The sequence below is a fragment of the Bailinhaonella thermotolerans genome, from assembly GCF_003594875.1.
Classification (GTDB): Bacteria; Actinomycetota; Actinomycetes; order Streptosporangiales; family Streptosporangiaceae; genus Bailinhaonella; species Bailinhaonella thermotolerans.
Genome location: NZ_QZEY01000001.1, coordinates 771,251 through 827,965, shown reverse-complemented (window position 1 = coordinate 827,965; position 56,715 = coordinate 771,251). Strand labels below are relative to the sequence as shown.

Below are 56,715 nucleotides of genomic sequence, written 5' to 3'. Positions count from 1 at the left end.
CCGTCCCGCGTTCCCACTCTTTCCGGCCGCCGCCTGTGACCCGATCACATCGACGCCCCTTCCACGGCCGCTTACGTTCGTGCTGCCGGGATCCCGGCCGCCTGTCCCGGGCCCGCCCGGCCCCGGGGCCGCGCCCGATCCTTCCGTACCTCCCACCGCCAGTGATCGGAGAGGGAGTTCACGCCGCGTCCCGTGATCCTCCGTCCGTCCTGTGACCCCCCGCGCGCCGGTGATCCCCGGCGTCGGCCGCCGTGGTCCCCCGCGCCGCCGTACTCCCGGATCGTCGCAGCTCACGGTGGGGGAGCGCGGGGCCTGGGGTTGGCCGCCCACATCGCGCCGCGCGGACACTGGGGGCGGCGCACATGGTCCGGGCTCTTCCGCCGCGCCTAGCCTTGCGGTCCCCGCCAAAAGGTGCGGAGGCGATGGAGGACCGATGAGAAGAATCTTCGCCGTTGCCCCGGCGCTCCTGCTCGCGCTCGCGGCCGCGTCGCTGACGGCCGCCCCCGCCGGGGCGCGGGCCGAGCCTGCCGGGGCGCGGGCCGACGGGGCGCGGGCCGGGCTTGCCGGGGCGCCGACCGGGCCGAGACCCTGCGCCGAGCTGACCGGAACCGCCATCCCCGCGTCCGCGATCGGCCTGCCCACGACCGGCGGCGAGGTCACCGCGGCCCAGCCGGTCCCCGCGGCCGGCCCGATCGGGGAGTACTGCCGCGTGGACGCCGCGATCCACCCCGTCGATCCGGCCGCCCCCGACATCCGGGTACGGCTGGCGCTGCCGTCCGCCTGGAACCGCAAGGCGATGATGTTCGGGGGCGGCGGCTACAACGGGACCATCCCCGACGTCGCCGGGAACGTCCCCTTCGGCCCGGCCGACGCGCCCGTACCGCTGGCCCGGGGATACGCCACGTTCGCGAGCGACTCCGGCCACCAGGCGCCGCCCGACTTCCTCCCGGCCCCCTCGCTCGACGGGTCGTTCGGGGTCAACGACGAGGCGGTGCGCAACTTCGCCGGCGACGCGCTGAAGAAGACGCGCGACGCCGCCATGTTCCTCATCGCCGCCCGGTACGGCGGGGCCCGCCCGGCGTACGCCTACTTCGCGGGAGGCTCGACCGGCGGCCGGGAGGCGCTGGCGGTGGCGCAGCGCTGGCCCGCGGACTTCGACGGCGTGATCTCGGTCTACCCGGCCTGGAACGCCGCGAGCCTGGACCTGTTCTTCGGCCACGAGGCCCGGGTGCTGTCCCGCCCTGGCGCGTTCCCCGGCCCCGCCGAGCAGGCGCTGCTGCACGCGAGCGTGATCAAGGCCTGTGACGGGCTCGACGGGCTGCGCGACGGCGTGATCTCCGACGAGGCCGGATGCCGCTACGACCCGCGCGCTCTGCGCTGCCCGCGCGGCGCCGACGCCGGCGACCACTGCCTGTCGGACGAGCAGATCCGCGCCGTTGTCGCGATCTCCTCGCCGCTGCGCTGGCCGTACCGGATCGCCAGTGGTGAGCGCGGCTATCCGGGGTTCCCGTTCCTGTCGGGCGCGGACATGACCACGCGCCTGGTCGGCATGGGCACCACCGCCCCGGCCCGCCCGATGCCGAAGACCAGCGGGTACGGCGTGCAGTTCTGGGACCAGTGGGTGCGCTTCTTCGTCACCCGCGACCCGCGCCACGACCCGCTGGCGATCGACCCGCTGCGCCCGGGGCCCTGGCGTGAGCGCATCAGCGAGCTGTCCGCGCTCCAGGACGTCAACGACCCCGACCTGCGGCCCTTCGCAGCGGCGGGCGGCAAGCTGCTCATCCTGCACGGCACCGCCGACGAGCTGGTCAGCCACCGGTCGACCGTCGAGTACTTCCGGCGGGTCCAGCGGACCGTGGGGGAGCGGGCCACGCGCCGCTTCGCCCGCCTCTACCTGGTGCCCGGCGCCAACCACGTCAACATCGACACCCCCTTCGCCGCCGGCTGGGACTCCGTCACCGCCCTGGAGACCTGGGCCGAGCGGGGCCAGGCCCCCGCGCGGCCCGTGGTGACCGACAAGAACCCGCAGGCCGGCGGCCGTACCCGGCCCCTGTGCGAGCACCCGGCCTGGCCGGCGTACGACGGGTCGGGAGACCCCGCCTCGGCGGCGAGCTTCACCTGCCGCACGAGCCGGTGGCGGTAGCGCAGCCCGGGGGTGTCGGGGCCGCACACCCATCCCGCGCGGATCCGGTGGCCGGCTCACATTGGCCGCCCCCGGAGATCGGCCTACCTTCCCAGACATGAGAGCCGCGAACGCGGCCACTCCCCGGCCGGACCCCGCGGCCCGGGGAACGCACGACCGGACAGTCCTCCCGCATCGCGCATCGCGATGACGCCCCGGCCGCGCCCGGACGGAACCCGGGCGCGGCCGTACGGCGGCCGCCCGGACCCCCAGCCGGGCGCGCCGCGAGCGCGGCCCTCGCGCGGCCCACCCCCGCCCGTGAGGACCGCGCCCCACGGAAGCGGCGGGCCAGGCCCGCCCCGCTCCTCCCAGCTCGCCTCTCGCTCAGTCCCCGGCGGCCCGGCCGCCGCGACCCCCAGGAGCCCTGATGAGCACTGCCGCCGTTCCCCCGCAGTCACGCACCCGGATCGGCCGGGTGCTCCTGGCCGGCCTGGTCGGCACGGCCGTGGAGTGGTACGACTTCTTCCTGTACGGCTCGGCCGCCGCCCTGGTCTTCAACAAGCTCTTCTTCCCCGAGAGCGACCCGCTGGTCGGCACGATGCTGGCCTTCCTGACGTACGCCCTGGGCTTCGTGGCCCGCCCGCTCGGCGGCCTGGTCTTCGGGCACTTCGGCGACCGGGTGGGCCGCAAGAAGCTGCTCATGGTCAGCCTCGTCCTGATGGGCGTCGCCACCGCCGCCATCGGCCTGCTGCCCACCTACTCCAGCATCGGCATCTGGGCCGCGGTCCTGCTGACCCTGCTGCGCCTGGTCCAGGGCTTCGCGATCGGCGGCGAATGGGGCGGCGCCGTGCTGCTCGTCAGCGAGCACGGCTCCCCCGCGCGGCGCGGCTTCTACGCGAGCTGGCCGCAGGCGGGCGTCCCCGTCGGCAACCTGCTGGCCACCGCCGTGCTGGCCGTACTGGCGGCCACCATGCCCGACGCCGTCTTCGAGAGCTGGGGCTGGCGGATCCCGTTCCTGCTGTCGGCGCTGCTCATCCTGTTCGGCTACTGGGTCCGCTCCCGCGTCGAGGACGCCCCGGTGTTCCTCGAGGCGCGCGCCCGCGCCGAGGCGGAGCAGGCGGTGCGGCGCGCGCCCGCGCTGGAGGCGCTGCGCCGGCACCCCAAGCAGATCGGCGTGTGCATCTCCGCCCGCATGGCCGAGAACATCTCCTACTACGTGATCACCGCGTTCGTGCTCACCTACGTCACCACGCACCTGGAGCTGAGCCGGTCGCTGGTGCTCAACGCGCTGCTGGTGGCCAACGTCGCCCACCTGATCGCGATCCCGGCGTTCGGGGCGCTGTCGGACCGCGTCGGGCGCCGCCCGGTCTACCTGTTCGGCACCATCGGCATGGGCCTGTGGGCCTTCGCGTTCTTCGCCCTGCTCGACACCAGGAACCCCGCGCTGATCACCCTGGCCGTGGTCGGCGGCCTGATCGCCCACGCCGCCATGTACGGCCCGCAGGCCGCGTTCTTCGCCGAGCAGTTCGACACCACCGTCCGCTACAGCGGCACCTCCATCGGCTACCAGGTCACCTCCATCATCGCCGGCTCGGTCGCCCCGCTGATCGCCACCGCCCTCCTGGCCTCCTACGGCACCCCCACCCCCATCGCCTGGTACGTCGCCATCGCCGCCGTGATCTCCACCGCCGGCGTCCTGGCCGCCAAGGAGACCCGCAGCCGGGACCTGGCCCAGATCCCCACCCCCTGACCCCACCCCGCGGTCTCCTCCCGCACCGCCCGCCCAGCGGTGCGGGAGCCGTACGGCGGAGCCAGGGAGCCGTCCCGTGGCCGCCGCCGATCCCGGCCATCGTGCGCGGACGCGCACCGGGGATACCGCACCCGGCCTCCCGGCTCACCGAGCGCGGCCACCACCGGAGAGGTGGAGGGGCGCGAGGAGTCGTTCTGCGCGTGCGAGTCGTCCCGCCTCACCGGCTCGCGGGCGGAGGACTCAGAGGAAGGGGCTGCGGGCGGCCGCGTGGGTGAGGGCGAGGCCGGGGATCCAGTGGTGGACGTTGTCGAAGCCGACCTTCGCGGCGCAGGCGCATTTGGGGACCGTGCGCTTGAGGGTCCCCTGGCACGCGCGGGTCCAGACGTTGTCGGCGGGGGTGTAGGGCAGGTAGGACAGGGACAGGTCGCCGGCCTTGTTGTCGCCGTCGAACGGGACCCCGGCGTTGACCGCACGGCGTCCCAGCAGCTTCTCGTAGGCCAGGTCGTAGACGGCGTGGGTATAGGCGCGGAGCACGCCCGCGGGGACCGCCGCCTTCCAGGCCGCGCACGAGTCGAAGATCTCCGCGCCCGCCCACTGCTGCTCCGGAGGGGCGAACACGTAGATCTCCCGGATCTTCTCCAGCATCGCGCGGTCGGCCGCGGCCGCGTGCTTGGCGAGGTTGTTCTTGAGGAAGCTCGAGAGCACGAGGTTGCCGTTGCTGAAGCCGGCCAGCGCCACGTGGGCGGGGTCGGCGCCACCCGCATTCGGCGCGACGATCTGCTGGATCGCCCCCAGCAGCCTGGCCAGCCGCTCTCCGGACAGCGGCGCGTATCGGGCGGGGTCGCGCGCCAGCGTGTCGATCGGCATCTGCGGGATGACCAGCACGAACTTCTTGCCTGCCCGGGTGAGCTGGTACGGCAGGCCCCAGGCGGCCCAGTTGGCGCAGATCGGCACGTTGATCAGCCCGAACCACCGCCAGAACTGGTAGAAGAGCCAGTCCCAGCCCCAGGGCGGCTCGAAGAAGCGGTAGGCGTTGGAGGTGGGGTCCTGCATGGGGGTGTTCTGGAACAGCACCAGGAAGGACGAGGGCTTGTCGTCGGGGAGCCCCTTGGGCGTGGCGACGGCCACCGCCATCGGCCACAGGTCGGGCGAGCCGAAACCGCTGGCGAAGACGTTCACCGTGTATCCGGCCGGGGCGGGCTTGGCGACCGAGACGTTGAGCAGCCGAGCCTGGGCGGGGCCGGTGAGGAGCGGGGCCGCCGTGAAGATCCAGTCGGCGAAGTCGGGCGGATCCCAGCTCTTCAGACCGGGGAAGTACGACGGCACGTCGGTGGGCACGGACCGCTTGGCCCCCTTGACGCACGCCTTCGTGTCCTTCAGGCACAGCGCGCTCGGCTCGGCCGGCACCGCGACCCCGTCGGGCAGCGTCATGAGCCGGGTGAAGGCGTCCGCCGTACGGTCCCGCAGCGTGACCGGGACGCGGCTCACAACTGCTGTCCGGTCTTCGGGTCGTACTGCACGGCCACGGCGACGATCTGGTCGGTCGGCAGCACCTCGACCCACTGGTCGAAGACCTGGTACGGCTCGGCCGGGCGGAAGCCGCCGGCGAGCGGATCGAATCCGGTCTCGAAGACCTTCTCGGCGGCCAGCATGGCGGCGGGGTCGGTGTTGTCCGCCTGGACCTTGGCCGCGAGTTTGCGCAGCACCTCGCCGACGGTCAGGCCCTGGTACTCCGGCGGGTCGCCGGGCTGGACCGGGTAGGGCTTGTCGAAGACGGCCTCGCCCTCGATCGTCCTGAGCAGCTCCAGGGCCCGGGCCTCCTGGCCCGGGCGCACCGGCAGCACCGCCTTGACCCAGGCGGCGTTGAGGAACTCGTTGCGCCGCTCGTCGCCGTCGGTCTGGATCAGCCAGCCGAGGGAGCTGCCGAGCGGCGCGGGCAGGCTGTCGTCGGTGATGAGGTAGTTGACCCGCCACTCCTCGCTGGAGTGCCCGAGCGGGTCGATGGCGTTGTTCTGGTCGGTGTGGGAGTACCAGCTCACGACGGTGTCGCCCCGCGTGAGCGCGGCGCCGCCGGACCCGGCCAGGGGAGGCACGGGGTAGCGGCCGACGCTGGACTGGCTCGGCTCGGGCGGCACCGGGTGCGGCGGGGGCGGGGTGGGCGTGCGGGGCCGCCAGTAGTCGGGGGCGACGAAGTAGAGCATCTCGTCCACGTCGAACATCTGCTGCAGGACCTCGGCGCCCAGGTGCGGGTCGGGGCCGAGGTCGACGCGGAAGAGCAGGCTGCGGAACACGGTCTGGCGCTCCTCGCTGCGCAGGTCCTCCGCGGGGCGGGACTGCATCCGGGAGACCTTGCGCAGCCGGTCCCGCACCGCCTGGCCGTACGCCTCGCGCTGGAGCTGGGCGATCTGCTTGTCATAGGCGGCCTTGGCCTCCGCGTTGGCCTTGTCGATGTCCGCCTTGGTGGTCGCGGTGGGGGTGTAGATGATCGACACATCGAAGGGCAGGGATTTGCGGCTCTGGAAGTTGGCGTGCGTGAGCCGGAGCCCCAGGGAGTTCTTGGCCGGGTCGGGGTTGAGCTGCATTCCCAGTTTGGTGGGATCGGTGGTGAACTGCACCTGCGCTCCGCGGAAGTCGACGAAGCCGAGCCGGTTCACCTCGAACCCGGGCGGCGGAGGCGGCAGCGGGAAGTCGAACCGGAACTGGATGATGTTGTTGGTGCCGGCGGTGGGCTTGTGGATGCCGTGGTCGCCGTTCTCCGGCGACAGCGTGTAGGTGTTCTCGGCCTCGTCGTCGGCCCCCTGATGCAGGATGAACGGCAGCGACAGGGAGTGCGTCACCTTCTGCTCGGCGGGGTGGGTCTTGATCTCCGGCCGTTGCACCCCGGTCAGGTCGGGCCCGGTGACGAGGTCGACCATGTCGCCCAGACCCAGGTGACGGCCGGGTTTGTCGATGTAGATCTGCCAGGCCAGACGCGAGCCGATGTGCTGGAGCTGCACGCCGACCTTGCGCATCTTGCGGCGCAGCTCGTAGTTGACGAGCTGCCCGGTGGTGTTCTGCACCACATAGCGGCGACTGGAGGTGTCGGTGGTCTCGGTGACCGTCTTGAACGTCGTCTTGTAGTTGCGCTTGATCTCGCTGGTGACCTTGGAGCTCTGGGTGCGGGCGTGCTTGTGCGTCTCCTCCGCCGAGCGCTTGACCGTGCTCTGCACCGTGAAGCTCGCGCTGGCGTCCGCGTGGAAGATCGGGGCGTTGACGCCGCCGGTCGCGCTGACGCCGAGCTTGGTGTCGTTGGCGTTCTCCTCCTTGACGGCGTCCGCCACGTCGTCCTGCTCGGTCAGGCTCTCCTCGACCTTGCGCGAGGTCTCCTCGGCCTGCTCGGCGGTGCGCTCGACCAGCGTGCGGCGGGTGCTCGTCTCCACCACCTCGACCGTGCCGCCGGGACTGAGCCACAGGTGACCGGCGGGGGCGCCGAGGAACGTGTCGAACTCGAAGAAGTACTGCCGGAACAGGTTCACCAGTCCCACCGGTGACAGCACGCTCTGCGCGGAGCCCCCGAAGCGCCGCGCGATCTCGGCGAGCACCTCATCGTCGAGCGCGCGGGCGGCGGGACCGAAGAACCGGTCGTGGCCGAGTCCCGCGCCGGTCTCGCCGTTTCCCAGGGCCCAGACGGTGTTCTGCGCGCCGAGCCAGTTCACCAGCGGCTGGTAGACCCCGAAAACCTCGCTGGCGTACGGCAGCATGCCCGTGAAGTCCGTCAGGGGGCGCCCCTGGAACACCGGCCGGCCCGCGATCGGGGCGATCAGGCGCTGCGTGGGGGCCTGCGGGCCGTTCGGCGTGACGGAGAAGGGCAGGGCGACGACCAGAGCGTTGGACTGGAGCCGGACGAGCAGTACCTCGCCGGTGGACTGTGCGGCGGGGGCGACGAACGAGATGGTCTGCGTGCCCGCGGGCCCGGTCACCCGGCCCGCGTACTGACGGCCGGCAGCGGTGTCGCGCACCAGGAACGCGCCGGCGAGTGCGGGAACGCCGGGAAAGTGCGCGGGATCGCGGATGTCGACGTCGAGCGGCAGAGCGAGCGCGATCTGCTGTCCGGCCGGGATCTCGCCAGGCGAAGACGGGGTCACGGTGTACGACCAGATCCGGAACCCGGTGTCCGCCCCCGGAATCGGGGCCGTGCCGGAGAAACTGACGAAGATGCCCATGGAGCCCCTTCCGAGAGGCGCTTTCAACGGCTTCCGCCAGCGTACCCATCACTTCCGAAATACTTCACTCCCGCCACGATTCAAGTCGCCCTCGCTTTATGTCCTTCTCGGGAATGGGACTCCCTGTATTCGCCATATCTGCATCTATATGGGTAAATAGTGGGATATTTACCGGACTGACTTTTTCCGCATAAAGGTCCTCCGAGAGTGGGAGAGGCGGCCCCGAGCTCGCGGCACCGCGCACTCCCGTGAGCCCGGCGCTCGGCGGGCCGGGAAGCCGGCGTGACGCGGGTCGGCCGTTCTGCGCCACGAGGCCCGCCGGATGCCCGTAGCCGCAGAGCGCGCGGAGTGCCGGCCCTCTGGTTCCGCGACCCCGCCCGGCTCCTGTCCCTCTCGACCCCGCTTCGGGCGCGCCGGCCCCGGGGCGGAAGAGGATGATCTGCCGCGTGGTAGGCGAGCCCGCTTCTTTGGTCGTCGGCCTGGCCGGCGGCGTGCCTTCTGGGGCTGGCCGTGGGCGGGTCAGGAGCGGAGCAGGAGGGCCAGGCGGGCGGCGAGGGCGGTGTGGCGGGGCGGCGTGGCGCGGTGCACGGCCTGGCGGAGGGCGGCGCGGGAGCCGACGAGCACGACCCAGGAGCGGGCCCGGGTGACCAGGGTGTAGAGGAGGCGGCGGCGGAGCATGACGCCGCCGGACTCCGGGACGAGGGGCGCGACCACGAACGGGTATTCGCTGCCCTGGGAGCGGTGCACGCTGATCGCGTAGGCGTGGACGAGGTCGTCCAGTTCGTCGAAGCCGTACGACACCGTCAGCCCGTCGTCGGTGCGCACCTCCACCTGCCGCGCCTGGAGGCTCACCTCGGTGACGGTGCCGGTCTCGCCGTTGAAGACGCCCTTGTCGTAGTCGTTGCGGATCGGCATGACCCGGTCGCCGGGACGGAAGACCGCCGTGCCCGCCCAGTGCTCGGGCACGTCGTCGCGGGCCGGGTTCAGCCGGTCCTGGACGCGGCGGCCGAGCTCGGCGGTCCCGGTCACGCCGCGCCGGGTGGGGGCCAGCACCTGCACCTGGTCCGGGGAGACGTTCTGCTTGCGGGGGATGCCCTCGGTCGCCAGCTCGACCACGCGTTCGGCCACCAGCTCCGGATCGTCCACCTCCTCGAACCAGAACCCGGCGCGGCCGGGGAGCGCCGGCATCCGGCCGGCCCTGATCTCGTGGGCGGCCCGGACGATCCCGCTGTCGCCCGCCTGGCGGAAGACGTGCGTCAGCCGGACGCGCGCGATCTCCTCCACCCGCAGAAGGTCGGCCAGCACGCTGCCCGGGCCGATGCTGGAGAGCTGGTCCTCGTCGCCGACCAGCAGCAGGTGGCTGCCGCTCGGCACGGCCGCCGCCAGCCGCGCGGCGAGGTTCAGGTCCAGCATCGACGCCTCGTCCACCACCACGAGGTCGGCCTGCGCGGGGGCGCGCTGGAACAGCAGGCTCTCGTCCGGCCGGAAGGCGAGGAGGCGGTGCACGGTCATCGCGGGCAGCCCCGTCAGCTCCGACAGCCGCTTGGCCGCCTTGCCGGTGGGCGCGGCGAGCGTCACCGTGCCGCCCATCGACCTGACGGTCCGCGCGATCGCCCGCACCGTGTGGCTCTTGCCGCAGCCGGGTCCCCCGGTGAGGATCGACACCGTGCTGGTCAGCGCCGTGTTCACCGCGACCTGCTGGTCCTCGTGCAGATCCGGGTCCTCGGGGAACCCGCGCACCGGCAGCGTCGAACGGGCCCCCAGCAGCCGGCCCAGGTGGATGGTCAGCGCCAGCTCCCGGTCGTGCAGTTCCTTGGCGTACACCACCCTGCGCCCCGGCTGGTCGAGCGACGCCTCCACCACCACCCGCCCCTCCGCGGAGAGGGGGTCCACCATCCGCCCGGCGAACTCCCGGTCCTGCCCCGTCAGCTCGGCGGCGGCGGACAGCAGCGCGGGCAGCGGCAGGAAGCAGTGCCCGGCCCCGGCGGCCCGCTCCAGCGCCTCCAGGATCGCCGCCTTCATCCGCTCCGGGCTGCTCTCCGGCACCCCCGAGGCAAGCGCGATGCGGTCGGCCGTCGCGAACCCGATCCCCCTCACCTCGGAGATCAGCCGGTACGGCTCGCGCGCCAGCACCTCCGCGGACTCCGCCCCGAACGCGCGATAGACCTTCGCGGCGAGCCGCGGGCTGACGCCGTACCCGCTGAGCACCACCATCAGCGCGGCGACGGCCTGCTGCTCCTCCCAGGCCTCGCGGATCTGCGCCTGCCGCGCGGGCCCGATCCCGACGACCTCCCGCAACCGCTCCGGCGTCGTGTCGATCACCTTCAGCGTCGCCTCCCCGAAGTGATCGACGATCGCGTGCGCGAGCCGCGGCCCGATGCCCCGGATCAGCCCCGACCCCAGATAGGCCCGGATCGCGTGCACGGTCGCCGGGGTGACCCGCTGGCAGGTGACCACCGTCAGCCGCCTGCCGTGCCGCGGATGCTCCCCCCACTCCCCGGTGAGCCGCAGCGTCTCCCCGGGCTGCGCCCCGGCCAGCGCCCGCCCCGCCGCGACGAACGCGCCCACCCCCTCGGCGCTCATCCGCGCGACGGTGTACTCGTCCTCCCCGACGTACACGACCCGCTCGACCGAACCCTCCACGTCAAGAGATCCAACCACGCCCCCCTGACAGCACATGCCCCGGCGCCGCCGCCCGGGGTCGGCGCGCGAGAGGCGGACCGGGGTCGCGTAGCCTGCGGGCATCATGGAGTTTCGGCAGGTGAGGTACTTCGTCGTGGTGGCGGAGGAGCTGCATTTCGGCAAGGCGGCCGAGCGGCTGATGATCGTGCAGTCGGCGGTCAGCCAGCAGGTCGCGCGGCTTGAGCGGGAGCTGGGCGTCGAGCTGTTCGACCGGTCGCCGCGGCGGGTCCGGCTGACGGCGGCGGGGCGGGCGTTCCTGCCGGCGGCGCGGGAGGTGCTGGCCGCCGAGCGGCGGGCCCGCGCGTCCGTCCGGGCCTTCGCGGCGGGGCACGGCGCCGTGCTGCGGGTGGGCACGAGCCGGGGCATGGGGGAGCGGCTGGAGCGGGTGCTGGAGGCGCTGGAGCGGGAGGTGCCCGGCACGCGGGTCGAGCTGGCGTCGGCGCCTCCCGAGGTACGGCTGCGCCGCGTCGCCGCGGGAGAGTGGGACGCGGCGTTCGTCCGCGGCGAGCTGGACGCGCCCGAGGGCGTGCGGCAGATCCCGGTGTGGGAGGACGAGCTGCTGGTGGCCCTGCCCGCCCGGCACCCCCTGGCCCGCGGGGAGGCCGTCGACCTCGCCCGGCTGGCCGACCTCCCCCTCCACCTGACCGAGCGGCGCAACAACCCGCCGCTGGTGGACCTGGTGCTGGCGGCGTGCCGTGCCGCCGGATTCGCGCCGGTGCCGGGCCCGGCGCACGGCTCCTTGCAGGACACCCTCGCCGCGGTCGGCACCGGGGCGCCCGGCTGGACCGTGGTGTACGCGGCGGCGGCGCATCAGCTGCGCAGCGGCCGCGTGGTGTTCCTCCCGGTGCGCGCGCCGTCCGGCGGGCTGAGGCTGCCCACCGTGCTCGCGGTCCGCGACCCCGGGTCAGGCCCCGTGCGGGCGCTGCTGGACGCCTGCCGGGAGGCCGCGCGCGGCGATCTCGATTCGTGATCGCAGCGTGCGCGGAGTGCTTCTGGTTCGCCGGGGCCGGCGGGAGTGAACTGGACACATCAGTCCACTCCACACCAAGGAGCACAGAATGCCCATCGTCACCATTCAGCAGGGGCCCCGCGACGTCGAGCTCAAGCGGGAGCTGATCTCTCGCATCACGGACGCGTTCGTCGACGTCTACCGGCTCCCGGCCGACACGGTCCAGGTCTGGATCCACGAGGTCGCCCCCGAGAGCTGGGGCGCCGCCGGCACCCTCACCGCGGACCGGAAGTGACCTCGCCGTGAGCGTCACCCTGCGCGCGGCCCCGCCGTACACCCGGGAAAGGGGTGCGGCGGGGCGGTTCGCCGGCATCGCGGCCGGCAACTTCATGATCTCGCTGGACGCCACGATCCTGAACGTGGCGCTTCCCGACATGCGGGCCGACCTGCACGCCCCCGCCGCCGCCCTCCCGTGGGCGGTCGACGCCTACACCGTCGTCCTCGCCGGGCTGATGCTCGCGTCGGGATCGGTCGCCGACCGCTGGGGGCCGCGCCGGGTCTACCAGGCCGCGCTGGCGGGATTCGCCGTCTTCTCGCTGCTGTGCGCGCTCGCGCCGAACGCGGGCGTGCTGATCGCGGGCCGGGCGCTGCTCGGCGTGCCCGCCGCCGGGCTGGTCCCCGCGTCGATGGCGCTGCTGGCCGCGCTGTACCCCGAGCCCGACCGGCGGTCGCGCCGCATCGGCGGGCTCGTCTCCATCACCGGCCTGGGCATCGTCGCCGGCCCGATCCTGGGCGGCGCGCTCGTGGCCGCGGGCGGCTGGCGGCTGGTCTTCCTGGTGAACCTGCCGGTCGCGCTGCTCACGCTGCTCAGCTCGCGCGGGCTGAGCGGGCACCGCGCGGGCACCGCCGTACCCATCGACCGGGCCGGCCTCCTGCTCTCGATCACCGGTCTCGTCGCGCTCACGCTCGGCCTGGTCGACGGGGGAACGGCGGGCTGGGCGCGGCCGCTGCCGTACGCCGCGATCGCGGTCGCGGCCGTCGCCGTCGCCGTGCTCCCGCGCGTGGAGCGCCGCGCCGGCGCGCCCGTCCTGCCGCCCGCGCTGCTGGCCCTGACCCGTGTCCGGGTGAACCTGGGCGTGGCGGTGACGTCCCAGTTGATCTACTACGGGTTGCTGTTCACGCTGACGCAGTGGCTGGTGACCACCCGGGGCCTGACGCCGCTCCAGGCCGGGCTGGCCTTCCTGCCCATGACCGTGCCGGTCGCCGTCCTGCCCATGATCACGGGTCGTCTCGTCGTACGCCTGGGGGCCCGCCGGCTCATCCTCGCCGGGATCACGCTCGACCTGCTGGGGGGCCTGGTGCTGGCCACCGGCGGCGGCTCGATGTGGTCGCTGTTCGCCGCGCAGCTCCTGATCGGCGCGGGCAGTCCCCTGGCCATCCCCGCGTGCGTCGCCGACATGTCCGCCGCCGTGCCGCTGAATCTCGCGGCCACCGGCCAGGGCGCCCTGAACGCCGCCCGCCAGGCCGGCACCGCCCTCGGCGTGGCGATCTTCGGCGCCCTCGCCACCCTCCCGTCCACCGGCGTCGTCCTGGCCGGCGCCGCCGCCCTGACCCTCGCCGCCCTCGCCCTGGCCCCCGCCTAGCCGGCGCCGGAAGAGGCGGAGGACCTGGCGGAGGCGGCAAGTCCCAGCGGCCGGACGGAGGAACCCGGCCCGGCCCCGGAGGAGCGGACCAGGAGCATGCCGGCCTCCCATGCCGGGAATCATGGGCGGGGCATGACTCCGTGTGTGCTCGGCGGCTTGTCGCCGAGCATGCCGCTCATGCTGATGTCCGCGTGACGTCTCGCCGGGACCTCACGCGGCTTGTCGCCTGGCTCGTCCAGCGGGCGGGCGGTGATCGTGGAGGGGGGACGGTGGGGAACTCGGTGACGGCGGGGTTCGAGGGGGTTCTCCGGGCTCTCGCGTCGGTTGTGGGGGAGGACGTGGGGGATCTGGCGGATGAGCATGAGCGGTGGCGGATCCATCGGAGGGCGATCGAGGTTCCGCGGGCGCGTGAGCTGCTGAAAGAGGCGGTGTCCGGGGAGCCGGACGCGGCGGTCGCGTCCTCGGTGGTTTTGCCGATCTTGGAGCTCGTGCCCGAGGAGCAGCACGCCGACTGGATGGAGCGGCTCGAGAGCAGGGGCCGATCCTACGCTCGGCGGCGGTCGGCGGAGATCGGGGTGCTCCGGCGGGCGCGGCGGGGCGACCTGGCCGCCGACGAGATCGCGGCGGGGCTGGACGGGTGGTCGGACTGGCTGCAGCTACGGCTCACGGAGGGGCTGCCGGGGGCGGACGCTCTGGCGCTGGTCGCGGAGCGCGGGCGGACCAGGCGCGTTCGGGGCATCGCCCGGAATCGCCGGGCGGGAGGCGGTTGAGGGGGGTGTGGTTAGAAGGGCGTGGTGGGGGTGGAGGTGGGGTCTATCTCGTGGCCGGCTCTCTGGAGGGCGGCGACGGCCTGGGGCTGGGTGGATCGGGGGACCAGGACCAGGTCGGCTTGGACGGTCGAGGCGACGAAGACGGGGATGGCGGCTTCGGCGAGGGGGTTGACGATGGCCGCGAGCATGCCGGGGACGTCCAGGTCGTGGGCGGTGGCGGCGCCGTAGAAGCCGGTCCACAGGTCTCCGGCGGACCCGGGCGCGGCCGTACGGACGACGGTCGTGCCCTCGGGGGTGCGGACCTGGGCGATCCAGTCGTCGCCGGGGGACTCGCCGTGCGGCAGTTCCTCGATGAGGAAGAGGGGGGCGACGACACGGAGGCGCTGGGCCGGCGGTGGGTTCATGGGGGCATGTCTACCAAAATCCCGGGACATCGGTGGAGGTCCGATTCCGCCCATGCTCGTCGGCCCCAGGCGATATACACGGGTGATGGGTGAGCGGGAAGCGGGCGTGGTCCTGCCCGGGATGCTGGCGCGGTCGGTGGATCCGGCGCGGTACAGGGGCGTCGTCCGGCCGGACAAGCCGGTGCGGTGGGCGAGGGACGAGCTTGAGCGCGTGGAGCGGATGCGGGGGCTGCCGCCGGAGGAATGGCCCTCGCCGACGGCCCTTCCGGAGGCGCTGGACCGGCTCGCCGGGCTGCTGACCGAGCTGGGGTGGGACGACCTCGCCTGCCTGGCCCGGCGGGAGGAGCTCGACGTCTACCGGAGGCTGCCCGCCGGGCGGCCGGGAGAGTTCGGCGACCGGATCGTCCGGGCCCTGATCGCGTTGCGCGACGGCCTCGTCGAGTGCCGGCGGCACGGGCAGGCGCTCGAGGTCGTCGAGGAGCTGCTGCGGCTCGCCGAGACCGTCGAGTCCGCGCGCGCCGAGGCCCCGGCCGCGCGCTACTGGCGGACGCTCCTCCTGGCCAGGACCGGCCGCGACCGGGAGGCGCTGGAGTCCGCGGCCGAGGAGGTGGCCGAGATCCGGGAACGGCTCCAGCGGGCGGGGGCCGCGCCGCCGAGCGTCGAGCTCATCCACGCGCTGTCGTCGTACGCGGACCGCCTGGACAAGGTGGGCCGGGTCGCCGAGGCGGCCGAGGTGGGCGCCGAGGTCATGGAGGGGTGGGCGCGGCGGGGCGACGCGCCCTTGGAGTTCCTCCGGGCGCTGGACGAGCGCAGTGAACGGCTGGTACGCGGCGGGCGGCCCGAGGCGGCGCGGGCGTGCGTCGTCGAGGCGATGGGGAAGGTGCGGCGCCGGGACACCCACCAGGCGATGATCTGGCGCGACCTCGCCGCGCGCCTGCTCGGGCTGGGCGCGCCGGAGGCCGCGGTGAGCGCCGGCGAGGAGGCCGTACGGCTCTGCCGCGACAGGGTGCGCGCCCGCCGGGGGCGGCACCGGGAACTGCAGGAGGACGAGGACTGGGACGACGATCCCCGCCTGTCCGAGGCGTACCTGCGGGATCGGCGCGACAAGGAGCTGAGGTCCTCGCTCAAGGAGGTGCGCGAGGCCGAGCGGGATCTGCGGGACGCCCTGTTCGTCCTGGGCGACTGCCTGCGGCGGCTCGGCCGCGGAGATGAGGCCGCCGCCGCGGTCGCCGAGGCCGCCGAGCTTCCCGCATAGGGCCTTCAACCGGGCCCGCCCGTCGTCGATGATGGCCATCCGGGCGGGGATCGAGGGGGCGGGCGGGTTCCGTCGTAAGGTGAGAGGAGGTGGAGGGGTCGTGCTCTGCTTCCAGGTGCTCGGGCCGCTGGTGGCGGCCATCGACGGCGAGCCGGTGGATCTCGGGAGACCGCGGCAACGGTCCGTGGCCGGCCGGTTGCTGGCCGCGCGGGGGCAGGTGGTCCCGGCCGATCGGCTGATCGACGACCTCTACGCCGACGAGGCGCCGCCCCGCGCGCTGGCGGCCGTGCAGGCTTACGTGTCCAATCTGCGGCGGGCGCTCGAACCGGGCCGTCCGCCCAGGTCGCCCGCGACCGTGCTGGTCACGGTCCCGCCCGGGTACGCCCTGCGGCTCGCCCCCGGGGCCGTCGACGCCTGGCGCTTCGAGGAGGCCGTACGGCGGGGCGCCCTGCTGCGCGACGCGGCGGGGGTGCACACGGCGCTGGAGGAGGCGCTGCGGCTGTGGCGCGGCACGCCGTACCAGGAGTTCGCCGGGCTGCAGTGGGCCGACGCCGAGATCCTCAGGCTGGAGGAGCTGCGGCTGACGGCGGTCGAGCGCCGCGCGGACGCCGCCTCGCGCCTGGGGCTGGGCGCCGAGGCGGTGGCCGACCTGGAGCGGGTGGTCGGCGAGCATCCGCTGCGCGAGGAGGCGTGGGGGCTGCTGGCCACGGCGCTCTACCGCTGCGGGCGGCAGGGCGAGGCCCTGGGGGCGCTCCGCAGGGCGCGGGCGCACCTGGCCGACGAGCTCGGCATCGACCCCGGGTCGGCGCTCCGCCGGCTGGAGCAGGACATCCTCACCCAGGCCCCCCACCTGACCGCAGCCGAACCGGCCCCCCACCTGACCGCCGCCGGACCGGCCGCCCGCCTGACCACGGCCGGTCCGGCCGGGCCCGCTTCCCGCCCGCCCGCCGAGCCGGTCCCCGCGCCGGAGGCCGCCGGTGCCCGCACGACGGAGGCCGCCGGTGGCCGTGTGGCGCAGGCCGCCCCCGGCCGTACGGCGGAGCCCGCCGGGAGCGGGGGCACGGAGCTGGTGGGCCGGGACGCCGAGCTGGAGCGGCTGACCGCGGCGGCGGGCCGGGCCGCTGCGGGAGCCGCCGCGGTGGCGCTGGTGACCGGGGAACCGGGGGCGGGGAAGACGGCGCTGGTCGAGGAGGTGCGCGCGCGCCTCGCGGCCGAGGGGTGGGCCGTGGGCTGGGGGCGGTGCCCGGAGCACGAGGGCGCGCCCGCGGGCTGGCCGTGGGCCGAGCTGCTCCGCCCGCTCGCCGCCGCCCACCCGCCGTCGGACCCCGCGCCGCTCGCGCCGCTGCTCACCGACGACCCGCCCGGGGGCGGGGACGTGGCGGCGGCGCGGTTCCGGCTGCACCGGGCGGTCGCGGCCTACGTCGCCGAGGTGGCGGCGGCGCGGCCGCTGCTGATCGTGCTCGACGACCTGCACCGGGCCGACGCCGAGACCCTGGCGGTGGCCGGGCACCTGCTGCCCGAGCTGCCCGGGCGCCGGGTGCTGCTGGTCGGCTCCTACCGGCACACCGAGCCGAACGAGCGGCTGGAGGAGCTGCTGGCCGCCGTCGCGCGGCTGGAGCCGGTGCGGGTCGAGCTGCGCGGGCTGGCCCCGCCGCACGTCGGCGAGCTGGTGCGGGCCGTCTGCGGCAGGCATCCCGGCGACGGCGCCGTGGCCGCGATCGCCGAGCGGACCGGCGGCAACCCGTTCTTCGTGCGGGAGCTGGCCAGGCTGCGCGACGCCGAGGGCGGCGCGGCCGTGCCCGCGGGGGTGCGCGACGTGCTGCGCCGCCGGGTGGCGCGGCTGCCCGGCCAGGCGCAGACGATCCTGCGGCAGGCCGCGGTCCTCGGCCGGGACGTGGACGTGGACGTCCTGGTGGACGTGGCGGGCGCGGACGAGGAGACGGTCCTGGAGTCGGCCGAGTCGGGCCTGGTCACCGGGCTGCTCACCGAGCCGGGCGCGGGACGGCTGAGGTTCGCGCACGCGCTGGTCCGCGACACCCTCTACCACGACCTGTCCCGGCTGCGCCGGGCCCGCCTGCACGCCAGGGCCGCCGCCGCGATCGAGCGGCACCACCCCGGGGACGTCGCCGCGCTGGCGCACCACTTCGCCGCGTCCGGCGCCGAGCCGGCCAAGGCGGCGCGGTACGCCAGGCTGGCCGCCGAGCAGGCCGAGCGGAGATTCGCCCACGAGGAGGCGGTCGAGCTGTGGCGGCGGGCGCTCGACCTGTTCGAGGGGGATCCGCGCGAACGGCTGGAGCTGATGCTCCGCATGGTGGCCGCCCTGGCCAACGGCGGCCAGCTCGTCCGGGCGCGGTCGTACCGGCAGGAGGCCGTGCGCGCCGCCGCGCCGCTCGGCGACCCGGAGCTGTTCGCCCGCGCGGTGGTGTCGTTCGAGGTGCCGCATTTCTGGGTGACCAGGGAGTACGGCGAGCTGGACGCCGACCTCGTCGGCGCCGTGGAGGAGGCGCTGGACGCGTTGCCGCCCGGGGACGGGACGGCCCGCTGCCGGTTGCTCAGCGTGCTGGCGTTCGAGCTGGAGGGCGAGGAGACCGAGCGGGGCTACCTCGCCTCCCAGGAGGCGGTCGCCATGGCGCGCCGGCTGGGGGACCCGGCGCTACTCGCGCTCGCGCTGAACGCCCGCTACCACCAGTCGTACCGGTACGGCGGGCTGGCCGAGCGCGGGGAGATCGGCCGCGAGCTCCTGGAGCTGGCGGAGGGGCCGGACTCGCAGGTGAGCGTGCGGAACCTGGGGCATCTGCTGCTGATGCAGACGGCCATCGGGCAGGGGGATCTCGCGGCGGCCGACGTCCACGCGGAGGCGGCCAGGGAGCTGTCGGTCCGGTACGACATGCGCCTGGCGCTGACGGCGATCGGCTTCTACGACGGGATGCGCGCCGGGCTCGGCGGCGACTTCGCGGCGGCCGAGGAGCGCCTGCGAGAGGCGGCCGCGCTGGCCGGCCGGCTCGGCATGTGGCAGCACGAGGTGGGGTTGCACGCGCTGGCGGTGTTCGGGCTGCGGCTGACGGCGGGGACGCTCGGGGAGTACGCGCCCGTGATGGAGGCGCTGTACCACGGCACGCCGTGGCGGGAGCAGCTCGCCGACCTCTACGCGCTGGCCCTGGTCCACGCGGGGCGGGAGGACCGGGCGCGCGAGGTCGCGGCCGAGGGGCCGGCGCCGATCAGGCGGGACTACTTCCGGCACTTCCTCTTGGCGGTCCGGGGCCTGCTGGGCGTCGTGCTGGACGACCGGCGGAGGGCCGGGGAGGCGTACGACGCGCTGCTGCCGTTCGCGGACGAGGTGGTGGGCGGCACCGGCTACCTGGCGGTGTGGCCGACCGCTCAGGTCCTCGGTGATCTGGCCGCCTACCTCGGCCGCCCCTCCGCGGCGCACTACAGCAAGGCCCTGGAGGTCGCCGGCCGGGCCGGGGTCGGCCGCTGGGCCGAGGCGGCCCGCGCCGGCCTCGCCCGCGCCTAGCCGTACGGCCTGGACCCGGGCCTGACCGCACGGCCTGGACCCGGGCCTGACCGCACGGTCTGGACCCGGGCCTGACCGCGCGGCCTGGCCCGCGCCCGGCCGTACTGCCGGGCCCCCGCGCCGGCGGTACGGCCGGGCCCCCGCGCCGGCGGTACGGCCGGGCCCCCGCGCCGGCGGTACCGCCGGGGCCCGGCGGCCGCGTCTAGGTGCCGAAGACGAGGCGTTCGCGGGCGCGCCAGCGGCGCCTGGTCGCGGCGAGCAGCAGGCGGGCGGGCGGCCCGGCGTCGCGGAGCAGGCGGTCGAGCTCGGCGGGCTCGGCGTGGCGGGCCAGCCACGGCACGGTGAAGACCATCTGGCGCAGCGGCGCGCGCTTCTCGATCGTCTTGGCCACCCAGGCGAGGGCGGCGCGCGGGACGTGGCGGCGGATCACCGGGAACACCTCGCGCTCCTCGTCGCCGATGTGGTCGGCGAGCAGGTCGCGCAGCTCGCCGAGGGCGCGGCCGAGGGTCCTGTCGTCGCGGTGCAGGACCGAGCGGCAGCGGGCGAGCACGGGGGCGAGCGCGTGGTGGTCGTCGGTGAGCGGGCCGAGGTCGATCACCTGGCCGGCGGACCGCTCGATCACGGGCCACAGCACGTCGTCCTCGTTGACGTGGTGGTGGTCGATCTCGGTGAGGAGCGAGGCGGTGTAGTCGCGGACGGCGGCGGCCCGCTCGGGGGAGGCCGGGGGCTCGCCGGGCGAGGAGAGCATGGCGGCGAGCCGGTCCAGGTCGGTGAGCATCGCGCGGTGGATGACCACCAGCGCGGTCAGGTCGGCTTCGGGTTCGCCGGGCCGCCGGGGGGCGACGGGCGGGATTCGGATCTGTCTCATGCCGTCGAGAGTGCGCGCCGCCGCTTGCCGCCCGTCAGTCGTGTGCGGCAAGCCGGCGCCAGGGAGGCGGAAAGCCGCCCCGCCGAGGGTGGAGCCGTCAGCAACCGGGAGCACGCCCGCGAACGTGCGCCGGGCGCCGCCTCGCGGGGTCCCGGCGGGCGGCGGCCGCGAGGCCGGAGCGTGCGCGCCGGACCACATCGTCTGGAAGGCCGAGATGAGCATGAGTGACAACCGATTCTCCCGGGCCCGCGTGGTGACGCTGGCCGGGCTGGGCCTGGCCACGGCGCTCGTCGCCGGTGTGTGGGCGACCGCCGTACGGCGTCCGCTGCGGGCGGGGGGTGCGAGCCATGGCTGAGCGAGGACGACGCGGGACGCGCCTGGCCGCGGGCCTGGCGAGCGGAGCGCTGGCGCTGGCGGCGGCGGCCTGCGGGGTCACCGCCCCGGCCGGGTCCGCCACCACCGCCGCCGCCACGGGCACCACCGCGGCCGCCACGGGCGTGGCCGCCGCACGGACCGCCGCCGACGGTGACGTCGTGAGGTGGATCGACGCCAACGCCGTGCGGCCGGCGCGGATCGACGCCGAGGGGCCGGTGGACGACCTCGGCGCGCTGCGGCGGATCGTCGGCGGCGCGAAGGTGGTCGGGCTGGGCGAGCCGTCGCACGGCGCCCACGAGCAGGTGACGGTGCGGCACCGCGTCATCAGGTACCTCGTCGAGCGGATGGGGTTCCGCACGGTCGCCTGGGAGGAGAGCTGGGGGAGCGGCGTGGCCGTGGACCGGTACGTCGTGTCGGGCGAGGGGGACGCGCGGGAGGTCGTCTCGCGGATGGGGTTCCAGTGGCGCGGCGAGGCGATGCTCGGGCTGGTGCGCTGGATGCGCGAGTTCAACCGCGGCCGCCCCGCGCACGACCGGGTCCGCTTCGTCGGCGCCGACGTCATGGAGCTGCGCGCGATCCCGTTCGACGAGGTGACGCGGTACGTCAGGGACGTCGCGCCCGGGCGGCTGGCGGAGCTGCGGCGCCATCTGGACCCGATCGCCTACCGGGGCACGCCCGAGGACCACTTCCGCTGGTACTTCGGGCAGTCCGAGGAGGCGCGGAAGGGGTTCGCCGAGGACGCGCGGGCGGTCGTCGCGCTGGTGACGTCGCTGCCGGAGGGCCCCTCACGGATCGGCAGGGAGGACGCCGTGCGGCACGCCCGCTCGATCCTGGGGTTCTACGAGTCCTACGTCGAGCGGCTGGAGGACGTCGCCGCCCCGGTCCGCGACCGGCACATCGCCCGCATCCTGACCGAGTGGCAGGGCCGTACCGGCCACCGGGTCGCCTACGGCGCGGCCAACGTGCACACGACGGCGAGCCCGCGGGTGACCTGGCGCTTCCCGCCCGACCCCGTCCCGAAGGAGGACAAGACGATGGCCGGCGGCCACCTGCGCGCGCACTACGGCCGGTCGTACGTCTCGATCGGCACGGTCTCCCACGCGGGGCGGATCCTCGGCGGCTGGGAGAACGGCCCGCCGTCGGTCTTCACCGTGCCCCCGCCCGGGCCCGCCCTGGTGGACCACACCCTCGGGCAGGCGCGCCACCGGGACTACCTGCTGGACCTTCGGGCGAAGGCCCCCGAGCCGGTACGCCGGTGGCTGCGCGGACCGGCCACGATGCGGATCATCGGCACGGCGTACGACGTGGCCAGGGACGCCGACTACACGATGCGCGTGCCGTCGTGGAGCGCGGGCTTCGACGCCGTCCTGCACCTGGCCGCGACCACCCCGACCCGCCTGCTGCCCCGGTAGCCCCCCTCGCCGGGCCCCCGGACCGGACCGCGCGGCGGCCCGGCCCGGGGGAGGGCGCGTCCGGGGTGATCCCGTCCCGCCCGGTCTCAGCCCGGCGGGACGCTCACCTCATCCGGCCCTCATTCGGCGGGAGCGGGGACCGTCGCGGCGGCGCCGGGCGCCCGCCGGTCCGCGAGCACGCCGAGCGTCACGGCGACCAGGGACGCCGCCCCGAGCGCCGCCCCGACCCAGGCGACGGAGGCGTAGCCGAGCCCGGCGCCGATGGCCAGGCCGCCGAGCCAGGGCGCGGCCGTGTTGCCCACGTTGTAGGCCGCGACGATCGCGCCGCCCGCCAGCGTGTGCGCCGGTCCGGCGAGGGCGTAGGCGCGGACGTTGAGGACCGGGGTGATCAGGAATCCGGCCACGCCGAGCAGGAACACCAGCACGATCGTGGGCACGGGGCCGGCGGCGGCGACGGCCAGGGCGGCGGAGACGACGGTCAGGCCGCCGACGCCGGCGTACAGGGCGGCGCGGGGGCGGGTGTCGGCGGCGCGGCCGCCGGCCGTGATGCCCAGCAGCGCGCCGACGCCGAACAGCCCCAGCACGGCGGGCACCCACTCCTGGCCGACGCGGGTGGTCTCGGTGAGCAGCGCGCCGAGGTAGCCGAAGGTCACGACGACGGCGGCGGAGGCCAGGGCGATGGTGGCGAAGACGATCCACAGCCGGCCGCCGGCCATCGCGCGCAGTTCACGCGCCACGCTGGGCGCGCCGTTCCCGGCGGGCCGGCCCCCGGGCACGGTGGCCAGGACGCCGACGGCGGCGAGCGCGGCCAGGGCGGCCACGGCCCAGAACGCCGCGCGCCAGCCGGCGTGCTGGCCGATGAAGGTCCCGGCGGGGACGCCGGCGATGTTGGCCACGGTGAGCCCGCCGATCACGACCGCGGTGGCCCGGCCGCGCCTGTTCTCGGCCACCATGCCCATGGCTGCGACCGTGGCCAGCGCGGTGAACCCGGCGGCGGCCAGGGCGGCCACGATCCGGGTGCCGAAGAGCACGGCGTAGCCGGGGGTGAGGGCGCCCGCGACGTGCGCGGCCACGAACACCGCGAGCAGGGCCGTCAGGGCCGGGCGGCGCGGCCGGCGGAGGGTGAGCAGGGCCAGGGCGGGGGCGCCGACCAGCATCCCGATCGCGAAGGCGGAGATCAGCAGGCCCGCGTCGGGGATCGAGACGCCGAGGTCGGCGGCGATCGCGGGCAGCAGCCCGGAGAGCATGAACTCCGAGGTGCCCAGGGCGAAGACGGCCAGGCCGAGGAGATAGACGGCCACGGGCATGGGGGATCCTCCAATATTGGAATGAGCACTTCAAAAAAAGGGCATGGCGGAGCCGCGGCCGTCCGCCGCCGCCGGTTACAGGGCGGCGAGGACGGTCGCGGAGATGGCCCGCAACGCCGTACGGTCGGCGCCGCTGCGGGATACGACGCGTATCCCGGCGACGCCGGCGTTGACGAAGTGGGCGAGCGCCAGCGGGTCGCGGTCGCCGGAGAGCTCGCCGTCGAGCCGGGCCGACTCGAACGCGCCCCGCATCGCCGTGATGCGCCGGTCGTAGTCGCGGGCGAGCAGGCCGGCGACCTCCGCGTCGCGCGGGGCGAGCTCGATGGCGGTGTTGACCGCCAGGCAGCCGAGGCGGTCGCCCGTCTCGTCGGCGATGATCTGGTCGAGCAGGCCGCCGACCTTCTCCCGGATGGGGGCCGCGGACTCCATCAGCGCGATCTGGCGGCCGGCCAGGTCGTCGAGGTACCGCCGCAGGGCCAGCAGGAAGAGGTCGCGCTTGCTCCTGAAGGTGTTGTAGACGCTGCTGGGGTTGAGGCCGGTCGCCTCGCACAGGTCCTGCGTCGTCGTCGCCTCGTAGCCGAGGGCCCAGAACGCGCGCATCGCCGCCTCGATCGCCTGGGCCTCGTCGAACTTCCTGGGTCTGGCCATGCGGGGAACCCTAGCACGTTTTGAAGTGTCTATTTCAAAATAGCTCCGGTCCCGCCGGGTACGGCGAGCCCGGGGCGCCCGCTCCGATCGCGGGCCCCCGGGCCGTCGCCGTCGCCCGGTCAGGCGGCGGGGGCGGGCCGCACCTCGGGCTGGGCCGGGTCGGGGGCCTGGCGGCGGAGACGGGGCAGGGCGAGGGTGATGAGCAGGCCGGCGATCATCGCGGCCGCGGTGAGCAGGACGACGAGGAACTCCCCGTCGGCCGTGGCGGCGCGCAGGGTCTGGCCGGTCTTGCCCTCGGTGCCGATGTCGGCGATGACGGTGAAGACGGCCAGGCCGATGGCGTTGCCGATGTTGAGCGCGGTGGAGGCGATGCCGTTGGCCACGCCCTGCTCGTGGGCGGGGGTGCCGGTGGCGGCGGCGATCCACATGGCGGTCCAGACGATGCCCTGGCCGACGCCGGAGACGATGAGGCCGGGGACCAGCAGGCCGTACCCGGCGTCGGCGTCGAAGCCGAAGGCCAGTACGGCCGTGCCGGCCACCCCGATCCCGAAGCCGATCAGCAGCGTGGCGCGGGTGCCGATCCGGGTGGCCAGCCGCTCGCCGCCCTGGGTGCCGGCGGCGATGGCCAGCGAGGGGATGAGGAAGGCCAGCCCGGTCTGCAGGGCGCTGTAGCCGTGGACGCCCTGCATCAGCACGGTGAGGAAGTACGGCAGGACGCCGAAGGTGGCCATGTAGATGAAGGTGACCAGCATGCCGACGGTCAGGCTGCGGTTGCGGAAGAGCCGGAACGGCATGAGCGGGTCGGCGCTGCGGGCCTCGACCAGCGCGAAGACCGCCAGCAGCGCGGCGGCCAGCGCGAAGGCGCCGATCACCAGCGGGCTGCCCCAGCCCAGCTCGGGTCCCTCGACCAGGGCGAAGACCAGCAGGGTCGACCCGCCGGTGACGCTCAGCGCCCCCGGCATGTCGAACCTGCGCCGCTCGCCCCTGGCGGGGTCGCGCGGGATGACGGCCAGGGCGGCCAGCGCGACGAGCCCGGCCAGGGGGACGTTGACGTAGAAGACGGCGGGCCAGCCGAAGTTCTCGGTGAGCAGGCCGCCGAGCAGCGCGCCGATGGTCAGGCCGCTGGCCCCGGCGCCGCCCCAGACGGCCAGCGCGCGATTGCGCTGCGGGCCCTCGGCGAACAGGCTGTTGAGCAGCGCCAGGGTGGAGGGCAGCAGCAGCGCGCCGCCGATGCCCTGGATCGCGCGGGCGACGATGATGACGACGGGGCCGGTGGCCAGCCCGCCCGCCAGCGAGGAGACGGCGTACAGCGTCAGGGCCAGCACGAAGACGCGGCGGCGGCCGAGCAGGTCGGCCGCCCGGCCGCCGAACAGCAGGAAGCCGCCGGCGAAGACGACGTACGCGCTCACCACGAGCTGCTGGGTCTGGCCGGGGAAGCCCAGGTCGGCGCCGATCTGCGGGAGCGCGACGAACACGATGTTCAGGTCGAGCGCGTAGATGAGCTGGGCCAGGGCGAGCAGTGCCAGGGTCCAGCCGAGGCGTGGCCTGACACCGCCGGGGGAGGGTGCGGTCAGCGTGGATTGTGCGGACATGGAACGCCCTTCGGGGGGAGCCGGGGCGGGCATGCGGAAGCCCGCCGCGTTCAGAACGACTGTACGTGTATTTACGTACGATCGAACTATGCCACACCGGGGGCGACTGTACGACTATCGCGGTACAGTTGGACCATGGCCTACCGTCATCCCGACCGCGACCAGATCCGGATCGAAGACGTGCTGTCCGCGCTGGGGAACGGCGTGCGGCTGTCGGTCGTGCGCCTGCTCGACGCCGGCGGCGAGTACAACTGCACCAGCGTGCTGAACACCCTGGGGATCACCGCGAAGTCCACCATGACCCACCACTGGCGGGTGCTGCGGGACAGCGGCGTCATCTGGCAGCGGCCCTCGGGCCGGGAGAACCTGCTCGTCCTGCGGCGGGAGGACCTGGACGCCCGCTACCCCGGCCTGCTCGACGCCATCCTGGCCGGCGCCCGCGCCGACGACCTGCTCGAACACCGCGTCGGCGCCACCCCGTCCGCCTGAGCCGGCCCGGCCGTGCGACCGCCACCCGGCGCCGGGGCCGGCCGCCGCCGGCCCTCCGGCCGTACGCGTGAGCGGGCGAGGACGCCGTCGTCTTCGGCGCCCTCGCCCGCTCGGGCCGTTCCAGGGGGTCGGTTCCAGGAGGTCAGGCGTGCTTGCGGGCGTACCTCTCGAAGAGGAAGAAGTAGAGCTTGACGTACTGCCCGACGAGGATGCCGTTGATGATGGTGCCCTCGCGGATGAAGTGCGGGGCGCCGAGGAAGATCAGGCCGATCGCGGCCGAGGTGATCAGGAGGCTGCAGTCGAAGGCCGTCTTGATGTTGCCCCACTTGCGGCCCGTGCGCTTGAAGATCGTGTTGACGAACATGTCGATCGGCATGAGCACGAGGTTGGCGCGGATCATCAGGAACAGCCCGAACGCCAGGGTCGCGTCCGCGAACACCAGCAGCAGGAACTTGGCGGCGTAGGCGTCGAGCACGATCCACTCGGTCAGCAGCAGGTTCAGATCGAGGAACGCGGCCAGGGCGAAGGCCGGGATCAACGACAGGAAGTTCCTGAGCTTGAAGTCCTTCGGCATCAGGAGATAGGTCAGCAGGAGCATGATGAGCTCGAGGATGAAGTTGAACGTCCCCTGGCTGACCCCGGGGATCACCAGCGTCATCGTGCGGGTCAGGCTGCTCTGCGGGGAGATGCCGATGCCCGCCCTGATGGCCAGGCTCACGCCCAGCGTCAGCACGTAGATGCCCACGCCGTAGGTGATCCAGCGGCGCACCAGGCTCCCGTTGTCGACGACGCCGGCGTCCTTCTCGTTCTGTAGCACAGTTGTCTCCTCGGCTACTTGTCGTTGCGAATGGCCCCCGCTGAATGAAGCAGCCCGAGCCGCGCCGGTGTCTCGGCCGGCGGGTCGGCTCGGGCACGCCTTGGCTGGACCGGGTCAGACCATGAACCCGAAGCGGTCCAGCGAGATGAACAGGGTCAGGAGCTTGTTGACGACCGGCTCGCCCTCGTTGCGGTTGCCCAGCTCCTCCAGGGCGGCGTCGATCGAGCGGGTCGCGTCCACCAGCTCGGCCAGGCTCATGTCGGCCATCACGCCGTAGATGTCCAGCGGCAGCGAGGCCTTGACCTGCCCGCCCTCGGTCACGACGCAGCCGCCGACGAGGGTGTCGAGCCGCTTGAGGTTGTCGCACATCTCGGCGCTGTCGGTGCCGACGGAGACGAAGTACGCGAAGGGCGCGGGCCAGAACGTCGAGACGGCGCCGCGGTCGATCGACACGCCCTTGAACAGCCCGTTGACGATGTGGCGCTCGCCGTTCGCGTACCGCTGCACGACCGAGATCCGGTTCAGCCGCACGCCGTCCACCTCGGGCACGACCGCCCCGTCCTCGTACGGGACCCAGACCTCCTGGGAGAACTTCAGGTGGCCCCGGCCGTACACGTCGAAGAGGAGGACCTTGGCCCGCGAGCCGTCGGCCGAGACCTCGATCGGGGTGAGGTCGAGCTGCTCGGGGACCAGGCCGTCCAGGCCCGGCCGGGGCTCCTTGACCATCCCGGAGTAGTCCAGGTCGACCGTCTTGAGGAGCTTGCGGTCCCTGGCGACCAGCTCGCCGCCCTTGAAGACGTACAGCGGGTTGATCTTCGACAGGCTGTCGGTCAGCACGATGTCGGCGTAGCGGCCCGGGGCGAGCGAGCCGAACTCGTTGTCCATCCGGAAGGACCGCGCGGAGTACAGCGTCCCCATCTTGATCGCCTGGATCGGGTTGATCCCCATCTCGACGGCCAGCGAGATGACCCAGTCGATGTGGCCCTTGGTCAGGACCCGGTTCACCGAGATGTTGTCCGCGCAGAGCGAGAAGTTCTCGGCGGGCCAGCGGCGCTTGACGATGGCGCGCAGCATGGTCCTGATCACCTCGGGGCTGCCCACCCCGAACTTGATCTGCGTCTGGAAGCCGTACCGGACGCTCTTCTCGATGTCCTCCTCGTTCCAGACGTCGTGGTTGTTGTGGGCGCCGATGGCCGGCATGTAGTTCAGCAGCATGTCCGGCAGGGCCGTCACGCCCCAGTGGCTGTTGACGAATCCGCCGTTCGCGCGCCCCAGGGCCGACTTGCGGAAGTCGTCCTCGTTGCCGGTCATGTACGACAGGTGCGCCAGCTCGCCCAGCCCGATCACCGGGTCCATCTTCAGCATCGCGTCGGTGACCTCGACCGACGTCTTCTTACCCGGCGCGAAGGCGTAGATCCGGTAGGGGAGCTTGTCGTGGTCCTTGAACAGCGCCCGAGCGGCCTCGACCGCCTCGTCGCCGGCCGCGCTCGCGAAGTCCAGGGTCTCGGCGAAGATGGTCGTCGTGCCGCTGGGCACGATCGCCTCGCCGAACGCCGCCGGGTGGGCGAGTTGGGCGTCGAAGTGGAGATGCGAGTCGATCAATCCCGGAATCGCGTAAAGGCCCTGGCCGTCGAACACCTCCCGCACCCGCACCACGGACTCGTCGGGGTTCAACGCGATGATCCGTTCCCGGTAGACGAGAATCGAGCCCTGGAAGACGGTCTCACTGTGGACGTCCAGAATGTTGAGGTTGCGCAGGAGCAGGTCCGCCTCCCTCTCGCCCTGCAGGATGTCGAAGATCGCCCGGACGTGGTCGTAATGGGCGTCCACCCCGTCCGTGTTCGCCGGCGCCGCGACCCCGCTCACCTTTTCCTTCTGGAGCATGATTTCCTCGCCTCTTTTTCGCGGTCATTGGTTCTGCTCGGCGGAACGAGCCGCAAAGGACACGGCCGCGGGCGCCGACGGTCAGCCGGAGGGCTGCCCGGAAGGGCCGTCGCGCCGCGCCGCTCGTACGCGCTGGGGCTATGAAATTGCACGCCACCGTTGCTGACAAGCGCCGGTTTTCGCACGGACTGTACTCTTTTTGCGTACACGGTCCAGCCAGGGAGGCCCCATGCTCCACTCGCGCCTGCTGCAGTACATCGACGAGGTGGCGCGCTACGGGTCCATCCGCGCGGCCGGGGCGCGGCTCCACGTGGCTCCGTCGGCCATCAACAGGCAGATCCTGCTGCTGGAGGAGGAACTCGGGCAGGCGTTGTTCGAGCGTCTGCCGCGCGGGATGCGGCCCACGCCGGCCGGGGAGGTGCTCCTGGCCCACGTGCGCCGGACCATGCAGGAGTACCGCGAGGCCGTGGCCGAGATACGCGACCTGCAGTCGCTGCCGAGCGGCGAGGTGGTGATCGCCACGATGACCGGCCTGGCCAGCAGCATCGTCTCCGCCTCGACGGTGAGCTTCCACGCCCGCCACCCCGGCGTCCGGATCTCGATCCGGGTGATGTCCACCCACGACATCCTGCGCGCGGTGGCGAACAGCGAGGCGGACCTCGGGCTGGGATTCAACGTGCCTTCCTCGCCGCAACTCGAGATCTGCTGGCAAATGGACACCCAGCTCGGCGCGGTGATTTCACCGGCGCACGAGCTGGCCCGCATGGAATCCATTCCGCTGGCGCATTTCGCGTCCTATCCGCTCATTTTCGCGGACCGGTCGATGGTGATACACGGCATCATCGCCGACACCTTCTCCGAGGCCGGGATAAAGGTCGAGCCGGCTTTCCACACGAATTCGATCGAGACGATGAAGCGGCTGGCCGCGGCGGGCGAGGCCATCGCGTTCCTCAGCAGGTTCGACATCGCCGAGGAGCACCAGAACGGCACCCTCGCCTTCCGCCCGGTCCGCGACCGCGCCCTGAACAACAACATCCTCTCCCTCGTCCGCCGCGAACGGCACGGCCACGGCCTCGCCGGCCTGCTGTTCACCGAGGAGCTCGTGAGCACCCTGGAGTCCGTCGTCGCCCACCCGATCGTCTGAGCCGGCCGTACGGCGGGGCGCCCGCGATCACCTGGGCGGATCGGGGCCGCGTCAGTGGGCGGTGACGCTGCGCGGCCCCGGCTGAGGGGGGATGCTGGAGGTGTTCGGCGCTGGTCCGTTCTGTGAGGAGGCGGGGGATCGATGCTGGATGCGCGTGAGGCCGGCGAACTGGCGGCGTTGCTGGACGCGCTGGCGAGAGACTGCCGCGACGGGGTGCTGGGAGATGCCGCGGCGCGGACGGCGCGGGTGCTGCGCGCCCGGGCGGCGGCGGACCGGCGGCCGGACGGGGCGATGGAGCGGCGCGACGCCGGTGACCTGCGGGACGGCCGGGCCGAGGACCGGGACCGGGCGGCCCGGGACCGGGACGCGCGAGCGGAGCGGCGCGACGCGCGCGCCGGGGAAAGCGAGGCCGAGGCGGGGCGGGCCGAGGACGCGGCCGTGAGGGGGCGGCGGCGGGTGCGCCAGGTGCTGCGGGAGGCCGACGCGCGGGCCCGGGACATGGCCGAGCGCGCCGCCCTGCCGTGGCCGGGCCCGGAGCGCGCCGCGTGGGAGCAGGCGGAGATCGAGCGCGAGATGACCGCGGCCCATCGTGAGCTGGAGGCCGAGGAGCGGCGGGTGATCGGCCGGGCGCTGGACGAGGCGGCCGAGGCCGGGACGCGGGCGCGGCGGGAGCGGGCCGCCGCCGAACTGGACCGGCAGGCCGCCGCCGGCGACCGCCGTACGGCCGCCGAGGACCGCGGGGGCGCGGCCGCGGACCGCCGGGCGGCCCAGGCCGATCGGGACCAGAACGTGATCGACAGCGAGGCCGCCGGCCCGCCCTCGGTGGGGGGGCGGAGGTCTGACCAGGATCCGGAAGCGCCGGACGCCGCGCTCGCGTGGCCGCTCGCCGGGCTGAACCTGGCCCCCGCCCGGGTGGCCGACTCCGGCGCGGCGGCGGGGGAGCCGGAAACGGGTCAGGGCCCGCACCCGTGAAGGTGCGAGCCCTGGAACGCGGCCGAGTCGTCAGGCGGCGACGATGTTCTCCGCCTGCGGGCCCTTCTGGCCCTGGGTGATGTCGAACGCCACCCGCTGGCCGTCGCGCAGCTCACGGTAGCCGCCCTGCGAGACGATGTTCGAGTAGTGGGCGAAGACGTCGGGGCCGCCGCCGTCCTGCTCGATGAAGCCGAAGCCCTTTTCCGCGTTGAACCACTTCACGGTGCCGGCTGCCATGCCGATCTCCTCATGCTAGGTGTAGGCGAAATCCGCACTGCGCGGATCCCGCGTTGTCGCGTCAGGCCCACACCCGGCAGAGGCCGGAAACAAAAATGCACCCAACGCCACATAGCGTCAGGTGCACACAAGTCATTATGGGTACCACAACTGCAACTGAGATAACTCTAGCACGCCCCCACCCCGAAGGCAAGCGCCCCCAGATGAGCGTGATGAGGCCGGGGCGGGAGGGGGCGGCCTGGCGGATCGGGTGATCCGTTGCTAGTCTCCAACCAAGCGTTCGCTTGGTTATCGGAGACGCCATGAGATCCGTGTACGACACGCCCAGCGACAGGACACTCGACGCCATCGCCGCGTTCAACCGGGCGAAGCGGGTCAACATGATCCTCACCAACGCCTACATCAGCGCGGAGGGCGCCAAGCTCGGCCGGCTCCTGGACCGGCTGTGCGGGGGCGCCGGGGACCGCCACACCTTCTTCGCCAACTCCGCGCTGGAGGCGCTCGCGGGGGCCGTGAAGCTGGCCCGGCACACCTCCGTGCGGAAGCGGCGGGGGGACGGCGGCTGGGTGCTGTTCGTGGACGAGACCTCGTCGTACCCGCCCTTCTTCGACCCGCTGGGGGCGGGCCCCGAGCGCGCCCTCGCGCCGCGGATCCACTTCGCCGCCTCGCTCGCGGACGGCCTGGCCCGGATCGGGGAGCGGTCGTGGTCCGGCGTGGTCCTGGTGCGGACGCGGGAGACCGAGACCCGGCGGGAGGAATGCGCCCGCCTGTTCGAGCTCGCGCGGGCGCAGGGCGCGATGACGCTGTCGTGCGAGGCGGAGCTCGACCTGTCCGACCCCGGCTTCTTCGCCCCCGAGCTCGGCGCCGACGTGCACGTCTTCGGGGAGTCCCTGGCCGGGCGGCAGGTCCCCTTCGGCTGCTTCACCATGTCGGGCGAGGCCTACGCGGTGTGGAACAACCCCAGGGACAGCGTCGCCCACACCTCGACCTTCGGCGGCAACTCCCTGTGCCTGACCCTGGCGCTGGACTCCGTGCGCGCGCACGGCTTCGTCACCGGCCGGGACGAGGAGTACTTCGCCAGGGTCGACGCGGACATGCGGACGAGGATCGACGGCTTCGCGGCCCACGTGAACACCTTCGCGGCCACCGGCATGGAGATGTCGGGCTTCGCGCTGGACATCGTCGAGGCGTCCGGGGCGCGGCTGCGCCTGGCCGACGGGCGCGAGATCCTCGACTGCGCCGGCGGCGGAGGCGTCACCCTGCGCGGGCACAACCCGCCCGACCTGGCCGACGGCGTCCTCGCCCGGCACGACCCCGGCCACGACTACTTCGCCGACCTGGAGCGCGCCCTCGCCGAGCTGACCAGGTTCCCCCGCGCCTTCCCCGCCGTCAGCGGGGCCACCTGCGTGGACGTGGCCGTCACGCTCGCCCTGCTGGCCAACGCCGGCCGTACCAGGATCGTCACCTTCACCGGGAACTTCTCCGGCAAGACGCTCGGCTCGATGAACCTCAGCAAGTACGGCCAGCAGTACACCGAGTCCGATCGCGAGGCGTTCCGGCCGTATTACTTCGACGTGGTGTACGTGGACCCGTTCGCGCCCGGCGCGGCCAGGGAGCTGGAGGCCCTCCTGCGCGGCGGGGACGTGGCGCTGGTCTGGTTCGAGGTGATCCAGGGGATGGACTGCCGGCCGCTGCCCGCGCCGGTGGTGCGGCTGGTCGACGACCTGCGGGCGGAGTGCGGCTACCTCATCGGCGTGGACGAGGTGATGACCGGCGGGTGGCGCACCGGCGACTCGTTCCTCGCCCACGAGAAGGTGGTGGCCAACTCCGACATCGCGGTGCTGGCCAAGCCGCTGAGCGACGCGACCCTGCCCGTGGGGGCGGTGATGGTCACCGGCGACGTCGAGACGCGGGCGCGGGCGGCCGCCCCCGACCTGGTCGAACGGCTGGCCCGGCACTACAGGAACAACCTGGCCGCCCACGTCGCGCTCCACGCGCTGCGGGACGTGTCCACCGAGGAACGGCACACGCGGCGCATCCGCGCCCAGCAGGAGCTGATCACGGGGCTGCGGGAGCTGGCGGCGTCGTCCCGGCTCTTCCAGGCGGCCGCGGGCAGCGGGGGGCACGTGCGGCTGGTGCTGGACAGAAGGTGGTTCCCGTACCACAAGCGCTCGCAGGTGGGGCAGCTCATGGAGGCGGCGATCTCCGCCCTGCTGCTGCGGGACTGCGGCGTGCTGGTCATGCAGTTGCGCTTCTTCCACCGGATCTTCGCCGACGAGGCGGAGGTCCGCGAGGTGGTCGCGCGGCTGAAGGCCGGGACCCGCCGGTACACCCCGCTCACCGTGTACCGGCACGCGATCGCCCAGGTCGTCTCCTTCGCCCTGGCCAAGACCGTGCGCGACCTGCGGGCCAGGAGGGGGCGGGCGCGATGAGGATCCTGGTGACCGGGGCCTCCGGATACGTCGGCTCGCACGCGGTGGCGGCGCTGCGCGCGGCGGGCCACGACCTGCGGCTGCTGGTGAGGGAGCCGCGCCGGGCGGCGGGCGCGCTGGCCGCGCTCGGCGTGGGCGAGGGGGACTTCGAGGTCGCGCGGGGCGACATGTGCGACCCGGGATCCGTGGAGCGCGCGCTGGACGGCTGTGACGCGGTGCTGCACGCCGCGGCCGACCTGTCGTACGGCGGTGACGGGCGGGCGAACGTCGAGGGGACCGCCAACGTGGTCGGGCGGGCGCTGGCCCTGGGCGCCGATCCGGTGGTGCACGTGTCGTCGGTGGCGGTGTTCGTGCCATCGGCCGACCCGGTCATCACGACGGGGAGCGCGCTGGCCCGGCCGCGCAGCGGATACGCGCGCTCGAAGGTGGAGGCCGAGCGGTACGTGCGCGGGCTCCAGGACGAGGGGCGGCCGGTCACCATCGTCTACCCGGGCGGGGTCACCGGGCCGCACCAGCCCCGGCTCGACGCGATGATGAACGGCCTGGCCCGCGCCCTGAACGAGGTGTGGGCGGTGCCGCGGGCGGGCGTCGGCGTGATCGACGTCAGGGACCTGGCCATCGCCCTGGAGCGGTGTTTCGTCCCCGGGCTCGGGCCGCGCCGCCTCCTGCTGGGCGGCCACTACCTCGACTGGGACCGGCTCGGCGACCTGTGCGACGAGCTCACGGGGGTCAGGTGCCGCCGGGTCACGGTGCCGCACTGGGCCTTCCGCCTGCTCGGCGCGGCGTTCGACGCCGCGCGGCGCCTGCGGCCGATCGACTACCCGCTCTCGCGCGACGTGGCCGACGTCATGCTGGCCATGGCTCCCACGGACGACGAGCCGGCCCTCACCGCGCTGGACATGCGGCTGCGGCCCGTCGCCGAGACGGTGGAGGACTCGCTGCGCTGGCTCGCCGAGCACGGCCACCTGAACGCCAGAGCCGCGGGGCGGCTCGCCTCACACGGACGGAGCGCCGAATGGGCTACTGGGACCTGATCCGCCCCCTGTCGCTGCGCATGTCGAGGTCGGCGCTGTTCCAGCGGCTCGCCCCCCGCGTGCTGCCGCCGCTGGACCGCGCCGCCTACCGGCTGTCGGGCGGCCGGATCCTGCTGGGCCAGAAGCTGATGCCCAGCCTCATGCTCTTCACCGTCGGGCACCGCACCGGCCTGCCCCGGCGCACGCCGCTCACGTGCGTGCCCGAGCCGGACGGGTCCTTCGTCGTCACGGCCAGCAACTTCGGCAGGCCGCGTCACCCGGCCTGGTCGGAGAACCTGCTCCACAGTCCGGAGGTGACCGTCGGCTACGGGGGCCGGACGATCCCGGTGACCGCGCGCCTGCTGGGCCCGGACGAGCAGGACGAGGTGCTGCCCCGGGTCTACGCCGTCTGGCCGGTGTACCGGGACTACATCGAGAGGTCGGGCCGCCAGGTGCGCGTGTTCCGCCTGCTTCCGCGAAGGAGCGACCATGCGAAGCCTCGCCATCGCCACGCGAACCTGTGACCGCCTGCTGCCCGGCCTGCACGCGGCGCTGTCCGCCGTACCGCTCCTGGACCTGGAGAAGCGCGGCAACCCCGGCGTCGAGCTGTTCCGCGCCCACGGCGGCCCGGGTCTGCTGATCCCCGCGGAGTACGGCGGGGCGGGCGCCTCGGCCCTGGACGCCGTCCGGGTGGTCGCCGCGATCGCCTCGCGCGCGCCGTCGCTCGCGGTCGGCACGGCCATGCACCACTTCTCGGTCGCGACGCTCTTCATGGTCGTGGAGGCGCAGGGCCCGGAGGCGCTGGAGACGGTGCTGCTGCGCGAGATCGCGGGCAAGGGCCTGCTGGTGTCCTCGGCGGGGGCCGAGGGGCGCAGCCGGCAGAGCATCGTGGCGCCGGCCATGACCGCGCGGCCGGCCGAGGGCGGGTACGTGGTCGACGGCAGCAAGAAGCCGTGCAGCCTGGCCCGCTCGATGGACCTGCTGACCGCGACCGTCGCGCTGCCGGACGGGGCGCTGGGGCTGATGTTCGCCCCCGCCGACCTGCCGGGCATCAGCGTGCACCCGTTCTGGGCGAGCGACATCCTGGCCGGGGCGGAGAGCGAGGAGGTCCGCTTCACCGGCGTGCGGGTGCCGGAGGAGTTCATCGTGCGGCCGGACCTGAGCGACCCCAGCGGGGTGGACGCCATGCAGGCGGCGGGGTTCATCTGGTTCGAGTGCGTCATCTCGGCGGTCTACCTCGGCATCGCCTCGGCCCTGGTGGAGCGGGCCGTCGGGGCGGAGCGGGGGAGCGTGGCCGAGCGGGCGGCCCTCGGGGTGCGGCTGGAGAGCGCGGGCTGCCTCGTGGAGGGCCTGGCCCGGATGATCGACCAGCGGGACCTGGACAACGACGCGCTGGCCCGGTCCGTGATCACCCGCCTGGCCGTGCAGGACGCCGTGGGCGAGTCCGCGCGGCGCGCCGTCGAGCTGCTGGGCGGCATGGCCTTCGTGACCTCGCCCGAGATCGGCTACCTGCTGGCCGCCAGCCAGTTGCTGGCCTTCCACCCGCCCGCGCGCACGGCGATCGCGCCGAACCTGGCCGACTACTTCGCGGGCCGTCCGTTCCGCTTCGCGTGAGGAGTGCAGATGACGCGGCAGATCACCCCCAGACGAGAGGGCGAACCGGAGGTCGACCTCACGGTCGGGCACGTCGAGCACCGGGCGATCCGCGCCGACCTGCGGCGGCTGACCGAGGCCCTGGCCGGGGCCGGGGAGGTGCCGCGGGAGAGGGCGCGGGCGATCCGGGTGTACCTGGACCGGCTGATCTTCGCGATCGTGCGCCATCACCGCATCGAGGACGAGGCCCTGTGGCCGCTGCTGGCCGCGTCCGCGCCCGGGGAACTGGAACTGGACTCGCTGTCGGAGGACCACGTGAGGCTCGACGCGCTGCTGGAGCGGGTGGGGGAGTCGGCGGCCCGGTTCGCCCAGGAGCCTGCGGCCGAGCGGGCGGCCCTGCACGGGCTGGTGCGCGAGCTGCGCGACCTGCTGGAGGAGCACCTGGCGGAGGAGGAGGCGACCGTCTTCCCGGCGGTCGCCCGGTACGTGTCCCTGGCCGACTACGAGGTCTTCGAGCGGGCGGCGCGCAAGCGGTTCTCGGTGGGCGACCTGACGTTCATGGGTCCCTGGCTCGCGGGGTACGCCTCACGTGCCGAGCGGGACCGGGCGCTGGCGCCGAGCTGGCCGTACCGGGTGATCCTGGCGCTGGGGCGGCCGAGCTACCGGAGGCTGGAGCGCCGGACCTTCGGCACGTGAGGGCGTCCCTGGGTCAGAGGCCGGCCGCCTCGCGGGCGGTCTCCCGCGCCCAGGGGTAGTCGGCCTTGCCCGCCGGGGTGCGCACCATCCGCTCGACGAAGACGTAGAGGCGGGGCACCTTGTACCCGGCGAGCCTGGTGCGGCAGTAGGCGTCCAGGTCGGACTCGGCGGGCGTCTCGCGGTCGTGGAAGGGCTCGACCACGGCGGCGACGCGGCTGCCCATGCGCTCGTCGGGGATCCCGGTGACCACGGCGTCGAGCACGCCGGGGTGGCCCTTGAGGACGGCCTCCACCTCCTCGGGGAAGACCTTCTCGCCGCCGGTGTTGATGCACTCCGAGCCTCGGCCCAGCAGCGCGATGCGGCCGTCGGCGTCCACGGTGGCCAGGTCGCCGGTGAGCATCCAGCGCACGCCGTCGACCTCGCGGTACTTGGCGGCGGTCTTGACGGGGTCGTTGTAGTAGCCCAGGGAGATCCGGCCGGACTTGGCGACCTGGCCCATCACGCCGGAGCCGGGGGCGACCGGGCGGAAGTCGTCGTCGAGCACGGTCAGGTTGGGGTCGTTCGGGGTGAACCGCAGGCCCGATTCGGGGGTCGAGCCGTCCACCCCCGCCGCCGTGTTGCCGGTCTCGGAGGAGCCGTAGTTGTCCAGCAGCAGCATGTTGGGGTGGACCTCCAGGAGCCGCCGCCGTGCCGTTCCGGACAGGATGGAGGCCGAGGAGCTGATGACGAAGAGCGAGGACAGGTCGTAGTCGCCGCCGGCGATCTCCTCGGCGAGGGGCCGGGCCATGGCGTCGCCGGTGATGACCATGGTGTTGACCTTCTCCCGCTCGATCATGCGCAGGATGCGGGCCGGGTCGAACTTGCGGACGTACACCGTGGTCTGGCCGCGCCACCAACTGATGAAGGTGGCCATCTGGGCCGCGCCGTGCATGAGCGGCGGGGTGGCCATCATGACGCCGGGCTCGATCTGCCTGGCCTGTTCCACCAGCTCCTCAGGGGTCTTGGGCGGGGGAGCGTAGGGGTGCCAGAAGGCGTGGAAGAGGTCGTCCAGGCGCCACATCGCGCCCTTGGGCATGCCGGTGGTGCCGCCGGTGTAGATGATGTAGAGGTCGTCGCCCGAGCGCGGGGGGAAGTCGCGCCGGGGTGACTGGGCGGCGACGGCGTCCTCGTAGCGGACGGCGCCGGGTACGGCCGACGCCCCGCCGACGGAGACGAGGTGGCGCAGGTCGGTGGCCTGGGGCGCCACGGCCTTGACGCGGGCGTCGAACTCCACGTCGTAGAGCAGGGCCACCAGGTCGGCGTCCCGGTACAGGTAGAGCAGCTCGTCCTCGACGTACCGGTAGTTGACGTTGATGGGGACGGCCCGGATCTTCAGCGCCGCCAGGATGCCCGCGACGTATTCCAGCCCGTTGAAGAGCTGGATGCCGACGTGCTGGCCGGGCCGGACGCCGGCCGCCTGGAGGTGGTGGGCGAGCCGGTTGCTGTGGGCGTCCAGCTCGGCGTAGGTGAGGTGGTGGTCCTCGGTCACGAGGGCCATCCGATCACCGAGGGCGTCTGCGATCCCCTCGAACAGGTCGGCGTGGTTGAACTGCACGAGAACCTCCCGTACGGGTCCTGGTTCCTGCGAGCGCGAGCTCGGACGCGCTCAGCGTACAAACAAGCGCTTGGTTTTTCTATGGGTCCCCTGGCGGGCGTGTGATCGCGGCGGTATGTTGAGTCAACCAAGCGCTCGTTTGATTGTCTGCCTTCTGGGGGATCGGTGATCAACGCGTTCTCGGGCGTGGGGGCGCCCCGGCCGGCCTGGCGATCGGTGCCGGGCATGCTGCGCGAGCGGGCGGCCCGGCGGCCCGGCGCGGTGGTGATCGAGTCGGACGGCGACCGGCTGACCCTCGCACGGCTGAGGGAGCGCGCGCTGCGCACCGCCCGCGCCCTGATCGCGCTCGGGGTACGGCCCGGCGACCGGGTGGCCATCTGGGCGCCCAACAGCGCGGAGTGGGCCGTGACCGCCTTCGGCGCCTGGGACGCGGGCGCGGTCGTGGCGCCGGTGAACGCGCGCTCCAAGGGCGCGGAGGCGGCCGACCTGCTGGCCCGGACCGGCGCGAGCGTGCTGTTCACCACCCGGGACCTGGACGAGCTGCTGGAGCCGCGGCCCCCGGGGCTGCGCCACGTCGTCATCCTGGACGGCGACCGGCCGGGCGCGCTCGGCCCCGGGCGGCTCGCCGAGCTGGCCGAGGACGTGGACGAGCGGCTGGCCGAGGAGCGCGCCGCCGCCGTCGGCCCCGGCGACCTGTGCGAGGTCATGCCCACCTCCGGGACGACCGGCGCGCCCCGCGGGGTCATGCTGGAGCACGGGCAGCTCCTGCGCGCCTACTGGGACTGGTCGGGCGTCGTCACGCTGCGCGAGGGCGACCGATACCCGGTGACCGCCCCCTTCTCCCACGGCTTCGGGCTCAACGCCGGCCTGCTCGCCGGCGTCATGCGCGCGGCCACCACGATCCCGGTGGCCGCCTTCGACCCCGGCACGCTCCACGAGCTCATCGCCCGGCGGGGCGTCACCGTCCTGGCCGGGCCCCCGGCGCTCTTCCACGCCCTGCTGGAGGAGGCCGAGTCCTCCGGCGCCCCCTCGACGTTGCGTGTCGCGGTCTGCGGCGCCTCGTCGGTGCCCGCCCCGCTCGTCCACCGCCTGCTGGACCGGCTCGGTGCCGAGCGCGTGATCAACGCGTACGGGCTCATGGAGGGGACGGTCGTGTCCATGACCCGCGCGGACGACCCCGTCGAGGTCGTCGCCGGCTCGGCCGGGCGGGCCATGCCCGGCGTGGAGGTCCGGCTGTCGGGCGACGGTGAGATCCTGGTCCGCGGCTACGGCGTCATGCGGGGGTACTGGGGCGAGCCCGGCCTGACCGCCGAGGCCGTCGACGAGGCGGGCTGGCTGCGCACGGGCGACGCGGGCGCGCTCGACGAACGGGGGAACCTGACCGTCCTGGACCGCAAGGACGACCTGTTCATCGTCGGCGGGTTCAACGTCTCCCCGGCCGAGGTCGAGAGCCTGCTGCTGCGGCACGAGGACGTCGCCCAGGCCGCGGTGATCGGCGTGCCGGACCCGGTGGCGGGCGAGGCCGGGTGGGCGTTCGTCGTGCCCCGGGTCCCCGGCCGGCTGGACCCGGAGGAGCTGCTGGCCTGGGCGCGCCGGACCATGACCGACTACAAGGTCCCCCGCCGCGTCCTGGTCCTGGACGAGCTGCCGACGAACGCCAACGGGAAAGTGGACAAGCGGTCGCTCCGGAGCGTGGAGTACCGCATCTGCCGGGTCTGGGCCGACCTGCTCGGCACCGAGGACGTCGACGCGCGGCAGGACTTCTTCCGCCTCGGCGGACACTCGCTGCTGGCCGCCGAGGCGGCGATCAAGATCGGTGACGAGCTGGGCGTGGACCTGCCGCTGCGCACGCTGGTGGAGGAGCCGACCGTCGCCGGGCTGGCGCGCAGAGTGCGCGAGTCCGCCCCCGGCCGTACGGCCGCCGTCGTCGCCCAGGACGGCGACGGGCCGGCCCCGCTGAGCGGCACCCAGGTCATGCTGTGGCTCACCCAGCTCGCCCGGCAGCCGCCCCTCGGAGACCACCCCGGCTTCTTCCTCGCCGGGCAGTACGAGATCGAGGGCCGGCTAGACGTGGACGCGCTCCGCCGGGCGGCCCGGCACCTGCTCGTGCGGCACGAGCCCCTGCGCTCCCGGGTCGACCTGCGGCTGGAGGGCGGCGGGTACCAGTACGTCCAGGAGCCGTACGGCGACCCGCTGCACCACTACGACCTGCGCGGCAGGGCCGGCGAGCTGCGCGCGGCCGTCGCGCGGTTCGACGAGGTCAGGCTGGAGCCGCAGTCGGGCCGGCTGCTGGCGGCCGGGCTGTTCACCCTCGCGGACGACCACCACATCCTGATCGTCAAGGCCCACCACATCGCGACCGACGACCGCTCGCTCGGCGTGCTGGAACGGGAGCTGGGCGTCCTGTACGCCGACTTCGCCGCCGGCCGCCCGCCGAGCCTGCCGCCCCCCGGCACCCGGTACGGCGACTTCGCCCGCTGGCAGGAGCGGACCTTCTTCGCGCCCGACGCGACCTGGCGGGACGACCCGCACTACGGCAGGTGCCTGGAGTACTGGAGCCGGCGCACGGAGGGCCTCGCGCCCATGCTGCTGCCCGCCGACGGCGCCGGGGTGCCGGGGGAGAAACGCACCGCCCGCGTCACGGCCGGGCTGCCCGTGCGCGTCGAGGCCCTGGCCAGGGCCGCGGGCTGCACGCCGTACACCGTCCTGCTGGCCTGCTACCAGGCGCTGCTGGCCGCCGAGCTGGACAGGCGGGACATCGCCGTCGTCTCCCCGCTCGCGGGCCGGGACCTGCCGGAGATCCAGCGGACCGTGGGGCTGTTCACCGAGATCACCCTCATGCGGACCGGCATCGACCTGGACCGCCCGTTCCGCGAGGTGCTCGGCGCCGTGGCCGCCACGGTGCGGGAGGCCCTGCTCCACCAGGGGGTGCCCACGATCGCCCTGACGATGACCCTGCCGGGGCTCAACGCCCACTACACCGACTCGCACTACATCGGCTTCGAATACCTGGAGCGGACCTCGGAGCCCTACCTGGGCGGCCTGCGGGTCACCCGCCGCGACCAGATGGACGAGGAGTTCCTCGGAGCCCAGTTCATGTCCCAGATCGAGGTGATGCTGGTGGTCAGGGACGACGCCGACGGCTACCGCGCGGCCCTGTTCTACGACCCCGACCTGTTCGGGGCCGGGCGGATGGCCGGCCTCCTGGACCGGTACCGCGGCCTGGTCGAGCGCGTGGTCGCCGACCCGGGCACGGTCCTGGCCGGCCTGGCCGGCCAGGCCGGCCAGGACCGTGCCCGGGTCGGCTGAGGGAGGCAGCGTGGACGCCGCCCCCGAGACCCGCCGCGCCCTCGGCGAGCTGGTAGGCGAGCTCGGCTCGCTCCAGGAGGGCCTGGACCGCCTGCCCGGCGCCCCCCTCGACGAGGCGTCCCGGATCGACGGCTGCCGGTGGCTGCTGACGCTCTTCCAGGTCGCCGTGGACATCCACCTGCGCGCCGACCCGCGCGCCCCCAGGTTCCGCACGCTCCTGGGCCCCGAGCGCAAGTGGGGCGGCGACAGCCCCGACGCCGAGTTCCTGCACACCCCGCTGGACCCGGCCTGCCGCTACCTGGTCACCGGCCGCCGCGCCGACGCCGCCTACCTGTCCCTGACGGTGTACGGCGGGCCGGGGGAGGGCCGGTTCTCCACGCGGATCATCGGCTCGGCCGGTCACCGGGAGCTGGCGGAGGAGTTCACGATCATGCTGTCGGCCGGCCCGCCGCCGGACTCCTTCGAGGGGGCGTGGCTGCGGCTGGAGCCCGACGCCGAGTGCGCGATCACCCGCTCCTACGTCGGCGCGCCCGGCCGGGACGAGCACGCCTCCTGGCGGATCCGGGCCCTGGACCCGCCGCCGCCGCGCGAGGCCGGGGACGACCAGAGCGCGGCGGCGCTGCGGGCCGCCCGGACCTGGCTGCGGGAGCAGGCGTCCCTGCTCTTCCACCTGAGCGACGACAACCGCGTCGATCCGCCCTTCCCCGTCCCCCGCGAGACGCTGGGCTGGGCCGCGGGCGACGCGGCGTACGCCGCCGGGTCCTACTGCCTGGCCGAGGACGAGGCCCTGGTCATCCGCGGGCCCCGGGTGGAGTGCGAGTTCTGGAACATGACGCTCTGGAACCCCTTCATGCACTCCTTCGGCGGGGAGCGGGCCGGCCTCAACTCGGCCCGGCTGGTCACCGGGCCCGACGGCTCCTGGGAGATCGTCGTGGCCCACCGCGACCCCGGCCACCCGAACTGGGTCTCCACGGCCGGGCGGCCGCGCGGCCGGATGTGGTTCCGCTGGTTCCTGCCGGAGGGCACGCCGCCCGCGCCGGCGGTCACCGTGGTCAGGGCCGCGGGGTGAAGGAGGGCCGAGTGCCAGACCTCTATCCCTTCCCGTCCGGGCCGCACGGCATGCCCTCGCCGCTGTACCGCCACCGGCACGCGTACGCCCCGCTGGACCCGGTGCCGCTCGCCGGGGACGGCACGGCGGTCCTGGCGGTGCGGTACGACGACGTGCGCGAGGTGCTGGCCGGGCCCGCGTTCAGCCGCCGCGTCCTGGACCCGGACGCCCCGCGCGTGACCGAGGGCGAGGAACTGTCGCGGCTGGACCCGGACGCGCCCGACCTGCTCATCAACATGGACCCGCCGCGCCACACGCGGCTGCGGCGGGTGCTGGCCGGGGCGTTGAGCCCGCGCAGGATCGCCTCCTGGCGGCCGGTGGTCGAGCGCATCGCCGACGGGTTGCTGGACCGGCTCACCGCTCCGGCGGACCTGGTGGCCGGGTACGCGATGCCGCTGCCGATCGCCGTCATCAGCGAGGTCCTGGGGGTGTCGATCGACGACCGGGAGGACTTCGTCGCCTGGTCCGAGCTGGCCCTGTCCGCCGCCGACCTGGACGAGGAGGAGCGGATCGACAAGGCCCTGCGCTTCTTCGGATACCTGGAGCGGCTGATCGCCGAGCGGCGGGCCACACCGGGGGAGGGGTTCGTCGACACGCTCGTCGGCGGCGGGGAGCTGACCGAGTCCGAGGCGCTGCGCACGGTCGGCCTCCTGGTCGTGGGCGGCTACGAGACCACCTCGACCGTGCTGGCCCGGGGCCTGTACACCCTGCTCGTACGGCCTGAGCGGTACCGGGCCCTGCGCGGCGGCGACGTCCCAGCCGTCGTCGAGGAGATCCTGCGCTGCCACCCGGCCTCCGACGCGGCCCTGCTGCGGCTGGCCACCGAGGACGTCACGCTGCCCTCCGGGCCCGTGCGCGCCGGGCAGTACGTGCTGCCGGTGACCGCCGCCGCCAACCAGGACCAGAGCGTCTTCCCCGACCCCGAGACCTTCGACCCGGACCGCCCCGGCCCGCCCGCCCACCTCAGCTTCGGGCACGGGCCGCACTACTGCCCCGGCGCCGGCCTGGCCCGCCTGGAGCTGACCGTCGCGCTGGAACGGCTGGCCGCGCGCTTCCCCGGCCTGCGCCTGGCCGTTCCGGCGGACGAGATCGGCTGGCTGGACACCGCCCTGGTCAGGCGCCCCACGCGGCTCCCCGTCGACTGGGACGCCGTCCCCGCCCGCGACTGAAGGAGGCACCATGCCCAACCGCCGCTATCCCATGCAGCCCTACCCCACGAGCTGGTACCGCGTCGCCGACGCCGCCGAGGTGACCGAGGGCGCGATCCACCGCGTGCACTACTTCGGCCGCGACATGATCCTGTGGCGCGACAAGGAGGGCACGGCGCACGCCGCCGACGCCTACTGCCCGCACATGGGGGCCAACCTCGGCGTGGGCGGGCGGATCGAGGACGACACGGTCGTCTGCCCGTTCCACACCTGGCGCTTCACCGCCGACGGCGCCTGCGTCCACATCCCGTACTCCGACAAGATCCCCTCGCAGGCGCGGCTGCGCACCTTCCCCGTCCAGGAGGTCAACGGCGTCGTCGCCGTCTTCTACGACGAGCGCGGGGAACGTCCCGCGTGGACGGTGCCCGAGCTGGACAGCATGGGGCCGGGCCAGGACTGGATCGGGCCGAGGGTGCGCGGGTGGAAGGTCCGCACCCACGTCCAGGAGATCTTCGACAACGCGGCCGACTCGGCCCACCAGAAGACCCTGCACGCCGCCCTGGAGTACGTCACGGCCAGCGCGGAGTTCGACGGCCCCTACTACCGCGGGGAGTTCCACGGCACCTACGACGCCGGCGAGGGACTGCCCGAGGCCCAGGCCTACGCGCGCAACCGCAGCCTGCAGGCCGGCCTGGGGTTCAGCCTGATGCGCAGCACCATCGACTACGCGGGCTACCAGGTGGAGCGGTCGGTCATGCTCTCGGTCACCCCGATCGACGAGGAGCACGTCCACTACCTGTCCTACCAGTACACCCTGGACGCCGGCGACGAGCTCACCCCCGCCGTCCACGAGATGATCTCCGACCAGTGGGAGAAGGCGCTGCTGGAGGACATCCCCATCTTCGAGAACAAGGTCTTCCGCAGCCTGCCCAGCCGCGCCCGGTACAACGGCGGAGAGGCCCCGGCGTTCCTGTGCGAGGGGGAGGGCGACATCGCCCGGCTGCGCAACTGGGCCCGGCAGTTCTACACCGAGGAACAGTGCGCGGTATGACGGCGATCAGAATCGACGACCTGGCCGCGCCGCGCTTCACCTCCGACGTGGCGCGGATGCGGGCCGACCTGGCCCCGATGGCCGAGGCGATCACGCTGGAGCCCGCCGCGCTGCTCCGGGCGGCGGTGGAGCAGAGCGGGCTCGACCGGTTCGGGGACGAGTGGTTCCTGGAGCCGCTGGAGGTGTTGTGCGCGTCGCTGCGCACCGAGGCGCGGCTCGGCCCCATGGGCGTGGTGACCCTCTGGGCGCAGCTCGTCCAGGCGCTGACCAACCGGCTGCGCGTGGAGGAGGAGATCCGGCGGCATCCGGAGATCCTGCGGGTGCCGGTGGAGCGCCCGATCGTCATCGCGGGGCTGCCCCGGACGGGCACGACGCACCTGCACAACCTCATGTCGGCCGACCCCGCGCTGCGGCACCTGCCGTACTGGGAGAGCATCGAGCCGGTGCCGCCGGACCACGAGCGGGGCGCCGACCCCGACCCGCGGATCGCGCGCGCGGCGGCGGTGCTGGCGGCCGCGGAGGGGCCGCTGCCCCACCTGCGGCTCATGCACGAGATGTGGCCCGAGCACGCGCACGAGGACATCCAGTTGCTCGCGCTGAGCTGCGCCTCGTTCTACTTCGAGTCGTTCGCGCCGCTGCCCTCCTACCGCCGCTGGCTCAGGACCGCCGACCAGACGCCGGCCTACGCCCACATGCGCAGGACGCTGCAGGTGCTGCGGTGGCTGCGCGGCGGCCGCCGGTGGGTCCTGAAGGCCCCCGGGCACCTGGAGCAGCTCCGCCCGCTCATGGCCGTCTTCCCCGACGCCTTCGTGGTGGTCACGCACCGGGACCCGGCCGAGATCGCCGCCTCGCTGTGCACGATGATGACCTACTCGGCCCGGCTGGCGCAGGAGTCGGTGGACGCCCGCGAGGCGGGGCACTACTGGGCCGGCCGCATGGCCGACCTGCTGAACGGATGCCTGGCCGACCGCGACGCGCTGCCCGCCGGGCAGTCGGTGGACGTGCGCTTCGAGGACTTCATGGCCGACGAGATGGGCACGGTGCGCGACATCTACGCGCGCGCCGGGCAGCCCTTCACGCCCGGGACCGAGGCCGCCCTGGCGGCGTTCCGGCGGGAGCACCCGCGCGGGAAACACGGCCGGGTGGTCTACGACCTGCGCGACTTCGGCCTCGACGAGGCGGAGATCTCGCGGAGCCTGTCGGCGTACCGGCGGCGGTTCCGCGTCTGACCCCCGGAGAACCCCATGACCACGTCCGAACCGCCCGCCTTCCCCTTCGACCAGCCCGACCTCCTGGCCGCCCCGCCGCTCCTGCGGCGGCTGCACGAGCGCGGGCCGATCACGCGGGTGCGCACGCCCACCGGAGACGAGGCCTGGCTGGTCACCGGCTATGAGGAGGTACGGCGGCTGCTGGCCGACGACCGGCTGGGCCTGTCCCACCCCGACCCGGACAGGGCGCCGCGGATGAGCGAGTCGGTCTTCTTCGGCCCCACCGGGAACCACGACACCGACCAGGCCGACCGGGCCCGGATGCGCGCGGTGCTCATGCCGTACTTCTCGGCCCGGCGCATGCGGGTGCTGCGGGTCCGGGTGGAGGCCATCGCCAGGGAACTGCTGGAGGACGTCGCGGCGAGCCGGCCGCCGGTGGACCTGCACGAGGCCCTGGCGGTGCCGCTGCCGCTGTCGGTCATCTGCGAGCTGCTGGGCGTGCCGTACGAGCACCGGCCCGAGTTCCGGCGCTGGGCGCACGGCATCGGCGACGCGCGCGACGGCGCGGCCTCGCAGGCCGCGCTCGCCGAGCTGTACGCCTACATCCTGGACCTGGTCCGCGCCAAGCGCGCCGACCCCGGTGACGACGTGCTGTCCGGTCTGATCACGGCCGAGGACGGCACGCTCGGCGACGACTTCATCGCCATGCTGGGGACGATGCTGCTGTTCGCCGGGCACGACACCACCGTGTCCGCGCTGGACTACACCATGCTGCTCATGCTCACCCACCCCGAGCAGCGGCGGGCCGTGGCCGAGGACCCGGGCCTGATCCCGCACGCGGTGGAGGAGATCCTGCGCGCCTCCAACACCGGGGCCGGTGGGGTGCTGCGGTACGCCCGGCAGGACCTGGAGCTCGGCGGCGTGAGGGTGCGCGCGGGCGAGCTCCTGCTGCTCAACAACGGCGCGGCCAACCACGACGAGTCGGTCTTCCCCGACTCCGACACCTTCGACATCGGGCGGCGGCCCGCCAGCCCCCACGTCACCTTCGGGTACGGCCCGCACTACTGCCTGGGCGCGGTGCTCGCGCGCATCGAGTTGCAGGCCGCGCTGGCGGAGCTGGTCCGGTGCCTGCCGGGCGCGCGCCTGGCGGTGCCCGTGGAACGGCTGCGCGTCCGCTCCGACCAGTTGACCGGCGGCCTGGCCGAGCTGCCCGTCACCTGGTGAGCGCGCCGTCCGGTCGCGGCCGTACGGCGGCGCGGCCGTACGGCGGTGGCGGCGTGGCCGTACGGCGGTGGCGGCGGGGCGGGGCCGTCAGGTGGCGAGCGACTCGGCCTCGGCCTTGAGCCGCTCCAGCGTCGCGGCGATGTTGCGCGCGTTGCGGGCGCGCCGGTCGTGGACGCCGGTGAGCGGCGGGGCCAGGACGTGCTTGACGAGGAAGCCGCGCAGGTCCCAGGTCCGCTCGGTGACGGCGCAGCCGGTGGGCGTGGGCTCGAAGACGTACTCCCACCAGGCGATGCGGCCCAGGACCTCCCAGGCGAACATCCGGCCGGGCCGCGCGACCCGGACCTGGCTCACCGAGACCCAGCGGAAGGGGCCGTTGCGGTTGACGCCGAGGAACCTGGCCCCCTCGGCCGGGCCGGTCGCCCCGCCCAGCCAGCGGCAGCGCACGCACTCGGTGGCCCAGGTCGGCAGCCTGGGCACGTCGCTGACCAGGTCGTACACGAGCTCGGCGGGGGCGTGGACCTCGACGGTCAGCGACGCGTCGGGTTCGCGGGTCGGTGCTGGCACGGCACCCTCCAGATGGTGGACGGACGGCGGTCCTAGCGGAAGCGGACCGGCATGCTCCTGACGCCGTTGATGAAGTTGGAGCGCACGCGCGTGGCCGGCCCGGCCGGGGCCAGGCCGGGCATCTTGTCGGCGATCGTCTCGATGAGCACGGAGAGCTGGAGCCTGGCCAGGTGGGAGCCCAGGCAGTAGTGGGCGCCGCCGCCGCCGAACCCCACGTGGGGGTTGGGGCGCCTGCCGATGTCGAAGACGCCGGGGTCGGCGAAGACGCGCTCATCGAAGTTGGCCGAGGAGTAGAAGACGACGACCTTGTCCCCGCGCGCGATCGGCTGCCCGCCCAGCTCGGTGTCCCGGGTGGCGGTGCGCCGGAACTGGTTGACGGGGGAGACCCAGCGCACGATCTCGTCCACGGCGGCCGGGAGCAGGCTCCGGTCGTCCAGGAGGCGCCGCCACTGGGCGGGGTGGGCGAAGAAGGCGAGCATCCCGCCGGAGGCGGCGTTGCGCGTGGTCTCGTTGCCCGCCACGGCGATCTGGATCAGGAGCAGGTTGCACTCCGCGGCGGTGAGCGCCTCGCCGTACGCCCCGGGCAGGAGCAGCCGGCCGATGAGGTCGTCCCGGGGGTCCTGGCGGCGGCGGGCGACCAGCTCGTCCAGGTAGAGGAACATCTCGGCGGCGGCGGCCTGGGCGTCCTCGACGGAGGCCCCGGGGTCGTCGAAGCCGGTCAGCCGGTTCGACCACTGCTCCACCCGGTGCCGGTCGGCGGCGGGGATGCCCATGAGCTCGCACAGCACCCGGGCGGGGAACGGCGCGGCGATCTCGGCCACGAAGTCGCCCTCGCCCCGCCGCAGGGCCTGCCCGGCGAGCTCCTCGCAGACGGCGCGCAGGCGTGGTTCGAGCAGGGCCGTCAGGCGCGGGGTGAACCCGCGGTTGACGAGGGACCGCGTCCGGGTGTGCTCGGGCGGGTCCATGTTCATCATCATGCTCCGCTGGACCGCGAGCTCCTCGTCGGTGTACTCCAGGAACATCGCGCCCCTGCTGCGCACCGAGAAGGTCCGCGAGTCGCGGGACACGCGGACGACGTCGGCGTGCCGGGTGACCGCCCAGAACTCCGGCTCCCCGGCGTGCCGGTAGACCGGGGCGGCGGCGCGCAGCCGGCGGAACCGGTCGTGCGGGATGCCGCCGGCGGCGTACAGGCCGGGATCGATCACGTCGATGGCGCCGACGGCGTCGATCACGGGGCGCTCCCTTCCAGCGCGCGCCGGTCCCGGTACTCCCGCGTCCGGCGGAACCCCGCGGTCAGCAGGGCCTCGAACGGCCGCCGGGCGACCAGGCCGAGCAGTTCGCCGATCCGGCCGTAGGCGGGGGCCATGGTCCGGCTCCTGCTGACCACGGCCCGGCAGACCCAGTCGGCGGCCTCCTCGGGGGTGCGCCCGGGCATGTGCCGGGAGAAGCCCGTGGGCTCGCTCATGCGGGTGCGGACCAGGCCGAAGTACAGGGAGCTGCAGGCGACGCCGTCGGGGCGGATCTCGGGGGCGACGCTGCGCAGCCAGAAGTCGAAGGCGGCCTTGGAGGCGATGTAGGCCGAGTATCGCGGCACCTGGAACTGCACGCCGATGGTGGAGACGTTGATGATGTGGGCGTGGCCGCGGGCCCGCATCGCCGGGAGCACCTCCAGGAGCAGGCGGACGGGGCCGAAGTAGTTGACCGCCATGGTCCGCTGGAAGTCGTGGAAGCGGTCCTGCGACCGCCCGATGGAGCGGCGGATCGAGTGGCCGGCGTTGTTGACGAAGACGTCCACGCCGCCGTAGTCGTCCAGCAGCTCCTTGGCCAGCGCCGCGGCGCTGTCGGGGTCGGCCAGGTCCACGGGGTGGACGTGGGCGCGTCCCCCGGCGGCGGCGATGTCGGCCTGGATCCGGTGGAGCCGGTCGACGGACCTGGCCGCCATGACGACGGTCGCGCCGGCCGCCGCGAGCCGCCGCGACACGGCCTCGCCGATGCCCGCCGACGCCCCCGTCACCAGGACGACCCGGCCGGTGACCGCGCGCCGGAGCCTCCGCTGTCTCAGCCTGCGGATCATGTGGTCCTCCCGTGTCGTCCCGGCCGGTCAGGCGCCCGTCAGGCGCTTGCCCAGCGAGGCGAGGCCGGGCCGGTAGATGTGGTCGCGGACCATCTCGGCGAGCCGGTCCGCCTCGGCCGCGTCGGCCTCGAAGTCGGCCGTCCACTGCACGAAGGACCGGTCGCCGTCGGTCACCGGGAGCACCCGCAGCCTGGAGACGTACTCCCGCAGGGGGAAGACCGACTCCAGGATGCGGTAGGTCTGGCTGCGGGCGTCGTCGTCGAGCGCCAGCAGTTCCTCCCTGGCCATGACCTGGCCGTTGACCTCGAACCGGCGTATCGCGCCGACGCGGTCGGAGGGGCCGCCCCCTTCGATGACCGCGTCCGGCATGCCGTCGTACCAGGCGTTGAAGCGGCCGAAGTCGCGCAGCAGGCGCCACACCTCGCCGGCCGGAGCCTCGACCACCGTGCTGACCGTCACTCGGGGCATCCGCTCACCCTCGTCGATGTCCGGCGCCTCCGCCGTACCGGATGATCGGCTCGGCGCGTCTGTAGAGTAGCCCGCGCCGAGTTAACCTAGCAAGCGCTTGATAGGACTTTCGGGGAGTGCCCTCTCCGCCCGCCGCGCCGGTCCCGGCCGCTCCGGCGGTCACCGTACGGCGGGGCTCGCGGTCCGCTCGCCGCCGGCGGCCAGGAGGCGGTCCAGGAATGCGTTGGCGAACTTGCCGCCGGGGTCCAGGCGGCCGGCCAGGTCGCGGAAGCCGCCGGGGCAGGCGGGCCACCGGGTGAAGAGCTTGCCCCAGTGCGGCCTGGGGTCGTACGGCGCCAGCGCCTCCTCCACGAGCCCGATCACGGGGAGCACGGCGGCCGGGTCCCTGATCCAGGTGAAGTGGACGGCCACGCTGTCGCGGCCGCGGAAGGGGCTCAGCCACAGGTCGTCGGCGGCGACCGTGCGCACCTCCGACACGCGCAGGACGGGGCGGATCCGGTCGCCGACGGCGAACAGGGCGCGCAGGGCCGCCGCGGCGTGGGCGCGCGGCATCAGGAACTCCGACTGCAGTTCGTCGCCGGCGCCGCTGGGCGGGGCGTCGGCCCGGAAGTGGGGCAGGCGCTCGTGCCAGGGGCCCGGCTCCCCGAGCTGGCGGGTGCAGCTTCCCGCGGGCATGCCGGCGATCGGGTGCCGGGGGCCGTCCGCGGGGCGCGTGCCGTACCACTCGTCCCGGTCGAACTCCTCGCGCCGCTTCAGCCAGACGCTGGTCCGGCGCCAGTCGGTGAACAGGCTGACGCTGTGGCCGCCGGCCATGATGGCGTCGAAGTCGGCCAGGGCGTCCGGCTCCAGGCCCTCCCTGACGTACTGCCGCAGCTCGAAGGCGGGCACCAGGTCCAGCGTCAGCGCGGTCACCACGCCCAGCGCGCCCAGGGCCACGACCGCGCCGGGGAAGTCCGCGTCCCCGCGCGCCAGCTCCAGCGTCGATCCGTCGGCGGTGACCAGCTCCACCCCGGACACGGCGGCGGCCAGGCTCCGGTTGCCGTCGCCCGAGCCGTGCGTGCCCGTGGCGCAGGAGCCGGCGATGGAGATGTGCGGCAGCGAGGCCATGTTCTCCAGCGCCAGGCCCGCCTCGTGCAGGGCCGGGGCCAGCTCGGCGTACGTCGTGCCCGCGCTCACCCGCACGCGCCGCGCGGCACCGTCGATCTCCACGATGCGCGGCATCCGGTCGAGGAGGATCAGGTCCCCGGGGCCGTCCGCCACGTCGCTGAACGAGTGCCCGCTGCCCAGCGCCCGCACCCGGCGGGCGCCCGCGACCAGCCGGCGCAGTTCCCCGAGGCAGGCCGGGCGGTGCGCCGCCCGCGCCCCGAAAGTCACATTCCCCGCCCAGTTCCGCAATGTCGTCACTCGGACCCCTTCATGGTGTTTTCCGGTGAATCATGTGAGCGCTAACACGCTAACGGCAAGGGCTGGGCGGGGCGCCCCCTCGCGAGCCGGGCGCCGCGGCGCGGGCCCGGAGCCCGGCCGGCTTCACCCGCGTGACGGGGCTTCACGCGCGCGTGCTCACGCAGGGTGCGCGGGTCGCGCCCACGGTTCCGGGGAGGACCGGGGGCCGGGCGAGCCCCAGGGGCTTTCGGCAACGTCTGCATCGAGCCCCCGCGCGCCCCTCGGCCCCCGCGGGTCACCGCCGGACGGGAGGCGGACGGGGACGCGGGCGGGGAGTCGGGCGGGGAGGCGACGGGGACGCGGGCGGGGCCGCCGGGGCGGTCGGGTGATCGCCGGGACCGGGTCACGGGCGGGGTGCGGCCCCCTCGGGCGCCCGGGACAGGCGGCGGTACGCCGTGCGCCAGATCTCGCGTTCGTCGAAGCGCTCGGCCGTCCACGTCGCCGAGGACAGCGAGCCCCGGCCCCGGTACCGGCGCATGATCGCGACGTGCGCGGGGAGCCGGACGAAGCCCCGCACCGCCCGCTCGCCGGTCCACACCGACACCGATCCGGTACGGCGGCGCCCGGGCTCGGCCCACAGCCACACCCCGACCGCGCCCTCCAGGTCGTCCCACTCGCGCGCGAGCGCGAACCCGGCCCGCGCGATCCCGGGCAGGTGGAGTGGGTTGCGCGCGGTGAACTCGGTGATCGCCACGAGCACGGGCCCCTGCGCGCCCGCCGCAGGCCCGGCGCGCCACCGCGACCTCAGCATTCGCCCTCCCTGGGCGTACGGCCGGCGAGGGCGAGGAGGCGGCGGCGGGGGGAGGCGTCCGCGGGGAGGGGGGCGCGGGGGCCGAAGAAGGACCCGGGGGAGCGGGTCTCGTCCGGGATCCGCTCGGCGACGCGCAGCGCGGCCGACGTCAGCTCCTCGTCCGGCTCCCACGGCAGGTCCAGGGTCGCGGCGACGTCCCAGGCGTGGACGACGTAGTCGAGCAGGTGGAAGCCGATCGCCACCCGGCCGGGGAACGCCGCCCCGGTCCCCAGCTCCGGCATCGCGAAGGTCCGCTCCAGGGCGTCGGCGGCGGCGAAGGCCGCGGTGACCCGCTCCGCCGACCGCTCGTAGGCCGCCGCGGGGTCGTCGCCGAGCTCCGCGCGCTGCCACGGGGCGAGGTCGGCCGAGCCTTCCGCCGCGGCCGCGAACCCGGCGTTCTGGGCGACCAGGTGGCGGAGCAGGCCGTAGAGGGTCCAGTCGGGGCAGGGGGTGGGCGAGGTGAGACGCGCCGGGCGGACCCGGGCCACGAGGCGCCCGGTGAGGTCCAGCGCGCGGCGGTCGAGTGCGCGGATGTCCATGCCGGGAACGCTAGAAGCGCCGAGCGGCCCAATCCAGGGCCGAAAACGGCCCTTATGATTGGGCCAATATGGACCTGCACGTGACCCTGGAGGGCCGCCGGGACCTGCCCGCCCAGATCTACCGGCAGGTCAGCGCGGCCGTCCTCGACGGGCGGCTGCGCGCGGGCGACCGCCTGCCGCCGAGCCGCGAGCTGGCCCGCCGCCTGGCCGTCTCCCGCAACACCGTGGCCGTCGCCTACGACAGGCTGGTCGCCGAGGGGTACGCCGAGAGCCGCGTGGGCTCGGGCACCTACGTGCGGGCGACGGGAGGCCCGCTCCGCCGTACGGCCTCGCCCTCCGCGCTCCGGCCGAGGGCCGTGTGGGACTCGATCGAGCCGTGGCCGGGGGAGGCCGCGCCCGCCGGGGTCCGCCATGACTTCCGGCTGGGGGTGCCGGACGCGCGGCTGTTCCCGTACGAGGCGTGGCGGCGGATCGTGGCGGGGGAGCTGCGGCGCTCGGCGGGTCCGGGGTACGGGAACCCGGCGGGCCACCGGGGGCTCCGCGAGGCCCTGGCCCGGCACCTCGGCGTCTCGCGCGGCGTGCGCGCCGGGGCCGGCGACCTGATCGTGACCACGAGCGCGCAGCAGGCGCTCGACCTGGTGTGCCGGGTGATGGTCGCGCCGGGCGACCTGGTGGCGGTCGAGGACCCCGGTTACCCGCCCGCGCGCCTGCTGCTGGAGTCGCACGGCGCGTCCGTCGCGCGCGTCCCCGTCGACGCCGAGGGGCTGCGCGTGGACCTGCTCCCCGAGGGCGCGCGGCTCGTCTACGTCACGCCGTCGCACCAGTTCCCGCTGGGCATGCCGATGTCGCGGGCCCGCCGTACGGCCCTGCTGGACTGGGCCGCGCGGAACGGGGCGGTCGTGGTGGAGGACGACTACGACAGCGAGTTCCGGTACGGCGGGCGCCCGCTGGACCCGCTCCAGAGCATCGACAGGACCGGGCACGTGGTCTACGTGGGCTCCTTCTCCAAGGTCATGCTGCCCGCCCTGCGCGTCGGTCTCCTGCTCGCCCCCGAGCCGCTGCGCGCCGCCCTGACCCGCGCCAAGTACGTCACCGACTGGAACACCGCCCCCCACACGCAGGCCGCCCTCGCCCGCTTCATCGACGACGGACTCCTGGCCCGCCACATCCGCCGGGCCCGCGCGGAATACGAGACCCGCCACGAGGTCCTGACCCGCGTGCTCCGCCGCGACTTCACCGGCCTTCTGGACGTCGTCCCCTCCGCCACCGGCCTGCACGTGACGGCTCTCGCCCGGCACGACCCGGCCCCGATCGTCGCCCGCGTCCCCGGCCTGGCCCTCCCCACCCTGGCCCAGGCCGCGCAGGACCCCGCCGCCCCTTCCGGCCTCGTCTTCGGCTACGGCGCGATCGCGCCCACCGGCATCGAACCCGCCCTCCGCCTCCTGCGCGCGGCCTGGCCCGCCTGAGCGCTCACCGCCCCGGGGTCAGGGCGTCTGCTCGTCGATCTGGCAGGACCAGAACACCCACGCGTGCCCGCCGGTGTTCTTCAGGCTGTGGAAGGCCCAGCCGGTCCCGGCGAGGTCGAGGGTGACCAGGAACTCGACGGTGGCGTCGCCGCCCGCGACCGTGGCGGTCTGCGTCCCGGATGCGCCGCTGAGCTCGTACTGGGTGCTCGTCACACCGTTCGTGCTCACGCGGAACCGCAGCCGGTAGGTGTGCGGGGCGCCGTCGGGCACCCGGACGTACGGCAGGACCGCCTGGTTGACCGTCGAGGGGATCACCTGCGGATTGAACGCGACGTTGTTCGGGGTGAACGCGTGGGCGCCGTAGAGGACGAGCTGGGTGTCGGCCGAGGTGACGTGCTGGGGGTCGAGGGTGCCCACCGGCGTCCAGCCCGCGGCGGCCCGGGCGGCGGGCCGGTGCTCCCTCGCGCTCGCCTCGCCCGCGATGACGGTGAGCGGCACCGCGACCGCCAGGGCCGCCAGGAGGGTGCCGGCCGGTCTTCTCAGGGTGGTGGTTCTCATGATGAACCTCCTCGGCGACCGCCGCCGTAGGGAATCCGTCCCCCGATGGTCCCTGCCGGCGGGGCGGCTGAAAAGGCCGCGAGAAACGTCATCTCAGCCACCCCGCTCACCGGGTCGATGGTGTCAGGGCGTGGCGAGGCACGCCTCGGCGATGAGGGTGTCCTGCTCGACGGTGCCGCCCGAGACGCCGATCGCGCCGATGGTGCGGCCCTCGCCGTCGGTGATCGGGAGTCCGCCGCCGAAGGAGACCAGCCCGTCGTTGGTGAGCTCGATGCCGTAGCAGGGGCCGCCCGGCTGGGAGAGCCCGCCGATCACCGCGGTCGGCATCCGGAACAGGACCGCCGTCCTGGCCTTCTTCAGCGCGATGTCGATCGAGCCCAGCCACGCCCGGTCCATCCGGACGAAGTGCAGCAGGTGCCCGCCCGCGTCCACGATCGCGATGTTCATGTCCACGCCCAGCTCGGCGGCCCGGGCCATCCCGGCCTCGGCGCGGCGAAACGCGTCCTGCAACGTCAGCTCAGTCATCACATGTCCCTGTCTGTCGGGCTTCCGGTAACGAACGCCACCACCGTGCCCCGGCCGCGTCCGCCCCTCCAGGACCGTCCCCGCCCGGGCCCGGCGTTCCAGGGACTGTCACACCCAGGCACCGGGCGGCGCGGTCGCCGATACTGGTGGGTCATGAGCGAACTGGGAGACTTCCTCAGGGCCAAGCGCGCTGCCCTCAACCCCCAGGACGTCGGGCTGCCCGGCGGCGGCCGGATGCGCCGCGTCCCCGGCCTGCGCCGCGAGGAGGTGGCGCTCCTCGCCGACGTGGGCGTCGACCACTACACCCGGCTGGAGCAGGGCCGCGCCGCCGGAGTGTCGGAGTCTGTGCTCGCCGCGATCGCCCGGGCGCTGCGCCTGACCGACGACGAGCACCTCTATCTGCGCGCCCTGGCCAAACCCCCCGCCCGGCCCCGTTCCCGGACCGGCTCCCAGCCCGCGGGCCTGCCCGAGGTCAGCGTGGCCACACGGGCGCTGCTCGACGGCCTCACGGCCACCCCCGCCCTGGTGCTGGGCCGCCGCATGGACGTCCTGGCCTGGAACCCCCTGGCCGCAGCCCTGTTCCTCGACTTCGGCGGGTGGCCGGCCGGGCGGCGCAACCTGGTCCGGCTGGTCTTCCTGGAACCCCGGATCCGTGACCTGTTCCCCCGATGGGAGGCCGTCGCCGCCGACGCGGTCGCCCGGCTGCGCCTGGCCGCCGCCGCCCACCCCCACGACAAGAGGCTGTCCGCGCTGATCGGTGAGCTGTCGGTCCAGGACGAGGACTTCCGGCGCTGGTGGAGCGGCCACGCCGTCAAGGCCACCGACCGGGGCCGCAAGACCTTCGACCACCCGGTCACCGGGCCCATCGAACTCGAC

General features: G+C 74.1%; 47 protein-coding genes (1 of these 47 running past the window's edge). 26 read left to right on the top strand and 21 right to left on the bottom strand.

Annotated features, from left to right (window positions below):
- Positions 1–433 precede the first annotated feature (433 nt).
- The gene (locus tag D5H75_RS04060; RefSeq protein ID WP_119924922.1) at positions 434–2,143 is read left to right on the top strand and encodes a tannase/feruloyl esterase family alpha/beta hydrolase; all 1,710 of its coding nucleotides are present in this window, start codon (positions 434–436) and stop codon (positions 2,141–2,143) included.
- Positions 2,144–2,549: 406 nt separating this feature from the next.
- Entirely contained in the window at positions 2,550–3,872 is a 1,323-nt protein-coding gene (locus D5H75_RS04055) for an MFS transporter (RefSeq protein WP_119924921.1), read from the top strand.
- 240 nt (positions 3,873–4,112) lie between these two features.
- On the opposite strand, the gene D5H75_RS04050 is transcribed toward D5H75_RS04055, so the two are convergent.
- From D5H75_RS04050 to recD2, 3 genes are all read right to left on the bottom strand, one after another.
- Complete coding sequence (locus D5H75_RS04050) at positions 4,113–5,360, bottom strand: hypothetical protein (protein ID WP_119924920.1); 1,248 nt, start codon at positions 5,358–5,360, stop codon at positions 4,113–4,115.
- Positions 5,357–8,074, bottom strand: coding sequence for a hypothetical protein (locus tag D5H75_RS04045; protein ID WP_119924919.1), 2,718 nt, complete (start codon positions 8,072–8,074; stop codon positions 5,357–5,359). The genes D5H75_RS04050 and D5H75_RS04045 overlap by 4 nt, the downstream gene beginning before the upstream one ends.
- A gap of 519 nt (positions 8,075–8,593) precedes the next feature.
- Positions 8,594–10,717, bottom strand: a complete 2,124-nt coding sequence (recD2, locus tag D5H75_RS04040; RefSeq protein ID WP_242453958.1) for an SF1B family DNA helicase RecD2 — start codon at positions 10,715–10,717, stop codon at positions 8,594–8,596.
- 103 nt (positions 10,718–10,820) lie between these two features.
- On the opposite strand from recD2, the gene D5H75_RS04035 reads away from it, so the two are divergent.
- From D5H75_RS04035 to D5H75_RS04020, 4 genes are all read left to right on the top strand, one after another.
- Positions 10,821–11,726 carry a LysR family transcriptional regulator gene (locus tag D5H75_RS04035; protein WP_119924918.1) on the top strand — a complete coding sequence of 302 codons (906 nt, stop codon included), beginning with the start codon at positions 10,821–10,823 and terminating at the stop codon, positions 11,724–11,726.
- A gap of 88 nt (positions 11,727–11,814) precedes the next feature.
- Positions 11,815–12,000 (top strand): 4-oxalocrotonate tautomerase DmpI, encoded by a 186-nt coding sequence (gene dmpI / locus D5H75_RS04030; protein WP_119924917.1) that lies wholly within the window; start codon positions 11,815–11,817, stop codon positions 11,998–12,000.
- A 7-nt stretch (positions 12,001–12,007) separates the two neighbouring features.
- Positions 12,008–13,348, top strand: coding sequence for an MFS transporter (locus tag D5H75_RS04025; RefSeq protein WP_119924916.1), 1,341 nt, complete (start codon positions 12,008–12,010; stop codon positions 13,346–13,348).
- 338 nt (positions 13,349–13,686) lie between these two features.
- Entirely contained in the window at positions 13,687–14,118 is a 432-nt protein-coding gene (locus D5H75_RS04020) for a hypothetical protein (protein WP_147425060.1), read from the top strand.
- An 11-nt stretch (positions 14,119–14,129) separates the two neighbouring features.
- On the opposite strand, the gene D5H75_RS04015 is transcribed toward D5H75_RS04020, so the two are convergent.
- Positions 14,130–14,522: an ACT domain-containing protein gene (locus D5H75_RS04015; RefSeq protein ID WP_119924914.1), complete on the bottom strand. Its 393-nt coding sequence runs from the start codon at positions 14,520–14,522 to the stop codon at positions 14,130–14,132.
- An 85-nt stretch (positions 14,523–14,607) separates the two neighbouring features.
- On the opposite strand from D5H75_RS04015, the gene D5H75_RS04010 reads away from it, so the two are divergent.
- Positions 14,608–15,777 (top strand): tetratricopeptide repeat protein, encoded by a 1,170-nt coding sequence (locus D5H75_RS04010; protein ID WP_147425059.1) that lies wholly within the window; start codon positions 14,608–14,610, stop codon positions 15,775–15,777.
- 79 nt (positions 15,778–15,856) lie between these two features.
- Positions 15,857–19,291, top strand: a complete 3,435-nt coding sequence (locus tag D5H75_RS04005; RefSeq protein WP_242453957.1) for an ATP-binding protein — start codon at positions 15,857–15,859, stop codon at positions 19,289–19,291.
- A gap of 202 nt (positions 19,292–19,493) precedes the next feature.
- Here D5H75_RS04005 and D5H75_RS04000 read toward each other — a convergent pair whose 3' ends face one another.
- Entirely contained in the window at positions 19,494–20,159 is a 666-nt protein-coding gene (locus D5H75_RS04000; protein WP_202637788.1) for a hemerythrin domain-containing protein, read from the bottom strand.
- A 220-nt stretch (positions 20,160–20,379) separates the two neighbouring features.
- Between D5H75_RS04000 and D5H75_RS43945 the strand changes: the two genes are divergently transcribed.
- Positions 20,380–20,514 carry a hypothetical protein gene (locus D5H75_RS43945; RefSeq protein WP_277949913.1) on the top strand — a complete coding sequence of 45 codons (135 nt, stop codon included), beginning with the start codon at positions 20,380–20,382 and terminating at the stop codon, positions 20,512–20,514.
- Positions 20,507–21,946: an erythromycin esterase family protein gene (locus tag D5H75_RS03990; RefSeq protein WP_202637787.1), complete on the top strand. Its 1,440-nt coding sequence runs from the start codon at positions 20,507–20,509 to the stop codon at positions 21,944–21,946. Before D5H75_RS43945 ends, D5H75_RS03990 begins: the two co-directional genes overlap by 8 nt.
- Positions 21,947–22,065: 119 nt before the next feature.
- On the opposite strand, the gene D5H75_RS03985 is transcribed toward D5H75_RS03990, so the two are convergent.
- The 3 genes from D5H75_RS03985 to D5H75_RS03975 all read right to left on the bottom strand — a co-directional run bounded on the left by D5H75_RS03985 (position 22,066) and on the right by D5H75_RS03975 (position 25,493).
- Complete coding sequence (locus D5H75_RS03985; protein WP_119924908.1) at positions 22,066–23,253, bottom strand: Cmx/CmrA family chloramphenicol efflux MFS transporter; 1,188 nt, start codon at positions 23,251–23,253, stop codon at positions 22,066–22,068.
- 75 nt (positions 23,254–23,328) lie between these two features.
- Positions 23,329–23,901, bottom strand: coding sequence for a TetR/AcrR family transcriptional regulator (locus tag D5H75_RS03980; protein ID WP_119924907.1), 573 nt, complete (start codon positions 23,899–23,901; stop codon positions 23,329–23,331).
- 119 nt (positions 23,902–24,020) lie between these two features.
- A complete protein-coding gene (locus D5H75_RS03975; RefSeq protein ID WP_202637786.1) occupies positions 24,021–25,493 on the bottom strand; it encodes an MFS transporter in 1,473 nt (490 codons plus the stop codon).
- A 135-nt stretch (positions 25,494–25,628) separates the two neighbouring features.
- Here D5H75_RS03975 and D5H75_RS03970 point away from each other — a divergent pair, with 135 nt between their 5' ends.
- Positions 25,629–25,982 carry an ArsR/SmtB family transcription factor gene (locus tag D5H75_RS03970; protein ID WP_119924906.1) on the top strand — a complete coding sequence of 118 codons (354 nt, stop codon included), beginning with the start codon at positions 25,629–25,631 and terminating at the stop codon, positions 25,980–25,982.
- A 142-nt stretch (positions 25,983–26,124) separates the two neighbouring features.
- Here D5H75_RS03970 and D5H75_RS03965 read toward each other — a convergent pair whose 3' ends face one another.
- Both D5H75_RS03965 and D5H75_RS03960 read right to left on the bottom strand, forming a co-directional pair.
- On the bottom strand, positions 26,125–26,799 hold the full coding sequence (locus tag D5H75_RS03965; protein WP_119924905.1) for a YczE/YyaS/YitT family protein: 675 nt from the start codon (positions 26,797–26,799) through the stop codon (positions 26,125–26,127).
- Positions 26,800–26,913: 114 nt separating this feature from the next.
- Positions 26,914–28,683 carry an adenine deaminase C-terminal domain-containing protein gene (locus D5H75_RS03960; protein WP_119924904.1) on the bottom strand — a complete coding sequence of 590 codons (1,770 nt, stop codon included), beginning with the start codon at positions 28,681–28,683 and terminating at the stop codon, positions 26,914–26,916.
- A 229-nt stretch (positions 28,684–28,912) separates the two neighbouring features.
- Between D5H75_RS03960 and D5H75_RS03955 the strand changes: the two genes are divergently transcribed.
- Together D5H75_RS03955 and D5H75_RS03950 are read left to right on the top strand one after the other, a co-directional pair.
- Positions 28,913–29,827, top strand: a complete 915-nt coding sequence (locus tag D5H75_RS03955; RefSeq protein WP_119924903.1) for a LysR family transcriptional regulator — start codon at positions 28,913–28,915, stop codon at positions 29,825–29,827.
- A 141-nt stretch (positions 29,828–29,968) separates the two neighbouring features.
- Positions 29,969–30,799, top strand: coding sequence for a hypothetical protein (locus D5H75_RS03950; protein WP_119924902.1), 831 nt, complete (start codon positions 29,969–29,971; stop codon positions 30,797–30,799).
- Between the two features lie 30 nt (positions 30,800–30,829).
- Here the strand turns inward: D5H75_RS03950 and D5H75_RS03945 are convergent, their stop codons facing one another.
- Positions 30,830–31,036 (bottom strand): cold-shock protein, encoded by a 207-nt coding sequence (locus tag D5H75_RS03945; protein WP_068929239.1) that lies wholly within the window; start codon positions 31,034–31,036, stop codon positions 30,830–30,832.
- 302 nt (positions 31,037–31,338) lie between these two features.
- On the opposite strand from D5H75_RS03945, the gene D5H75_RS03940 reads away from it, so the two are divergent.
- Genes D5H75_RS03940 through D5H75_RS03920 form a run of 5 tightly spaced genes read left to right on the top strand, consistent with a single transcriptional unit; the run spans position 31,339 to position 36,770 of the window.
- Positions 31,339–33,468 (top strand): aminotransferase class III-fold pyridoxal phosphate-dependent enzyme, encoded by a 2,130-nt coding sequence (locus D5H75_RS03940; RefSeq protein WP_119924901.1) that lies wholly within the window; start codon positions 31,339–31,341, stop codon positions 33,466–33,468.
- A complete protein-coding gene (locus D5H75_RS03935) occupies positions 33,465–34,502 on the top strand; it encodes an NAD-dependent epimerase/dehydratase family protein (protein WP_119924900.1) in 1,038 nt (345 codons plus the stop codon). The genes D5H75_RS03940 and D5H75_RS03935 overlap by 4 nt, the downstream gene beginning before the upstream one ends.
- Positions 34,484–35,005, top strand: coding sequence for a nitroreductase family deazaflavin-dependent oxidoreductase (locus D5H75_RS03930; protein ID WP_119924899.1), 522 nt, complete (start codon positions 34,484–34,486; stop codon positions 35,003–35,005). The genes D5H75_RS03935 and D5H75_RS03930 overlap by 19 nt, the downstream gene beginning before the upstream one ends.
- Positions 34,971–36,095, top strand: coding sequence for an acyl-CoA dehydrogenase family protein (locus tag D5H75_RS03925; protein ID WP_119924898.1), 1,125 nt, complete (start codon positions 34,971–34,973; stop codon positions 36,093–36,095). The genes D5H75_RS03930 and D5H75_RS03925 overlap by 35 nt, the downstream gene beginning before the upstream one ends.
- A 9-nt stretch (positions 36,096–36,104) precedes the next feature.
- Positions 36,105–36,770, top strand: a complete 666-nt coding sequence (locus D5H75_RS03920; protein WP_119924897.1) for a hemerythrin domain-containing protein — start codon at positions 36,105–36,107, stop codon at positions 36,768–36,770.
- Positions 36,771–36,783: 13 nt separating this feature from the next.
- Here the strand turns inward: D5H75_RS03920 and D5H75_RS03915 are convergent, their stop codons facing one another.
- Entirely contained in the window at positions 36,784–38,364 is a 1,581-nt protein-coding gene (locus D5H75_RS03915) for an acyl-CoA synthetase (RefSeq protein WP_119924896.1), read from the bottom strand.
- 165 nt (positions 38,365–38,529) lie between these two features.
- Between D5H75_RS03915 and D5H75_RS03910 the strand changes: the two genes are divergently transcribed.
- From D5H75_RS03910 to D5H75_RS03885, 6 genes are read left to right on the top strand one after another with little or no spacing between them, the layout of a single operon-like run.
- Entirely contained in the window at positions 38,530–41,673 is a 3,144-nt protein-coding gene (locus tag D5H75_RS03910; RefSeq protein WP_119924895.1) for an AMP-binding protein, read from the top strand.
- A 10-nt stretch (positions 41,674–41,683) separates the two neighbouring features.
- On the top strand, positions 41,684–42,742 hold the full coding sequence (locus tag D5H75_RS03905) for a DUF1214 domain-containing protein (RefSeq protein ID WP_119924894.1): 1,059 nt from the start codon (positions 41,684–41,686) through the stop codon (positions 42,740–42,742).
- Between the two features lie 11 nt (positions 42,743–42,753).
- Complete coding sequence (locus tag D5H75_RS03900) at positions 42,754–43,950, top strand: cytochrome P450 (protein ID WP_119924893.1); 1,197 nt, start codon at positions 42,754–42,756, stop codon at positions 43,948–43,950.
- A 10-nt stretch (positions 43,951–43,960) separates the two neighbouring features.
- Positions 43,961–44,980, top strand: coding sequence for a Rieske 2Fe-2S domain-containing protein (locus tag D5H75_RS03895; protein WP_119924892.1), 1,020 nt, complete (start codon positions 43,961–43,963; stop codon positions 44,978–44,980).
- Positions 44,977–46,209: a sulfotransferase family protein gene (locus D5H75_RS03890; protein ID WP_119924891.1), complete on the top strand. Its 1,233-nt coding sequence runs from the start codon at positions 44,977–44,979 to the stop codon at positions 46,207–46,209. The genes D5H75_RS03895 and D5H75_RS03890 overlap by 4 nt, the downstream gene beginning before the upstream one ends.
- A 15-nt stretch (positions 46,210–46,224) precedes the next feature.
- On the top strand, positions 46,225–47,412 hold the full coding sequence (locus D5H75_RS03885) for a cytochrome P450 (RefSeq protein WP_119924890.1): 1,188 nt from the start codon (positions 46,225–46,227) through the stop codon (positions 47,410–47,412).
- Positions 47,413–47,499: 87 nt separating this feature from the next.
- Here the strand turns inward: D5H75_RS03885 and D5H75_RS03880 are convergent, their stop codons facing one another.
- From D5H75_RS03880 to D5H75_RS03850, 7 genes are all read right to left on the bottom strand, one after another.
- Complete coding sequence (locus D5H75_RS03880) at positions 47,500–47,976, bottom strand: SRPBCC family protein (RefSeq protein ID WP_119924889.1); 477 nt, start codon at positions 47,974–47,976, stop codon at positions 47,500–47,502.
- 32 nt (positions 47,977–48,008) lie between these two features.
- On the bottom strand, positions 48,009–49,208 hold the full coding sequence (locus tag D5H75_RS03875) for a cytochrome P450 (RefSeq protein WP_242453956.1): 1,200 nt from the start codon (positions 49,206–49,208) through the stop codon (positions 48,009–48,011).
- A complete protein-coding gene (locus D5H75_RS03870; RefSeq protein ID WP_119924888.1) occupies positions 49,205–50,050 on the bottom strand; it encodes an SDR family NAD(P)-dependent oxidoreductase in 846 nt (281 codons plus the stop codon). The genes D5H75_RS03875 and D5H75_RS03870 overlap by 4 nt, the downstream gene beginning before the upstream one ends.
- Positions 50,051–50,077: 27 nt before the next feature.
- Positions 50,078–50,518 (bottom strand): SRPBCC family protein, encoded by a 441-nt coding sequence (locus D5H75_RS03865; RefSeq protein ID WP_119924887.1) that lies wholly within the window; start codon positions 50,516–50,518, stop codon positions 50,078–50,080.
- 159 nt (positions 50,519–50,677) lie between these two features.
- Complete coding sequence (locus tag D5H75_RS03860; protein WP_119924886.1) at positions 50,678–51,922, bottom strand: FAD-binding protein; 1,245 nt, start codon at positions 51,920–51,922, stop codon at positions 50,678–50,680.
- 382 nt (positions 51,923–52,304) lie between these two features.
- Complete coding sequence (locus tag D5H75_RS03855; RefSeq protein ID WP_119924885.1) at positions 52,305–52,712, bottom strand: hypothetical protein; 408 nt, start codon at positions 52,710–52,712, stop codon at positions 52,305–52,307.
- A complete protein-coding gene (locus D5H75_RS03850; protein ID WP_119924884.1) occupies positions 52,706–53,290 on the bottom strand; it encodes a TIGR03086 family metal-binding protein in 585 nt (194 codons plus the stop codon). Before D5H75_RS03850 ends, D5H75_RS03855 begins: the two co-directional genes overlap by 7 nt.
- A gap of 68 nt (positions 53,291–53,358) precedes the next feature.
- Between D5H75_RS03850 and pdxR the strand changes: the two genes are divergently transcribed.
- Positions 53,359–54,756 carry a MocR-like pyridoxine biosynthesis transcription factor PdxR gene (pdxR, locus tag D5H75_RS03845; protein WP_119924883.1) on the top strand — a complete coding sequence of 466 codons (1,398 nt, stop codon included), beginning with the start codon at positions 53,359–53,361 and terminating at the stop codon, positions 54,754–54,756.
- Positions 54,757–54,774: 18 nt separating this feature from the next.
- Here the strand turns inward: pdxR and D5H75_RS03840 are convergent, their stop codons facing one another.
- The gene (locus D5H75_RS03840) at positions 54,775–55,314 is read right to left on the bottom strand and encodes a hypothetical protein (RefSeq protein ID WP_119924882.1); all 540 of its coding nucleotides are present in this window, start codon (positions 55,312–55,314) and stop codon (positions 54,775–54,777) included.
- Between the two features lie 123 nt (positions 55,315–55,437).
- Positions 55,438–55,839: a GlcG/HbpS family heme-binding protein gene (locus tag D5H75_RS03835; RefSeq protein WP_119924881.1), complete on the bottom strand. Its 402-nt coding sequence runs from the start codon at positions 55,837–55,839 to the stop codon at positions 55,438–55,440.
- A gap of 153 nt (positions 55,840–55,992) precedes the next feature.
- Here D5H75_RS03835 and D5H75_RS03830 point away from each other — a divergent pair, with 153 nt between their 5' ends.
- Positions 55,993–56,715, top strand: partial view of a helix-turn-helix transcriptional regulator gene (locus D5H75_RS03830; RefSeq protein ID WP_119924880.1) — the 5' portion only. Its footprint extends 135 nt past the window's final position; 723 of the gene's 858 nt are visible here — the first part of the coding sequence; the start codon lies at positions 55,993–55,995; the stop codon falls past the right edge of the window.

Excerpts from the sequence above, each read along its gene's own strand:
- D5H75_RS03960 (WP_119924904.1), bottom strand. The coding sequence starts at position 28,683 with ATGCTCCAGAAGGAAAAGGTGAGCGGGGTCGCGGCGCCGGCGAACACG.
- D5H75_RS04055 (WP_119924921.1), top strand. The coding sequence starts at position 2,550 with ATGAGCACTGCCGCCGTTCCCCCGCAGTCACGCACCCGGATCGGCCGG.
- D5H75_RS03945 (WP_068929239.1), bottom strand. The coding sequence starts at position 31,036 with ATGGCAGCCGGCACCGTGAAGTGGTTCAACGCGGAAAAGGGCTTCGGC.
- D5H75_RS04000 (WP_202637788.1), bottom strand. The coding sequence starts at position 20,159 with ATGAGACAGATCCGAATCCCGCCCGTCGCCCCCCGGCGGCCCGGCGAA.
- pdxR (WP_119924883.1), top strand. The coding sequence starts at position 53,359 with ATGGACCTGCACGTGACCCTGGAGGGCCGCCGGGACCTGCCCGCCCAG.
- D5H75_RS03920 (WP_119924897.1), top strand. The coding sequence starts at position 36,105 with ATGACGCGGCAGATCACCCCCAGACGAGAGGGCGAACCGGAGGTCGAC.
- D5H75_RS03990 (WP_202637787.1), top strand. The coding sequence starts at position 20,507 with ATGGCTGAGCGAGGACGACGCGGGACGCGCCTGGCCGCGGGCCTGGCG.
- D5H75_RS03870 (WP_119924888.1), bottom strand. The coding sequence starts at position 50,050 with ATGATCCGCAGGCTGAGACAGCGGAGGCTCCGGCGCGCGGTCACCGGC.
- D5H75_RS03865 (WP_119924887.1), bottom strand. The coding sequence starts at position 50,518 with ATGCCCCGAGTGACGGTCAGCACGGTGGTCGAGGCTCCGGCCGGCGAG.
- D5H75_RS43945 (WP_277949913.1), top strand. The coding sequence starts at position 20,380 with ATGAGTGACAACCGATTCTCCCGGGCCCGCGTGGTGACGCTGGCCGGG.
- D5H75_RS03840 (WP_119924882.1), bottom strand. The coding sequence starts at position 55,314 with ATGAGAACCACCACCCTGAGAAGACCGGCCGGCACCCTCCTGGCGGCC.
- D5H75_RS03980 (WP_119924907.1), bottom strand. The coding sequence starts at position 23,901 with ATGGCCAGACCCAGGAAGTTCGACGAGGCCCAGGCGATCGAGGCGGCG.
- D5H75_RS04015 (WP_119924914.1), bottom strand. The coding sequence starts at position 14,522 with ATGAACCCACCGCCGGCCCAGCGCCTCCGTGTCGTCGCCCCCCTCTTC.
- D5H75_RS04010 (WP_147425059.1), top strand. The coding sequence starts at position 14,608 with ATGGGTGAGCGGGAAGCGGGCGTGGTCCTGCCCGGGATGCTGGCGCGG.
- D5H75_RS03950 (WP_119924902.1), top strand. The coding sequence starts at position 29,969 with ATGCTGGATGCGCGTGAGGCCGGCGAACTGGCGGCGTTGCTGGACGCG.
- D5H75_RS04045 (WP_119924919.1), bottom strand. The coding sequence starts at position 8,074 with ATGGGCATCTTCGTCAGTTTCTCCGGCACGGCCCCGATTCCGGGGGCG.
- D5H75_RS03895 (WP_119924892.1), top strand. The coding sequence starts at position 43,961 with ATGCCCAACCGCCGCTATCCCATGCAGCCCTACCCCACGAGCTGGTAC.
- D5H75_RS03955 (WP_119924903.1), top strand. The coding sequence starts at position 28,913 with ATGCTCCACTCGCGCCTGCTGCAGTACATCGACGAGGTGGCGCGCTAC.
- D5H75_RS04060 (WP_119924922.1), top strand. The coding sequence starts at position 434 with ATGAGAAGAATCTTCGCCGTTGCCCCGGCGCTCCTGCTCGCGCTCGCG.
- D5H75_RS03970 (WP_119924906.1), top strand. The coding sequence starts at position 25,629 with ATGGCCTACCGTCATCCCGACCGCGACCAGATCCGGATCGAAGACGTG.
- D5H75_RS03835 (WP_119924881.1), bottom strand. The coding sequence starts at position 55,839 with ATGACTGAGCTGACGTTGCAGGACGCGTTTCGCCGCGCCGAGGCCGGG.
- D5H75_RS03885 (WP_119924890.1), top strand. The coding sequence starts at position 46,225 with ATGACCACGTCCGAACCGCCCGCCTTCCCCTTCGACCAGCCCGACCTC.
- D5H75_RS03850 (WP_119924884.1), bottom strand. The coding sequence starts at position 53,290 with ATGGACATCCGCGCACTCGACCGCCGCGCGCTGGACCTCACCGGGCGC.
- D5H75_RS03940 (WP_119924901.1), top strand. The coding sequence starts at position 31,339 with ATGAGATCCGTGTACGACACGCCCAGCGACAGGACACTCGACGCCATC.
- D5H75_RS03975 (WP_202637786.1), bottom strand. The coding sequence starts at position 25,493 with ATGTCCGCACAATCCACGCTGACCGCACCCTCCCCCGGCGGTGTCAGG.
- dmpI (WP_119924917.1), top strand. The coding sequence starts at position 11,815 with ATGCCCATCGTCACCATTCAGCAGGGGCCCCGCGACGTCGAGCTCAAG.
- D5H75_RS03985 (WP_119924908.1), bottom strand. The coding sequence starts at position 23,253 with ATGCCCGTGGCCGTCTATCTCCTCGGCCTGGCCGTCTTCGCCCTGGGC.
- D5H75_RS03855 (WP_119924885.1), bottom strand. The coding sequence starts at position 52,712 with ATGCTGAGGTCGCGGTGGCGCGCCGGGCCTGCGGCGGGCGCGCAGGGG.
- D5H75_RS04035 (WP_119924918.1), top strand. The coding sequence starts at position 10,821 with ATGGAGTTTCGGCAGGTGAGGTACTTCGTCGTGGTGGCGGAGGAGCTG.
- D5H75_RS03925 (WP_119924898.1), top strand. The coding sequence starts at position 34,971 with ATGCGAAGCCTCGCCATCGCCACGCGAACCTGTGACCGCCTGCTGCCC.
- D5H75_RS03890 (WP_119924891.1), top strand. The coding sequence starts at position 44,977 with ATGACGGCGATCAGAATCGACGACCTGGCCGCGCCGCGCTTCACCTCC.
- D5H75_RS03935 (WP_119924900.1), top strand. The coding sequence starts at position 33,465 with ATGAGGATCCTGGTGACCGGGGCCTCCGGATACGTCGGCTCGCACGCG.
- D5H75_RS03930 (WP_119924899.1), top strand. The coding sequence starts at position 34,484 with ATGGGCTACTGGGACCTGATCCGCCCCCTGTCGCTGCGCATGTCGAGG.